This window comes from Streptomyces sp. NPDC104307 (assembly GCF_055584045.1).
In genome coordinates this window covers 57,213-114,883 of the sequence record NZ_JBVJMU010000022.1, presented here as the reverse complement: position 1 = coordinate 114,883, position 57,671 = coordinate 57,213, and the positions used below count along the sequence as shown (strand labels likewise).

Annotated in this window: 35 protein-coding genes (2 of these 35 cut by a window edge); 10 read left to right on the top strand and 25 right to left on the bottom strand. The window is 71.5% G+C overall.

Going from position 1 to position 57,671, the window contains the following annotated elements:
* The 10 genes from ACZ601_RS35655 to ACZ601_RS35610 form a co-directional block, all read left to right on the top strand.
* A protein-coding gene (locus ACZ601_RS35655) for a thioesterase II family protein (RefSeq protein WP_469545651.1) crosses the window boundary here: on the top strand, positions 1–360 show its 3' portion. 384 nt of this gene lie to the left of the window's left edge; 360 of the gene's 744 nt are visible here — the last part of the coding sequence; its start codon lies off the left edge, out of view; it ends in the stop codon at positions 358–360.
* Between the two features lie 41 nt (positions 361–401).
* Positions 402–1,871 (top strand): cation:proton antiporter, encoded by a 1,470-nt coding sequence (locus ACZ601_RS35650; RefSeq protein ID WP_469545648.1) that lies wholly within the window; start codon positions 402–404, stop codon positions 1,869–1,871.
* Positions 1,872–1,895: 24 nt separating this feature from the next.
* Positions 1,896–2,558: a 4'-phosphopantetheinyl transferase family protein gene (locus tag ACZ601_RS35645; protein WP_469545647.1), complete on the top strand. Its 663-nt coding sequence runs from the start codon at positions 1,896–1,898 to the stop codon at positions 2,556–2,558.
* 63 nt (positions 2,559–2,621) lie between these two features.
* Positions 2,622–2,981, top strand: coding sequence for an ArsR/SmtB family transcription factor (locus ACZ601_RS35640; protein WP_469545644.1), 360 nt, complete (start codon positions 2,622–2,624; stop codon positions 2,979–2,981).
* Between the two features lie 33 nt (positions 2,982–3,014).
* Entirely contained in the window at positions 3,015–3,248 is a 234-nt protein-coding gene (locus ACZ601_RS35635) for a hypothetical protein (RefSeq protein WP_440572995.1), read from the top strand.
* Positions 3,245–4,030, top strand: coding sequence for a sensor domain-containing protein (locus ACZ601_RS35630; protein WP_469545642.1), 786 nt, complete (start codon positions 3,245–3,247; stop codon positions 4,028–4,030). The genes ACZ601_RS35635 and ACZ601_RS35630 overlap by 4 nt, the downstream gene beginning before the upstream one ends.
* On the top strand, positions 4,002–4,796 hold the full coding sequence (locus ACZ601_RS35625; protein ID WP_440572997.1) for an ABC transporter ATP-binding protein: 795 nt from the start codon (positions 4,002–4,004) through the stop codon (positions 4,794–4,796). Before ACZ601_RS35630 ends, ACZ601_RS35625 begins: the two co-directional genes overlap by 29 nt.
* Complete coding sequence (locus ACZ601_RS35620) at positions 4,793–7,336, top strand: FtsX-like permease family protein (RefSeq protein ID WP_469545639.1); 2,544 nt, start codon at positions 4,793–4,795, stop codon at positions 7,334–7,336. The genes ACZ601_RS35625 and ACZ601_RS35620 overlap by 4 nt, the downstream gene beginning before the upstream one ends.
* Positions 7,337–7,485: 149 nt before the next feature.
* On the top strand, positions 7,486–9,039 hold the full coding sequence (locus tag ACZ601_RS35615; RefSeq protein WP_440572999.1) for a tryptophan halogenase family protein: 1,554 nt from the start codon (positions 7,486–7,488) through the stop codon (positions 9,037–9,039).
* A gap of 70 nt (positions 9,040–9,109) precedes the next feature.
* Positions 9,110–9,667 carry a flavin reductase family protein gene (locus ACZ601_RS35610; RefSeq protein ID WP_469545636.1) on the top strand — a complete coding sequence of 186 codons (558 nt, stop codon included), beginning with the start codon at positions 9,110–9,112 and terminating at the stop codon, positions 9,665–9,667.
* A gap of 11 nt (positions 9,668–9,678) precedes the next feature.
* On the opposite strand, the gene ACZ601_RS35605 is transcribed toward ACZ601_RS35610, so the two are convergent.
* From ACZ601_RS35605 to ACZ601_RS35485, 25 genes are all read right to left on the bottom strand, one after another.
* Entirely contained in the window at positions 9,679–10,512 is an 834-nt protein-coding gene (locus ACZ601_RS35605) for an ArsR/SmtB family transcription factor (protein ID WP_440573001.1), read from the bottom strand.
* A gap of 37 nt (positions 10,513–10,549) precedes the next feature.
* Positions 10,550–11,491: an ATP-binding cassette domain-containing protein gene (locus tag ACZ601_RS35600; protein WP_469545632.1), complete on the bottom strand. Its 942-nt coding sequence runs from the start codon at positions 11,489–11,491 to the stop codon at positions 10,550–10,552.
* A gap of 30 nt (positions 11,492–11,521) precedes the next feature.
* Positions 11,522–11,740: an MbtH family protein gene (locus ACZ601_RS35595; protein ID WP_440573003.1), complete on the bottom strand. Its 219-nt coding sequence runs from the start codon at positions 11,738–11,740 to the stop codon at positions 11,522–11,524.
* 106 nt (positions 11,741–11,846) lie between these two features.
* Positions 11,847–12,095 carry an acyl carrier protein gene (locus ACZ601_RS35590; protein WP_440573004.1) on the bottom strand — a complete coding sequence of 83 codons (249 nt, stop codon included), beginning with the start codon at positions 12,093–12,095 and terminating at the stop codon, positions 11,847–11,849.
* On the bottom strand, positions 12,095–12,991 hold the full coding sequence (locus ACZ601_RS35585; RefSeq protein ID WP_440573005.1) for a 3-hydroxyacyl-CoA dehydrogenase family protein: 897 nt from the start codon (positions 12,989–12,991) through the stop codon (positions 12,095–12,097). The genes ACZ601_RS35590 and ACZ601_RS35585 overlap by 1 nt, the downstream gene beginning before the upstream one ends.
* Positions 12,991–14,211, bottom strand: coding sequence for a class-II aminoacyl-tRNA synthetase family protein (locus ACZ601_RS35580; RefSeq protein WP_469545628.1), 1,221 nt, complete (start codon positions 14,209–14,211; stop codon positions 12,991–12,993). Before ACZ601_RS35580 ends, ACZ601_RS35585 begins: the two co-directional genes overlap by 1 nt.
* A 17-nt stretch (positions 14,212–14,228) precedes the next feature.
* The gene (locus ACZ601_RS35575) at positions 14,229–15,386 is read right to left on the bottom strand and encodes an acyl-CoA dehydrogenase family protein (RefSeq protein WP_440573007.1); all 1,158 of its coding nucleotides are present in this window, start codon (positions 15,384–15,386) and stop codon (positions 14,229–14,231) included.
* 46 nt (positions 15,387–15,432) lie between these two features.
* Positions 15,433–16,395, bottom strand: coding sequence for a 3-oxoacyl-[acyl-carrier-protein] synthase III C-terminal domain-containing protein (locus ACZ601_RS35570; protein ID WP_469545626.1), 963 nt, complete (start codon positions 16,393–16,395; stop codon positions 15,433–15,435).
* The gene (locus ACZ601_RS35565; protein ID WP_469545623.1) at positions 16,392–17,642 is read right to left on the bottom strand and encodes a cytochrome P450; all 1,251 of its coding nucleotides are present in this window, start codon (positions 17,640–17,642) and stop codon (positions 16,392–16,394) included. The genes ACZ601_RS35570 and ACZ601_RS35565 overlap by 4 nt, the downstream gene beginning before the upstream one ends.
* Before the next feature lie 26 nt (positions 17,643–17,668).
* The gene (locus ACZ601_RS35560) at positions 17,669–18,484 is read right to left on the bottom strand and encodes an ABC transporter permease (protein WP_440573010.1); all 816 of its coding nucleotides are present in this window, start codon (positions 18,482–18,484) and stop codon (positions 17,669–17,671) included.
* Positions 18,481–30,297 (bottom strand): amino acid adenylation domain-containing protein, encoded by an 11,817-nt coding sequence (locus ACZ601_RS35555; RefSeq protein ID WP_469545619.1) that lies wholly within the window; start codon positions 30,295–30,297, stop codon positions 18,481–18,483. Before ACZ601_RS35555 ends, ACZ601_RS35560 begins: the two co-directional genes overlap by 4 nt.
* Before the next feature lie 210 nt (positions 30,298–30,507).
* Positions 30,508–31,215 carry a DsbA family protein gene (locus ACZ601_RS35550; RefSeq protein ID WP_469545617.1) on the bottom strand — a complete coding sequence of 236 codons (708 nt, stop codon included), beginning with the start codon at positions 31,213–31,215 and terminating at the stop codon, positions 30,508–30,510.
* A gap of 53 nt (positions 31,216–31,268) precedes the next feature.
* Positions 31,269–32,015, bottom strand: a complete 747-nt coding sequence (fabG, locus tag ACZ601_RS35545; RefSeq protein WP_440573013.1) for a 3-oxoacyl-[acyl-carrier-protein] reductase — start codon at positions 32,013–32,015, stop codon at positions 31,269–31,271.
* Positions 32,016–32,017: 2 nt separating this feature from the next.
* On the bottom strand, positions 32,018–33,133 hold the full coding sequence (locus tag ACZ601_RS35540; protein ID WP_469545613.1) for a beta-ketoacyl synthase N-terminal-like domain-containing protein: 1,116 nt from the start codon (positions 33,131–33,133) through the stop codon (positions 32,018–32,020).
* Positions 33,133–34,365 carry a beta-ketoacyl-[acyl-carrier-protein] synthase family protein gene (locus tag ACZ601_RS35535; protein ID WP_469545610.1) on the bottom strand — a complete coding sequence of 411 codons (1,233 nt, stop codon included), beginning with the start codon at positions 34,363–34,365 and terminating at the stop codon, positions 33,133–33,135. The genes ACZ601_RS35540 and ACZ601_RS35535 overlap by 1 nt, the downstream gene beginning before the upstream one ends.
* 58 nt (positions 34,366–34,423) lie before the next feature.
* Complete coding sequence (locus ACZ601_RS35530; RefSeq protein ID WP_390089349.1) at positions 34,424–34,684, bottom strand: acyl carrier protein; 261 nt, start codon at positions 34,682–34,684, stop codon at positions 34,424–34,426.
* Positions 34,685–34,765: 81 nt separating this feature from the next.
* On the bottom strand, positions 34,766–35,755 hold the full coding sequence (locus ACZ601_RS35525) for a LysR family transcriptional regulator (protein WP_469545607.1): 990 nt from the start codon (positions 35,753–35,755) through the stop codon (positions 34,766–34,768).
* 114 nt (positions 35,756–35,869) lie between these two features.
* A complete protein-coding gene (locus ACZ601_RS35520) occupies positions 35,870–36,658 on the bottom strand; it encodes an AfsR/SARP family transcriptional regulator (RefSeq protein ID WP_440573017.1) in 789 nt (262 codons plus the stop codon).
* A gap of 222 nt (positions 36,659–36,880) precedes the next feature.
* Positions 36,881–39,106: an MMPL family transporter gene (locus ACZ601_RS35515; protein ID WP_469545605.1), complete on the bottom strand. Its 2,226-nt coding sequence runs from the start codon at positions 39,104–39,106 to the stop codon at positions 36,881–36,883.
* 191 nt (positions 39,107–39,297) lie between these two features.
* Positions 39,298–41,550, bottom strand: a complete 2,253-nt coding sequence (locus ACZ601_RS35510; RefSeq protein WP_469545602.1) for a pyridoxal-phosphate dependent enzyme — start codon at positions 41,548–41,550, stop codon at positions 39,298–39,300.
* Between the two features lie 19 nt (positions 41,551–41,569).
* On the bottom strand, positions 41,570–42,502 hold the full coding sequence (locus ACZ601_RS35505) for a GHMP family kinase ATP-binding protein (RefSeq protein WP_469545600.1): 933 nt from the start codon (positions 42,500–42,502) through the stop codon (positions 41,570–41,572).
* Complete coding sequence (locus ACZ601_RS35500; RefSeq protein ID WP_469545598.1) at positions 42,499–44,034, bottom strand: lyase family protein; 1,536 nt, start codon at positions 44,032–44,034, stop codon at positions 42,499–42,501. Before ACZ601_RS35500 ends, ACZ601_RS35505 begins: the two co-directional genes overlap by 4 nt.
* An 8-nt stretch (positions 44,035–44,042) precedes the next feature.
* Complete coding sequence (locus ACZ601_RS35495; RefSeq protein ID WP_469545594.1) at positions 44,043–47,402, bottom strand: non-ribosomal peptide synthetase family protein; 3,360 nt, start codon at positions 47,400–47,402, stop codon at positions 44,043–44,045.
* Between the two features lie 111 nt (positions 47,403–47,513).
* On the bottom strand, positions 47,514–52,223 hold the full coding sequence (locus ACZ601_RS35490; RefSeq protein WP_469545592.1) for an amino acid adenylation domain-containing protein: 4,710 nt from the start codon (positions 52,221–52,223) through the stop codon (positions 47,514–47,516).
* Positions 52,220–57,671 carry the 3' portion of an amino acid adenylation domain-containing protein gene (locus ACZ601_RS35485; protein WP_469545588.1) on the bottom strand. The gene runs 2,177 nt beyond the window's last position, so only the last 5,452 of its 7,629 coding nucleotides appear in the window; the start codon falls outside the window, past its right edge; its stop codon occupies positions 52,220–52,222. Before ACZ601_RS35485 ends, ACZ601_RS35490 begins: the two co-directional genes overlap by 4 nt.

Sequence of the window (57,671 nt, the reverse complement as noted above, 5' to 3'; positions counted from 1 at the left end):
GCGCTGGACGACGAGAGCGCCATCGCGACGCTGGTGGACCTGGGCGGCACCGATGCCGAGCTGCTGGACAACCCGATGTTCCGCGAGCTGATCCTGCCGTACGTCAAGGGCGACTTCCAGATGCTGGGGGCCTATACCCACCGTGCGGGCCCGCTGCTGCGCTGCCCCGTCACCGCGGTGCTGGGGGACAGCGACTCACGCGTCACGCCGGATCAGGCCGCCCGGTGGGCCGAACACACCACCGGCACCTTCCGGCAACGGGTGGTGCCCGGTGACCACTTCTACCTGACCGCGTCCCCGCCGTACGACGTGGTCAGAGAGTCGCTCGGCGCCGACCACGACGAGACCCGACGCGGCTGAGCCGCACCGCCCGCCCATCGAGAACACGGAGAGTGTGCATCGTGCGTGGAGAGAGCCGGTTCGGACAGCGACGCTGGACCACCATGGCGTTGATCGTGACAGCGCCCCTGGCGGTGATCGCCGCGGCCACCTGGATGGCCACCGGAAAGCCGGCCCCGGCCGGGGAAGCGGCCGCCACGGCGCACGGCCTCGACAAGGGCGGCCACTTCCTGATCGCCGTGGCGGTGATCCTCCTCGCCGCCTATCTGGGCGGGCTGCTCGCCGACCGGCTCGGACAGCCGCGGGTGATCGGGGAGATCTGCGCCGGGCTGGCGCTGGGACCGACCCTGCTGGGACGGTTCGTCCCCGGGGCGGCGGACTGGCTCTTCCCGTCCGGCGTCCTGCCGATGCTGGACGGGCTGGCCCAGGTGGGCCTGGTCTTCTTCATGTTCGGTGTCGGCCGCGAGCTGAACGGAATGCGGCTGCGCGGCACCGGAACGCAGGCACTCCTGGTGAGCCAGGCGTCTCTGCTGGTGCCCTTCGCGGCCGGGGCCGCGGTCGCCGTGCCGCTGGTCCACACGTTCATGGGATCGGCCAACAACCCAGTGGTGTTCGTGCTGTTCGTGGGATGTGCGCTGAGTGTCACCGCCTTCCCCGTACTGGCCCGCATCCTGACCGACCTGGGACTCACCCGTACCCGTCAGGGTCAGCTGAGCCTCTTCGCGTCGGCGGCCGGGGACGGTGCGGTGTGGCTGGTACTCACCGGGCTGCTGGCCCAACTCCACGGCGGCGGCCCCGCAGGGGTGCTGCTGAACGGTTTCATCGCCGCGGCGATCACCCTGTTCTTCCTCGGGCCGCTGCGGAAGGGGCTGGCCCGTTGGGCGCACTCCCACGGGAACGCCGCCGAGGGCGGCGAGAGCGACGCGGTCATCATGGTCCTGCTCGCCGCCGGCATCGCCGCGACGGCCGCGCTGACGACCCTGATCGGGGTGCACCAGCTGATCGGGGCCCTGCTGATCGGGCTCGCCTGGCCGAGGGGCAGCGCACGGGCCTCCCGGGTGGCCGACAGGCTGTCCGGCACCGCGAAGACCGTGCTGCTGCCGTTCTTCTTCTTCGGATTTGGCCTGACGATCGATCTGGGCGCGCTCCACTTCGACCGGACCGCCGCGCTGACGCTCGGCGGGCTGCTCCTCCTGGCCACCGTCACCAAGATCTTCGGACCGGCGCTCGGCGCGGTCCGCACGGGGATGCGCCGCCGGCCCGCTCTGGCGCTCGGTGTGCTGCTCAACTCCCGTGGTCTGACCGAACTGGTCATCATCCAGATCGGTTTCCAGGCCGGCATCATCGACCAGCGGATGCTGAGCCTGCTCACCATCGTCGCCCTCGCCACCACGATGATGACCCGGCCGCTGCTCCGGCTGCTGGGCCCGGACGCGGTCGAGCCGGTGCTCGAAGCACAGCCGGACGACGCCGGTGAACCCGGTGGCACCACCGGGCGCGGCGCTCCGGAGCTCGTTTCCCTTCCCCGATAGCCCCCCCCTGCGCGAGGCGGCCAAGTGATCGACGAGATTGTGCCCGCGGGAGTCGCCGCCTCCGAGTGCTTCGGGGACGTGCCGGAGGCGACGCTCTACCCGCAGGAGCGGGCCGCCCTGGGCAGGACCGGCGAGCCGAGGCTGCTGGAGTTCGCGACGGTGCGGCACTGCGCACGCGATGCCCTGGGAAGGCTGGGCCTGCCGCCGGCGCCACTGGTGCCGGGCGAGCGCGGCGCCCCACGATGGCCCGCCGGTGTGGTCGGCAGTATGACCCACTGTGCGGGCTATCGTGCTGCGGCCGTCACGTACCGCTCCGGCATCCGCACCCTCGGCATAGACGCGGAACCGCACGAGCCCCTGATGGAGGGCCTGCTGCGGTACATCGCGCTGCCCGAGGAACGGGAGCGGCACACCGAGCTCACGGAGCAGTACCCGGACGTGCACTGGGACCGGCTGCTGTTCTGCGCCAAGGAGGCCGTCTACAAGGCGTGGTTCCCCGTGACACAGCGCTGGCTGAGCTTCCACGACGCGCGGGTCTCCCCCCTGCCGGACGGCACCTTCCGGGCCCGGATCCTGGCCGAGCGCCCACCGGGGCAGCCGTCCCAGCCCGAGGCCTTCGAGGGGCGGTGGCTCGCGCGGGACGGCCTCCTCCTGGCCTGCGCGACCGATCCCCGGCCTCTTCGTTGACAGCCTTTCTCTCCATGTGAAAGATTTGGCTGACACGTACAGCCGGGCGCACTGGGGAGGCAGATGTTGAACAGCGAAGAACTGCTGACCTTCCTGTCCGCGGTGAGCCACACCCAGCGGCTCCGGATCATCGCCGGGCTGGCCGGCGGCCGGAAGTACGTCAGTGAGCTGGCCCGCGAGCTGGGCATGTCCCGCCCCCTGCTCTACATGCATCTTGAGCGCCTGGAGAAGGCGGGCCTGGTCGTCGGCGCGCTCGAACTCTCCGACGACGGCAAGGCGTTGAAGTACTTCGAGCTGACTCCGTTCGAGCTGCGTCTCAACGTGCAGACGATCCTGGACGCACTCCAGTCGGACTCGCTCCAGCCGGACGAGACTCAGGCGGACGAGAATCATGTACGTGAGGCAGACGGCCCCACCAAATGAGAAGGACCAGAACGTTATGAGGGGGACCCGGACATGACCGGCGCCATCGTCGCTATCGCCATCGTCCTGATCATCGTCGGAGGAATCACGGTGTCCGTGGTCTCCCACTTCAGACTCCAGCGCCACCGCGCCGACGCCGTGGCCATGGCTTCCTACCGCAAGCTGGCCGAAGAGGCCGTTGCCCGGCAGGAGTCCCTGGAGGCCGAACTGGTGGAGCTGAAGGCCCGGGTGGGCTCGATCGACGACATGCTCCGGAGGATCGAGTGAGCCGGCTCTCGCCGAGCCTCGTACGTACCCCCGCCTCGCTGGTCCGACTGCCGTTGTCCGCTGCTCCCTGGCGGGCCTGCGGCTATCTCGCCAGCTACCTCGTGGTGGGCAGCATCCTCTTCGCCGTGGCGACCGCGGCTCTCCTGATCTCCGTGGTGGCCAGCCAACTCACGGTGACCGTACCGCTGTTGATCGTCGGGGCCTGGGTGGTCAGAGGCTGCGCCCAGGTCGAGCGGAGCCGCGCGTACCTCCTGGACCAGCCGATCCCGTACGCGTACCAGGACGTCACGGAGCCCGGACTGCCCGCCCATCTCAGGGCCCGCTGCGCCGACCCCGCGATCGTCCGCGACTGTGTCTGCCTCATCCTCCTCTTCCCCCTGCTGCTCCTGCTGGACCTCCTCGCACTGGCCGTCTGGCTGGTGCCGCTCGGCCTCGTGACGCTGCCGCTCTGGTACGGGACCGCGACCGCTTCCGGCGGGACGGCGGGACGGATCGGCGCGGACCTCGCGATCGACACCCTGCCCGGAGCGCTGGTCGTCGCGCTCGTCGCGGTAGCCCTGCTCCCCTTCGCCGCCCGGCTCGTGGTCTCTGCGGCGCAGTTGCATCTGACCGTTGCCCAGGCGGTTCTCCGCCCGCCCGCCGACCCGCTCGCACAGGTCAAGGGTGTGCTCGCCCGCCCCGGCCCGCTCGCCGTCCTGCCGAGCCCTGCCCGTGCCAGTACCTCCACAGCGCCGACACCCGATAGGGAAACCCATGAACCGAACACCGGACGGCTCGGCTGAGGCCGTCGTCCTCCTGGACTCCGTGTACAAGACCTACGGCGGCGGAAAGAACAAGGTGGCCGCGCTCGACGGGGTCAGCATCGGCCTCCGCGCGGGCACCTTCACCGCGGTCATGGGCCCCTCCGGGTCCGGCAAGAGCACCTTCCTGCACTGCGCCGCGGGCCTGGACCGGCCGACGTCGGGCACGGTCCGGCTGGACGGCGTGGAGCTGTCCGGGCTCAAGGAACGTGACCTGACCAAACTCCGCCGCGAGCGCGTCGGGTTCATCTTCCAGGCGTTCAACCTGATGCCCGCGCTGAACGTGCGCGACAACGTGACACTGCCGTTACGACTGGCCGGACGGCGCCCCAAGGCGGCCGACGTCGACGAGGTGATCGAACGCGTCGGCCTCGCCTCGCGTCAGAAGCACCGCCCCGGTGAACTCTCCGGCGGCCAGCAGCAGCGCGTCGCCATCGCCCGTGCGCTGGTCACCCGGCCCGCCGTGGTCTTCGCGGACGAACCGACCGGAGCGCTGGACACCCACACCGCCCGCGACGTGCTCGGACTGCTGCGGGAAGCGGTGCAGTGGTCCGGCCAGACGATCGTGATGGTCACCCACGACCCGGTCGCGGCCTCCCACGCCGACCGCACCCTCTTCCTCGCCGACGGCAGAATCGTCGACTCGCTGGAGCGCCCGACCGCCGACATGGTCGCCGAGCACATGACCCGCCTCGGCGCCTGGGCCGATGACCAGGCACAGGGCGCGCAGCGCGGAGCGACCCGATGATCGGCCTCGCGCTGCGCTCCCTCCGATTCCACAAGGGCGGCTTCATCGCCTCCTTCATCGCGCTGTTCTTCGGTGCCTCGATCGTGATCGCCTGCGGCGGGCTGCTGGAGACCGGGGTGCGCGGGCTGGCCGCGCCGCAGCGGTACGGCGCCGCCCCGATCGTCGTCACCGGGGACCAGCACTACCCCGGCTCGAACAAGGTCTTCCAGGAGCGGGTCGGGCTCGACGCCGCCGACGTGCAGAAGGTCGCGGCGGTTCCCGGGGTCAAGGCCGCCGTGCCGGACGTGTCACTGCCCGTCACCCTCCTCCGGGACGGCGGCAAGGGCGGCGTCCCGGCCACCGGCCACGGCTGGGCATCCGCCTCGCTCGGCCCGTACCGCGTCGCCGAGGGCGCACCGTCGGTCGCCGCAGGCCACGTCGCGCTGGACTCCCGGCTCGCCGCGAAGGCGGGTCTCCACGTCGGTGACCGCGTCAGCCTGGGCATGCGGGGAGCCGCCCGCCCGTACGAGGTGGCTTCGCTGGTGAACGGTCCGGGGGACAGCGCCACGGTCTTCCTCCCCGACGCCGACGCGACGCGGGCCGCCCCGCAGTCGGGCGAAGTCGACGCCATCGGGGTGATGACCGAGCCCGGGGCCGACGACGAGCAGGTGCGGGCCGAGGTCGCACAGGCCCTCAAGGGCGCTCAGGTCTCGGTGCTGAGCGGCGACAAGCGGGGCCGTGCCGAGTTCCCCGAGGTCGTCACCCACGGCAAGAACCTGGTCTCGATGTCCGCCGTGTTCGGTGGAATGGCCGCCATGGTCACCGTCTTCGTGGTCGCCAGCACACTCGGTCTCTCGATCCAGCAGCGGCAGCGGCAGATGGCACTGCTGCGCGCGATCGGCTCGACCCCCGGCCAGGTCCGCCGGATGATCCTCGCCGAGACGTTCATCGTCGCCGTCTTCGCCACCGCACTGGCCTGTGTGCCGGGACCTCGGCTGGGCGAATGGCTGCTGGGCCGGTTCGTGGACGCCCAGGTGGTGCCCGACGTCATGATGTACCGGTCCGGCTTCGTCCCGCTGATCGCGGGCGCCGGCGCGGCGCTGGTGACCGCTGTGGGAGCCGCCTGGATCGCGGCCCGCGGTGCCGCCCGCACCCGGCCGACCGAGGCGCTGGCCGAAGCGGCCGTGCAGCGCCGCTGGCTGAACTGGATCCGGGCGCTCGCCGCCCTGCTCTGCCTGGCCGGCGGCGCCGTACTCGCCCTCGTCACCATGCAGATGGACGGTGCCAAGGCGGGCAGCACGGCGACTCCGGCCGCCATGTTGTGGGCCATCGGCTTCGGACTGCTGGGCCCTGGACTGACCAAGGCGGTGACGGCGGTACTGCAGTGGCCGCTGCGGGCGGTCACCGGCTTCGCCGGGCACCTGGCCCTCCTCAACGCCAAGGCGCGGGCGATCCGGATGGCCGGGGCCGTCATGCCCGTCATGCTCGCCACCGGTATGGCCACTGCCCTGATCTACCTCCAGACCACCCAGAGCGTGGGCGCGGAGGAGGCGTTCAAGGACAATCTGCGGGCCGATGTGGTGCTCACCTCGGCCACCGGCGGGATCTCCCCGTCCGTCATGGAGTGGGTGGACAAGCAGCCGGGTGTGACGGCGACAGCCGCGTACGTCCCCAGCTCCGGCTTCCTGGAGCCGTCGAAGGCCGAGATGGCCGATTACGACGGCAAGGGCAGGGCGCCGAAGGGCACCCCGGTGCAGATCAACGGCATCTCGCCGAAGGGCATCGAGCGCACGACCGCGGTGCGCGTGGTGAGCGGCAGCCTCGCCGGTCTGAAGGCGGACACGGTGGCGCTGCCCGAGTCGTCCGCGAAGGGGCACAAGCTCGGTGAGCGGATCCCCATGCGGCTGGGCGACGGCACGAGGGTCGAACCGGAGCTGGTCGCCACGGTCGGTGAACAGCGCGGCTACGGAGCCGCGTTGATGCCCTCGGAGCTGATCGCCGACCACACCACCAAGGGTGGCGTGCCGCAGATCCTGGTCGCCGCCGCACCCGGCACCGACACCGCGGCGCTGGCCGCCAGGCTCACCGGCCCCGGGGCGCCCGTTCCGGGACTGCGGGCCGCAGAACGGGCCTCGTTGATCAGCTCGCAGGTGAAGCAGAACGACACCCAGACCTGGGTGGCCTACCTGCTGGTCGCCATGGTGATCGGCTACGCGGTCATCGCCCTGGTGAACACCCTGGTGATGGCCACCTCCGAGCGTCGCAGGGAGTTCACCCTCCAGCGCCTCGTGGGCGCCACCCGCGCCCAGGTCATGCGGATGATGACGGTGGAGGCACTGCTGATCGCCCTCGCCGGTACCGCGCTCGGCATGCTGATCGCGGTCGCGACGCTGGTCCCCCTTAGCTCCGCCGTACTCGACCGGGCCATGCCCGCCGGCCCCCCGTCCATCCTGATCACCGTCATCGCCTCGGCGCTCGTCCTGACCCTGGGCGCCACCCTGCTGGCGACCCGGATCGCCTTGCGCACACGCCCCTCCGCCGCGATCGGCAGCCGGGATTGAGCCAAATCCAATAAAACTCGACCGCTTCACCTGCTGATTTCGCCCACCACTTAACAACGTGGTGGGCGAAGTCTTGTCAAACCTAAGCTCGCTCTTATGGCGTTGAAGCCCCTCGTCAACCGTCTTGTAGCGGAATTGGAGTTTGGCTAATGCTCAACAAAGTCGTGATCGTTGGTGGCGGCACAGCCGGCTGGATGACTGCCTCGTACCTCAAGGCCGCATTCGGGGACCGGGTCGACATCACTCTCGTCGAATCCGAAAAGGTCGGCACCATAGGTGTCGGCGAGGCAACTTTCAGTGACATTCGCCATTTCTTCGAGTTCCTCGGCCTCAAGGAATCCGACTGGATGCCTGCCTGTAACGCCACGTACAAGCTGGCCGTCCGCTTCGAGAACTGGCGCAAGCCCGGCCACCACTTCTACCACCCGTTCGAGCACATGGGCTCGGTCGACGGCTTCCCGCTGGCCGACTGGTGGCTCCAGAACGGCCGCACAGACCGCTTCGACACCGACTGCTTCGTCATGGCCAACATCTGCGACGCCGAGCGCAGCCCGCGCCACCTCGACGGGGCGATGCTGAACCAGCCCTTCGACGAGGGCGCCGACGAGCCCCGCGGTCTGACGATGTCGGAGCACCAGGGCAAGACCCAGTTCCCCTACGCCTACCACTTCGAGGCCGCGCTGCTGGCCAAGTACCTCACCAAGTACACGGTGGACCGCGGCGCCACCCACATCGTCGACGACGTGGTGGACGTCAAGCTCGACGAGCGCGGCTGGATCAAGAGCGTGACGACCGCCGAGAACGGTGAGCTGGAGGGCGACCTCTTCGTCGACTGCACCGGCTTCCGGGGGATGCTGCTCAACAAGGCCCTGGAGGAGCCCTTCATCTCCTTCCAGGACGTGCTGCCCAACGACAGCGCGGTCGCGCTCCAGGTCCCGCAGGACATGGAGGCGCGGGGCATCCGGCCCTGCACCACCGCCACCGCGCAGGACGCCGGCTGGATCTGGACCATCCCGCTCTACGGCAGGATCGGCACCGGTTACGTCTACGCCAGCGACTACATCTCGCCCGAGGAGGCCGAGCGCACGCTGCGCGAGTTCGTCGGCCCCGCAGCGGCCGACGCCAAGGCGAACCACATCAAGATGCGCATCGGGCGCAGCAACCGCTCCTGGGTCAACAACTGCGTGGGCATCGGCCTGACCAGCGGTTTCGTCGAGCCGCTGGAATCGACCGGCATCTTCTTCGTCCACCACGCCGCGGAACAGCTGGTCAAGAACTTCCCCGGTGCGGACTGGAGCCCCGTGCACCGCGACAGTTACAACAGCTCCATCGCCAACGTGATCGACGGCGTCCGCGACTTCCTGACCTTGCATTACGCGGCAGCCGCGCGCAACGACACCCAGTACTGGAAGGACGCGAAGACCCGGAAGCTGCCGGAGGGGCTGGCCGAGCGGATCGAGCACTGGAAGCACCAGCTGCCGGACAGCGAGTCGGTGTTCCCGCACTACCACGGGCTGCCCCCGTACTCCTACATGTGTGTCCTGCTCGGGATGGGCGGCATCGAGCTCAAGCCCTCCCCCGCACTCGCCCTCGCCAACGGGGACGCGGCACAGAAGGAGTTCCAGTCCGTACACGACCGGGCCGCTGCGCTCATCGAGAAGCTCCCGACGCAGTACGAGTACTTCACCCACATGCGCCGATGAGTCCGCGGGCGCCGTGGCGGCCGGCCGGCCGCCACGGCGCCCGAGTCGTCCGTCCTCAGGAGCCTCACTCATGACCGAACTGTCACAACTCACCGGACCGAAGCCCCCGGCCGATCCGCGCCGGACGGCCGTCGCCGACGGCCAGCGGGCGATGATGAGCCACTTCCCCACCGGGGTCGCCATCCTGACCGCCGTGGACCACGCGGGCATGCCGCGCGGGATGACCATCTCCTCGCTGTGCAGCGTCTCGCTGGAACCACCGACGCTGCTGGTGTGCCTCAGGTCGGGCAGCCCCACCCTGGAAGCGGTGCTGGACAGCGGCCGGTTCGCGGTGAACCTGCTGCACGGCGCGGCACGGCCGGCCGCGGCCCTGTTCGCCTCGGGTGCGCCGGACCGCTTCGACCGGGTGCACTGGGAGCACGACTCCGCCGATCCGGATGCCGGTGGTCCGCACCTGTTCGAGGACGCCCATGCCATCGCGGACTGCCAGGTCGGGCAGCGGCACCGCAGTGGGGACCATCTCGTGGTCATCGCCCGGGTGCTGCGCGTCACCCAGTTCCCCGGGCGGCCGGAACTGGTCTACGGCCGGCGCGAGTACCGCACCTGGCCGGTCGGAGAGAACGTCTGAACGCGGCTCCGTCACGCCGAGAGCAGCCCAGGAGCGTCGAAGCGCTCCGGGGACGGCGCCGGTACGGCGACCTTCCCGTCCAGCAGGGCTATCCCGAGCGGGGTGACGGAGTGCAGCACCGTATTGCGCACCCGTCGGGTGGTGATGAGGCCGGTCTGCCGCAGCACGGCGGTGTGCTGGCTCACGCAGGGGGCGGAGACCCCCAGCCGGACGGCGAGCTGACCGGTGGTGGACGACACCCTCAGCTCCTGCAGAGCCGCCGCCCTGGTCTGTCCCACGAGGGTGCCGAGCGAGTCCTGGGACAGGGAGGTCTCGTCCCACAGCGCGCCGGACTGCTCGCCGTCCGGCGGCGCGGAGAAGACCAGGGCGGCCTGGGGCCGCAGCGGATCGTGGAAGAGCCGGGCCGGACGGTGCGCGAGGAAGACCGAGGGGCTGAGGACCAGGCCGTGGCCGCCGAGCCGGACGTTCTCGTCGGGGCCGTCGTGCAGGGTCAGCACCAGGCCCTTCCAGGTGACCCGCCAGCCCAGGGTCGTGAACAGCTCCTCCATCCCCCCTCTCATGACCAGCCGGCCCCGGGCCTCTGACTCGGCCTCGCAGTGGGCCAGCACCCGGCTCCAGTAAGGGGCCACGGCCGCCTGCCAGAAGTCCCCCGCCGTCGGTGCGGACGCCGGCGGGCCCGGTCTGGCCCGCAGCCGTTTGTAGACCTGGCGCCGCCATCGCGCGTACACCGGGCCGACGCCGCGGGCGAAGAGCTCCTGGGCGAGGCGTGTCTCTATTTCCGGGCCGGCCGTCGTCCGCAGCCGCGTTCTGGCGAGATCGTCCGCCGTGAAGTGAATTCTCTGCATGACCTTTCCCCCGTTGCCCTGTTGATCCGCAGCCTGATTAGCCGGCTTTCTGCCCGGTGAGTTCGGCGAAGGCGTCATCGAGGGTCGGCCGTTGTACGGAGAAATCCGCGACGCTCACCCCAGCCTTCTCCAATGCCGTGGCAGCGGCTGCGATACCGCCCATTCCGTCTCCGAGCCGCAGCGAGATGACGCCCCTTTCCCGGTCCAGGACCGGTTCTTCGGCCGCATCTGCGGAAAGGGCCACGAACGCGTCGGTGACCGCGTCCTGGCCCATCACTCGAATTTCCAGCCGGTCCGGGCCGACGGCCCTTTTGAGTTCGTCCGGTGTGCCCTGCGCGATGACCCGGCCGGTATCGATGACCGCGATGCGGTCGGCCAGGAAGTCGGCCTCCTCCAGGTACTGGGTGGTGAGCAGGACGGTCACGCCGTCCGCGACCAGTTCGCGAACGGCGTTCCACAGCGACATCCGGCTCACCGGGTCGAGCCCGGTGGACGGTTCGTCGAGGAAGAGCACCGCGGGCGCGGCCACCAGGCAGGCGGCCAGGTCGAGCCGGCGCCGCATGCCGCCGGAGTAGGTCCGTACGGGTCTGTCCGCGGCGCCGGTCAACTCGAACTGTTCCAGCAGCTGCTCGGCACGCCGGCGCGCGTCGCGCCTGCCCAGGTGGAGCAGTACGCCGATGAGGGTGAGGTTCTCCCTGCCGGTGAGCAGCCCGTCGACGGCGGCGTACTGACCGGCCAGGCCGATCCGCCGGCGGACCTCGGAAGGCTGCCGGACGACATCGAAGCCGGCCACCTCCGCGTGTCCGCCGTCCGGTACGAGCAGGGTGCTGAGCACTCGTACGGCGGTGGTCTTGCCGGCTCCGTTGGGGCCGAGCAGACCGAGTACCGTGCCCGTCTTCACGGCGAAGTCGACACCGTTCAGGGCCTGGTGGTTCTTGAAGCGCTTGTGCAGGCCTTCGGCCCGTATCGCGGTTTCCATGTGCCCTCTCGCAGAACGGCGGAGTACGTGTCAGGAAGCGTCACCGGCGGTGGCCTGGCGGAGGCTGCTGGGCCGCATATCGGTCCAGTTCTCCTCCACGAAGGCCAGGGCGGTCTCGCGGGGGCTCTCGCCGAGGGACACCGCCCACCCGTCGGGCACCTCTTTGAAGGACGGCCACAGGCTGTGCTGGCCCTCGTGGTTGACGAGCACGAGGAAGGTGCCGTCCTGGTCGTCGAAGGGGTTCGTCACGTCGAGTTCTCCATATCTCCGGGTGAAGAGACCGCAGCGGGCCTCGGCACGAACATCGTGTCGAGGCCCGCTGACACAGCCCTGACTGAAGACTGAAACGGGGTGCTTACGCGGCTGCCGTCTGGCGCCCTCCGATGAAACTCACCACGTCGTTCACCGTGCGGAAGTTGTCGATGTCGAGGTCGGTGGGCTGCACCGTGATGCCGAAGGTCCGTTCCACCCACATGACCAGCTGCACCGCGAACAGTGAGCTGACGCTGCCCGTCGCGAAGATGTCGTGGTCGTCGGTGAGTTCGGTGTCCCGGACGTGTTCGGCGATGAAGGCGCGAACGGTCTTGATGAGGTCGTCTGACATCAGGCACCTGCCTTGTTTCCGGCGCTCGCCGGTTCGTAGGGGTAGAAACCATGGCCGCTCTTACGGCCGAGCCGGCCGGCGGCGACCAGCTTGCGCAGCAGTGGCGCCGGGGCGAATTTGGAGTCGTTGAAGTTGTCCAGGAGGACCTCCAGCGAGTACATGACGGTGTCCAGGCCGATCAGGTCGGCCGTCTCCAGCGGCCCCATCTGGTGGCCCAGGCACTGCCGGAAGAGCCGGTCGATGTCTCCGGCCTGCGCGACGTTGTCCTGGAGCAGGAGGATCGCCTCGTTCACACTGAGCATCGCGACCCGGTTGGTCACGAAGCCGGAGGAGTCCTGGACGACCACGACGTCCTGGCCGATGGCCTTGAACAGTCCGCGGGTCAGCTCGATCGTCTCCGGGGAGGTGTGGAAGCCCTGGATCACCTCCACCAGCTTCTTCAGCGGCACCGGGTTCATCAGGTGGGTGCCGATCACCCGGTCCTGGCGGCCGGTGACCGAGGCCATCTTGGTGATGGGGATGGCGGAGGTGTTCACGCCGAAGACGCAGTGCTCCGGCGCCACCGCGTCCATCTCCCGGTAGAGCTTCTCCTTGATGTCCCAGTTCTCGGTCACGTTCTCGACGACGAAGTCGGCGTCGGCGAGTCCGTCGAGACCTGTGCGGAACTCGATACGGGAGAGGATCTCGTCCGGAGTGCTGGTGCTCAGCCTGCGGTCGAGCATCCCGTACAGCCTGGCGTTCTCCGCGATCAGTTCGCGGGCGCGGTCCAGAGCCGCGTCGGTGGTGTCCACGAGCACCACAGAGAGTCCGGCCGCCGCGAAGGCGTGGGCCCCGCCGATGCCCATCGTGCCGGCGCCGAGTACCCCTACGCGCCGGACCTGGCTGGTCTCGGTCATCACATTCCCCTGCCCGCTCGTGTGGTGTTCCGGCACCGCTCCTTCAGCGGTACCGGCCAGTCGTCGACGTCCCAGCCGTACTGGCACAGCAGGGCGTAGGTGAGCCGCTCCAGGCCGAATCCGACGCAGGCGGAGTAGACCGTCCCGCCGTCGGGGCCCTTGATGCCGAAGGCGTCACCGAAGTGCTTCTCGTGCAGGTTGAAGGAGCCGACCGAGATGCTCTCGCCGGGCCCCACGTCCAGGTGGAGTTCGTGCTTGAGCTCCAGCAGGCGCTGCGAGGAGACCTGCATCGCGGTCGCCGCCCCGGCGAAGAACGGGTCGCTGGCGACTTCGCAGCGGCCCGCCAGGTCGAGCTGTTCGACCAGTTCGGTGGCGCGCCGGCGGAAGCGGTCGCGCGCCTCCCGGACGAACTCCGCGGTCCCGAGGAAGACCGTCTCGCGGATGGTGAAGTCCGCGAGGCGCTCCATGGTCTGGTGGTACCGGGACTCGTGGCGGAACGAGCCGCCCTTGGCGGTCACCACCGTGTCCTCGGCCGGCAGGGTGGCACCGGCGAACTGGTCGAAGGTGTGGTAGCACATCGTGGGCGGCAGGCAGCGGTCCACGGGCGCGCAGCGGTGCAGCACCCGGTCGCCGATGTCCTCCCGCGCGGCCGCCTCCCCGGCGAACTCCCGGTAGGTGTCCACGTCCCCGTCGAGCCGGGCGGCGAACATCAGGTGCTGCGGGAAGGAGAACAGGTAGCCGCTGCGGTGCAGCGCGGTCACCGGAAGCAGCGTCGGGTAGCGGTACTCCACCGCCCCGAACTCCTCGTCGATGATCTCCCGCAACAGCCCGTCGAGAGCGTCCAGGGCGGCCAGCGCCGGTGTGCCGAGCGCCACCTGCCCCGGTCCCGCCTCGTGCACCACACCGTCGGCCAGCAGCCCGGCGAACGTCCCGGTGCGCGGAGTGCGGACCGACGGCGAGTTCCACAACACCTTGGGCGGCGTCCGCAGTTGGGGCAGCACCTCGGTTTCGACGACGTGCCGGAGCTTCTCGGCCAGGGCTTCGGCGTCGACCGGCTGCTCGGTCGTCACCACGACGGCGTCGACCGCGTCACCGTCGGACGCACCGGTGACCAGCTCGAAGCCGGTGATCGATTCGGAGAGGTAGTAGACCCGTCGGTGCAGCTCGTCGCGGTGCGCGCCGGAGACCGGTACGTCGAGGTCGAGTCGGTAGGAGGGCATATTCGGCTCACACGTCCTTAAGCTGCCGTGGGCAGGCCCAGCAGGCCCGCGATGATGGCCCGCTGGATGTCCGAGGTGCCGCCGTAGATCGTGCCGGCGAGTACGTCCCGCACCTCGCGCTCGATACCGAGCTCCTCGGTGTATCCGCGGGCGCCGTGGATCTGCATGGCGTCCAGCGCGGTGGTCTTCAGGCCCTCGCTGACGTAGAGCTTCAGCATGGACGCCTCGTGCATCGCGAGGCGGCCCTCGGAGCGCAGCCAGCCGACCTTGTAGAGCATCAGCCGGGCCAGCTCCAGCCGGACCCGCATGTCGGCGACCTTGTTCGAGACGGACTGGAACGAGCCGATGGCGCGGCCGAACTGCTTCCGGGTGGCGCTGTAGTCCACGCAGCGGTTCAGCAGCCGGCTCATCACGCCGACCTGGCTGGCGAACATGAAGCCGCGTTCCCACTCCATCGTGGCGGTGAAAAGCTGGTAGCCGGCCCCTTCCGCGCCGAGCCGCTGCTCCTCACCGACCACGCAGCCGTCGAAGGTGACCTCGCCCATCAGGGTTCCGCGCAGACCCGCCTTGGGGATGTCGCGGACGCCGATCCCCTCGGTGTCCGCCGGCACGATGAAGGCGGAGACGCCTCGCTGGCGGGCGCCGGTGTCGCTGGTGCGGGCGAAGACGATGAACAGTCCGGCGCTCGGACCGTTGCTGATGAACTTCTTGGTCCCGTTCAGCACATAGGTGTCACCGTCGCGCACGGCGGTGGTGGTGAGGGAGAGCATGTCGGAACCGGTGTCCGGCTCCGACAGGGCGTGGGCCCCCACGAGCGAGCCGTCGCAGAGCGCGGGCAGCCAGCGCCGTCGCTGCTCCTCTGTGCCGTGGTCCGCGATGTAGACGGCGCAGGCGAAGAGGTGGTTGTTGATCGCGAAGACCAGGCCGTTGTCGACGCAGCCCTCACCGAGCGCCTCGTAGGCCATGATCGCCGTGAGCGGGTCCAGCCCGCCGCCGCCGTACTCCTTGGCGATCGGCCACCCCAGGACACCGAAGTCGGCGCAGGCCTTCCAGCCCTGCTCGTCGAAGGTGGCGTTGCGGTCGTGTTCTGCGGCCTGGGCTCCGAGGTTCTCCCGGGCGAACCGGAGCACCTTGTCGCGCAACGCCTGCTGTTCGGGCGAGGGAGCGAAATCCATCAGTCTTCTCCGTGGTCGTAGATAGCGGTCCGGGCCGTGGCGGGGCTCATATCTCCCACAGGGTCACCGCCCAGGCGGCGACCGGACTGTTGTTGAGCACGATCACCAGGTCGCCCTCCTCCAGCTCCTTGCCGGTCAGCAGGGCGTTCAGGTTGAGGACCACGTCCATGGCGCCCAAGTGCCCGTACTCGGCCAGGTGTTCACCGCAGACCGGGTGGATGGGCAGGCCCAGCAGGGTGGTGTAGAAGTCGTACGCGCTCGCGGTGACGTTCTGCATGAGGGTGGCCTTGACCCGGTCCCGGCCCACTCCGGCGTCCGCCAGCACCTGTTCCACCATGGCGCCGAGCCTGCGCTGGCTGGTGGTGGCGAGCCCGAAGCGGTAGCGCGCCGGGTCCTCGCACACCTCGCGCCACTCGTACCAGGGCGATTCCTTGTAGTCGACGCGGAAGAGGTCGTGGAACCTGCCGTCGGTCTCCTGACGGTGGGCCCGCAGGACCGGCCGGCCGCCGCGCACCATGGTCATGGCGTACGCGGCGTCACCGACGACGGTGACCGGGAAGCGGACGCGGTCCACTCCGGTGGGGCGGCTGGCGTGGGTGATCACCACTTGTTCCCTCGCGGGATCGGCGACCAGGAGGTCCCGGGCCAGGGCCCAGGCCACGCTGGAGCCGGTGCAGCCCAGGCCGTCGACGCTGAAGGCGAACGCCGAGCTCAGTCCGGCCTCCGCCTGCACCCGGCCGACGTCGGAGCCGAGCAGTACGTCCGGGGCGCGCGGCCCCACCATCAGCAGGGTGTCCGGATCCCCGGGGTGCGCGGCGAACAGCTCCTGGCAGGCCCTGGCGGCGAGGGGCGCCTGCTCGGTCTCCTTGAAGACGCCGACGGACCGCACGCCGCTGCCCCGGGCGAAGTCGGCGGCCTCCGCCGACAGCATGGAGAACTCGGGGAGTTCCTCCAGCGCCACCTTCTCGGTGGGCAACAGGCAGTGGATCGCTCCGATCCCGATGCTCATGCGGCGCTCCGCTCTGTGGAGGGTTCCGGGGTGAGGACGACCGGCAGCCCGCTGTAGCCGTCGACGAAGTTCGAGAACAGCCTGGTGGGCGGGCCCGCCAGCTTGATGTCCGCGACCTGCGAGCGCAGGGCGGCGAGCAGGGCGTTCACATGGACGCGGCCGAGGAAGGCGCCGAGGCAGAAGTGCGGCCCGTACCCGAAGGCGACGTGCTTATTGGGCGTGCGGGCCAGGTCGAAGACGTGCGGGGTCTCGAAGACGCTCTCGTCGAAGTTGGCCGAGCTGTTCCACAGGGTGACCACATCACCCGCCTCGATGGTCCGGTCCCGCAGGGTTACGTCCACCAGGGCCCGGCGCCCGAAGTGCATGGCGGGGGTGGTCCAGCGCAGCACCTCTTCGGTGGCACTGTCCAGGCCGGCCTCGCCGGACTTCAGCGCATGCCACTGCCCGGGGTTCTCGGCCAGGGCGATCAGTCCGCCGACCGAGGACATCCGGCTGGACTCGTCGCCGCCCAGGATCAGGCTGTAGCAGTTGAAGACGACCTCGTCCTCGGTCAGCAGCTCACCGTCGACGGTGGCGGTGGCCAGCGCGCTGATCACGTCGTCCCCGGGGTGGCGCCGGCGCTTGGCCGCCAGCTCGGAGAAGTACATGAGGATCTCGTTGCGCGCCATCCACTCGTCCATCTCGCTGTCCTCTGCGCTGTGCCGGGAGAGCGTCTGGGTGTTCCAGGCGACGAGCTGTTCGCGGTCCTCCCTCGGGACGTCCATGAGGTCGCCGATGGTGTTGATCGGGATCTGGTCCGCCACGTCGCTGACGAAGTCGAGTTCGCCGTGCGCGAGGGCCTCCGCGACCAGTTGCCGGGTCCGCTCGTGCACACCGGCCACCACGGGCTCCAGCACGTGCGGCGAGAAGGACTTGAGCATCAGGTTGCGGATCTCGCGGTGCCGGGGGCCGTCGGTGACGGCCAGCATCTTGCGGGAGGCGGAGTCCTCGCCCTGGAGCAGGGTCGCCAGGACGTTGCCCTGCTCGGAGGTGAACCGCTTGTTGTCGCGGTAGAGGGCGACCACGTCCGCGTAGGAGGAGATCACCCAGAACGCGGGCCCTCGTTCGGTGGCCCGGTGCCGGAACACGGGCTGCTCCGTACGGAACCTGCGCCACATGTCCGCCAGGTCGACGTCGAGGAATGTCTGCGGATCGGTGAGGTCCACCGTTTCGAGATCGCCTGCGGGCGACCGTAGTTGGTGATTCATGTGCTGTCTTCCTCCAGGGCTGCGGATCAGGCGCCCGCGGTGCGGTAGCGGCGGAAACTCACCAGTGAACAGAGAGCGAAGAGCAGGCCCAGGGACACTGCGGCCACCACCCAGGGGTGGTCGGTGGGGAAGGTGCCGCCGGCCGTCGCGGGGTTGCCCCACAGCCGGCGGCAGCAGGCGATCACGGCGCTGACCGGGTTCCACTCGGCGACCGGCCGGATCAGCGACGGCATGTTCTGCGGGGCCAGGAAGGCATTCGACAGGAAGGGCAGCACGATCACCACGAACGGCGTGATCACGCTGATCGTCTCCACGTTGCGCAGCGTGAGCGCGAACAGCACGCCCAGCCAGAGCATGACGTAGATGAATACGGCGATCAGCCCGAAGCCCCCCAGCACCCGCAGCGGATCGGTGTGCGGGCGCCAGCCGAGCAGCAGCCCGAAGCCCGTGACGATGACCAGCCCCAGCAGCCCCACCAGCAGATCGGCCAGGGTGTGCCCGAGGAGTACCGCGGGCCGGCTGATCGGCAGGGAGCGGAACCGGTCCGTCATGCCGCCCTGGAGGTCCAGCGCCACGGAGACGGCGGTGGGCCCCACGCAGGCGAGAGCGACCTGGACGGCGCCGCCCGCGAACACGTACTCCCCGTACGAGCCACCGGCCGGCAGGTTGATGGAGTCCCGGAACAGATAGCCGAGCATGATCATGCTCACCAGCGGGCTCAGGGCCACCCCCAGTACCCGGGCCGGGGCCCGCCGCAGGTGCCGCAGCCGCCGGCCGGTCACCGCGGTGATCTCCGTGAGCAGGGCCGAAGCGGGGCGCGGGGTGAGTGCGAGGGTCGTCATGAACGGCCGCCTTCGTGCTCGGCGTGCCAGCGGTCCAGCTCGGCGGCGATGGCCGGCCCGATCTCGGACAACGGCACGCGGCTCATCATCTCGTCATGGGTGCAGGCGATGTGGTGGACGTCCATGGGGCCGTCGAAGACCGGCTCCCACAGCCGGACCTTGTCGGTCCGTTCCCCGTCGGAGAGCGGGGACTCGGAGACGAAGAGCTGCATCCTGCCGTCGTAGCGGCCGGGTGCGTAGAGGGACTTCAGCGTCTGGTGGTGGGCCATCAGGTCGACCATCCGGGCCATCCGCCGCTCGCCCATCTCCGCCAGCGGACTGCTGTCCCGGCGGAGCGTCTCGAAGATGTCACCGATCGTCAGGTCCCGTTCCCCGAACTCGGAACGGTGGTGGCCTATGCCCTCCAGCAGCCAGGCGAACAGCGACTGTTCCTCCCGGTCGTCCGGTACGCCGGTCCGTGGGTAGGCGTCCAGTACGGACAGCACTCCCACCTCCTCGCCGGCCCGGCTCAGCTGGAGTGCCATCTCGTAGACGATGGTGCCGCCGAACGACCAGCCGAGCAGGTGGTAGGGGCCCTCCGGCCGGACCTTCTTGATCATCCGCACGTAGTCCGCGGCGATCTCCTCGATGGAGCCCGGCAGCGGGGCGAAGTCCACCACGCACGGGGCCTGGATGCCGTAGATCGGCTGCTCGGGGTCCAGGTGCTGCGCGAGCGGCAGGTACGGCAGGCTGAACCCGACCCCGCCGTGCACGCAGAAGACCGGTGGCCGGCCGCCGTTCGGATTGATGCCGATCATCGCGCCGAACGGGTCGGTCAGGTTCAGCCCCGCCGCGGAGGCGAGCGCTCCGGCCATCACCTCCGCCCCGCTGCGTGGCGCGGCGTCCACATCGGCTTCGGCTTCGGCTTCGGCCGGTTCCGGCCGGCAGCTTGCCGCGAGCGCGGCCACGCTCTGGTGCACGAAGACATCGGCGATGGTGATCTCGAACCCGGCGGCGCGGGCCCCGCTGACCAGCCGCAGTGACTTCATGCTGTCCATGCCGACGTCGAAGAGGTTCTGCTCCACCCCGAACCGGGACAGCCCCAGCACCTCGGCGACCACGTCGTGCAGCGCGGTCTCGGTCGCGTCGCGCGGCGGCGTGCCCGCCGTCGCCCTGGTCTCCTCCGGCGCGGGCAGCGCCGCCCGGTCCACCCGCCCGTCGACGGTCAGCACGACGGCATCGAGCGGTACGTACAGGGACGGCACCATGTAGGTGGCGAGGGCCGACCTCGCGGCCTTGTCCAGCACGGCCGGGTCCGCCACCGCCCCTTCGGCGGAGACGACGTAGGCGACCAGCCGGACATCGCCCGGACGGTCCTCCCGCGCCACGACCACGGCCCGCTCGACCGAGGGTTCGCGCTCCAGCACGGCCTCGACCTCGCCGGGGGCGATGCGGAATCCGTTGACGCGGACCTGGCCGTCCGACCGACCGACGTGCCGCAGGCTGCCGTCCGCGTCCCACTTCACCACGTCACCGGTGCGGAACATCCGTGATCCCGCAGGGCCGTGGGGCGCTGCCACGAAACGCTCCGAGGTCGCGCCCGGACCGCCGGCGTATCCCCGGGCCAGTCCGTCTCCGGCGAGGTACAGCTCCCCGGGCACGCCAGGACCGACCGGCCCCAGCCAGGGATCGAGCACATAGGCCCGGACGTTGCCGATCGGCCGGCCGAGCGGCAGCGTGCCGGCCGGGGTCTCCTCGCCGGGCTCGACGGCCGAGGCGATCGCTCCGACCGTGACCTCCGTCGGGCCGAACTCGGTCAGCACGCGCGCCCTCGGGTGGGCCTTGCGCCACTCGTCCAGCCGCTCACCGGTCACCGGCTCGTCGGCCAGCACCAGTTCGCCCGTGGGTGAGCAGCCGTCGGGCAGTACGTCGAACAGCTCCAGGTGGCTCGGGGTCCCCTTGAAGAACCCGGCGCCCCCGCCCGCCACGGCGTCGCCCTCGACCAGTTCGCCGAGGAGCACCGTCCCGCCGGTGGTCAGCGGCAGGAACAGCCCGGTCACCGAGATGTCGAAGGACAGCGGGGTGGCCAGCAGCACTTCGGCACGCGGAGCGCGATAGGCGTCCTGGGCCCAGTCCAGGTAGTTCACCACCGAGCGGTGCTCGACGACCGTGCCCCGGGGGCGGCCGCTCGCTCCGGAGGTGTAGATCACATAGGCCGGGTGGCCCGGCAGCAGCGGTCCGGACCGCTCCGCCCCGGTCAGCGGCCCGCTCGACGCGGAGGTCACCGCGGGCCCGTCCAGCGCGATCGGGGGCGTCCCCGCGGCGAGCATCCGCCGCGCCAGGGCGGTGGTGGTGGCCGCCCGGACCGGTGCGGCCTCGGCGAACATCCGCTTGAGCCGTTCGACGGGTTCGTCCGCCTCGACCGGAAGGTAGGCCGCACCGGACTTGAGTACGCCGAGGATCGCGACGAGCGCTTCCGGGGAGCGGGGCACGGCGATCGCCACGACCTTCTCCGGACCGGCCCCCGCCTTGATCAGCTCACGGGCCAGCTGGTTCGACCGGGCGTCGAGCTCCGCGTAGGTCAGCGAGCCGTCCTTGTCCCGGACCGCGGTGGCGTCGGGGGTACGGGCCGCCTGCGCCGCGAACAGCTCGGGCAGGGTGGTGGCCGGCACCTCCTTCGCGGTGTCGTTCCACCGGTCGAGCACCTGGTCCCGCTCGTCCGCACCGAACACGTCCAGCCGGCTCAGCCGGACCTCCGGGTCCGCGGCCACGGCGCGCAGCAGTCGCAGGAAGGACTCCACGACGCGCTCGGCGCCCGCGCGGGTGAACAGGTCGGTGCGGTAGCCGAGCAGGCCCCGCATCGAGCCGTCCTCGGGCCACTTCAGCAGTTGCAGGGCCAGGTCGACCTTGATCCGGCCGGACTCCACGAACTCGGGCCGCACCGTGAGGCCGGGCAGGTCCATCGGCGCGTCCTCGTTGTTCTGCAGCGTCAGCATGACCTGGAACAGCGGATGCCTGGCCAGCGAACGCGCCGGGTTGAGCGCTTCCACGAGCTGCTCGAACGGCACGTCCTGGTGGGAGTAGGCGGCCAGGTCGGACTCCCGGACCCGGGCCAGCAGCTCGCTGAACGCCGGGTCGCCCTTGGTGTCGGTGCGCAGCACGAGGGAGTTGACGAAGAACCCGACCATGTCGGTCAGCGCGTCGTCGGTGCGCCCGGCCACCGAGGTGCCCAGCGGGATGTCGGTCCCGCCGCCGAGCCGGGTCAGCAGGGCCGCGAACGCGGCCTGCAGCATCATGAACTCGCTGGCTCCGGCGCCGCGGGCGATCGTCACCAGCGTGCTGTAGAGCTCGGCGTCGAGCTCGAAGAGGATCTCGCCGCCGGAGTCGCCGCCGGCCGCCGGCCGGGGGAAGTCCGTCGGCAGGGTGAGCTCCTCCGGCAGCCCGGCCAGCGCCTGCTTCCAGTACTCCAGCTGGCGGGAGCCGGGGCTGTCGGGGTCCTGCGGGGAGCCGAGCAGCTTGTGCTCCCACACCGCGTAGTCCGTGTACGTCACCGGGAGCGGCGCCCACTCGGGGGACCGTCCGGCGCAGCGCGCCCGGTACGCGGTCGACAGGTCGCCCAGCAGCGGCGCCATCGACCATCCGTCGAAGGCGATGTGGTGCAGGACCAGCAGCAGGACGTGGGTGTCCTTGGCGACGGTGAACAGCCTTACCCGGATGGGGGGTTCGGCGGTCAGGTCGAATCCGAGGTCGTACTCCTTCGCGAGCGCGGCGGCGAGCCCCGCCTCCGGCAGCGAGCGGACCTTCAGCACCGGACCGCCGGTGGCCGCGTCCAGGACCCGCAGGCCGGGCCGTCCGTCGGTCTCCGGGATGACCGTGCGCAGCACCTCGTGCCGCTCCACGATGTCGCGGAGCGCCGCCTGGAGGGCGTCGGGGTTGAGCCGTCCGGAGAGCCGGAAGGTCATCGGCGAGTTGTAGGTGCCGGTGGACCTGCCCTCGCGCCGGTTGAGGAACCACAGCCGCTGCTGGGCGAAGGAGAGCACCGGATCGGCGTCCGAGGGCGCCGGGGCCAGCGCAGGGCGGGCCGCGTCGGCGGTGACCAGCTGCTCGGCCAGGGCCGCCACCGTCCGCGCCTCGAACAGGGCCCGGATGGGCAGTTCGACGCCCAGTGCGGCGCGGGCCCGGCTGACCAGCCGGGTCGCCAGCAGGGAGTGCCCGCCGATATCGAAGAAGTCGTCGTCGATGGTGACCCGGTCCAGGCCGAGGACGTCCGCGAACAGCCCGCGGAGTATCTCCTCGGCCGGATTGCGCGGTTCGCGGCCGTGCAGGGTGGCGCGCAGCTCCGGCGCGGGCAGCGCCTTGCGGTCCAGCTTGCCCTGGGGAGTCAGCGGCATCTCCGGGAGCACCACGACCGCCGAGGGGACCATGTAGTCGGGCAGCGATACGGCCAGCTGCTCGCGCAGTCCGTCGGCGACGGCGTCCTTGTCGGTGAGGACGACGTACGCCACCAGCCGCCGGTCCCCGTCGGCGTCCTCGTACAGGGTGACGGTGGCCTGGGCCACCGTGTCCTGGGCCAGCAGGGCGGAGGAGATCTCACCGAGCTCGATCCGGAAGCCCCGCAGCTGGACCTGGTCGTCGGCGCGGCCCAGGTAGTCGAGTTCGCCGTTCTCCAGCCACCGCACCAGGTCACCGGTGCGGTACATCCGCGAGCCGGGGGCCCCGTACGGGTCGGCCACGAACCGCTGCGCGGTCAGGTCGGGGCGGCCCAGGTATCCGCGGGCCAGTCCGCCGGCCACGTACAGCTCTCCTACGGCGCCGACGGCGCTGGGCGCCAGGTCGTGTTCCAGCACGTAGACCCGGTGTGCGGAGGTCGGGCGGCCGATGGGCGGCCGGCCGGGCGTGGTCAGCGGGCCGCTGACCGTGGAGCTCACCACGGCCTCCGTGGGGCCGTAGCCGTTGTACAGCCGGACCTGGGAGGCCCAGCGCTCGACGGTCTCCGCGGGCACCGCCTCGCCGGCCACCGCCAGCCGCAGGTCGGCGGGGAGCGTGCTGCCCTCCGGCAGTCCGTTCACCACCACCGGCGGCAGTCCCGCCAGGTTGACCCGTGCCTTGTTGATGAGGTCGACCAGCGGCCGGCCCGGCGTCCGGCTCTCCTCGTCGGCGATCACCAGGGAGCCGCCGGTGAGCAGCGCCAGCATGATTTCCCAGACCGAGGCGTCGAAGCTGAAGGAGGCGAACTGGAGCACCCGGGTGTCGCTGTCCAGGCCGAAGCGTTCCACCAGGCTCGCGATCATCCCCAGCATTCCGGAGTGTTCGACGACGACGCCCTTGGGCCGGCCGGTGGAGCCTGAGGTGTAGATGACGTAGGCCGGGTGACTCGCGCTGAGCGGGGTGCGGCGTTCGGCGTCGGTGACGTCATGGGCCGGGTGCCGCTCCAGCGTGGTGACGGTGTCGGCCGCGTCGACGGCGATGACGTCCAGGTCTCCCTCGGGCAGCCGCTCCAGCACCTCCTGGACCGTGAGCACGGCCACCGGGCGGGCGTCGTCCAGCATGTACGTGATCCGGTCTGCGGGGTACCCGGCGTCGACCGGGAGGTAGGCCGCGCCGGCCTTGAGCACCGCGAGGGCGGCCACGACCATCGTGGCCGAGCGGGGCAGCGCCACGGCGACGACGTCCTCGGGGCCGACCCCCCGTTCGATCAGCAGCCGGGCCAGCCGGTTGGCGCGGGCGTTGAGGTCTCCGTAGGCGAACTCCTCCAGGCTCTCGCCGTGCACGACCGCGGTCCGGTCGGGTGTCCGCTCCGCGTGCGCCTCGAAGGTCTCGGTGGCCGGCCGAGGCGCGGCGGGTCCCGGGGTGCCGGCCCATTCCTGGAGCAGCCGGCGGCGTTCGGCGTCGCCCAGGGCGTCCACCGTCGCCAGCCGTGCGCCGGGGGCGGCGACCAGTGCTTCCAGTACGTGGACGAAGCGTGTCACCACGGCCTCGACCTGTGCGGCGTCGAAGACGTCGGAGCGGTACTGGGCCTCCAGCCGCAGCCGGTCGCCGGGGAACACCCCCAGGGCCAGCGGGTATTCAGCGATCACCCGGGCCTTCCAGTCCAGCATGGACAGACCGGGGATGTGCTCACCGATCCGGTCCAGCACGCCCGTGGGGTAGTTGTGGAAGCTCACCACGGTGTCGAAGAGCTCACCGATGCCGATGCTCTGCTGTACCTCGGCCAGGCCCAGGTGCAGGTGCGGTTCGAGGGCGAGCCGGCGCGACTGGAGGTCGGTCAGCAGCTGTTCGAGGGTGGTTTCCGGGGAGAGGGTCACCCGCACCGGCAGCGTGTGCATGAACGATCCGACGATCTGCTCCACGCCCGGCAGGTCTGCGGGGCGGCCGGAGTCGACGGCCCCGAAGGTGACGTCCCCCCGGCCGGTCAGCCGGCCGAGGGCGACCGCCCAGGCGCCCTGCGCGACGGTGTTCATGGTCAGCCCGCGGTCATGGGCCCAGGTGGTCAGCGCACCGGTCATCTCCTGCGGCAGCTCGGTCGTCCAGGTCTCCGGCAGCGTCTCGACCCGGGGACGGTCTGCGGGGCCGAGCCGGGTGGGCTCGTCCACCCCGGCCAGCTCCTGCCGCCACGCCTCCCGTGCGGCCTCCTTGTCCTGCGCGTCGGACCACTCCAGGAAGCCCCGGACGGAAGCGACCGGCGGCAGCACAGAGGCGTCCGCGCCGTTGGACCACAGCGTGACGAGCTCCTGTGCCAGCACGGCGGAGAGCGACCAGCCGTCCACCAGGATGTGGTGGGCGGTCCACACCACCCGGTAGCGCTCGGGGCCCAGTTCGTAGACGGTGAAGCGGGTCAGCGGCGGCTGTGCCACGTCGAAGCGGCGCAGCCACTCCTCGTCCGTCAGCCGGGCCGCCTCGGATTCCCGGAGGTCCTCCGCCACACCGGTCAGGTCGACCTCGTACCAGGGCAGTTCGACGGTGTCGGGGATCAGCTGTACGGGGTCGCCCGCGTCCCGGTCCCGGAATCCGGCGCGCAGCGCGTCGTTGCGTTCCAGCAGCGCGGCGACCGCGGCGCGCAGTGCGGCCCTGTCCAGCGGTCCGGCGATGTCCATGAGGACCTGGAGGGTGTACGCGTCCATGCCGTGGCGGTCGAACTCGGCCTGGAAGAGCAGTCCGCGCTGGAGCGGGGAGAGCGGCAGGATGTCCGTCAGCCCGCCCGTGTACCCCTCTTCGCGCTCGTACGCCTCGATCTCCTTCTGGTCGACGGTGACCAGGGGGAACTCCGACGGGGTACGGCCGCCCGCGCCGGGGAGGCGGGCGTGGTCGGCCAGTTCGCCCAGGGCCCGGAACCAGCCCTCCGCGATCTCCTGGACGTCGTCGTGCGACAGCAGCCCGCCGGCGTACGTCCAGGTCGCCGAGAGTACGGGGCCCTCCGGGCGGTCCTCGGTCATCGCGACGATCTCGACCGGGTAGCGCAGCGGGGTCTCCGGGTGTGCGCTCTGGCCGGAGGCGTCGGCCTCCATCTCCCAGGCGGCCCCCGTACCGGTGGTGAACCGGCCCAGGTAGTTGAAGCCGATCTGCGGGACGGCGTGCCGGGCCAGGACCCGGGCGGACTGCGGGTTCAGGTGGCGCAGCAGTCCGTATCCGATGCCGTGGCCGGGCACCGCGCGCAGCTGCTCCTTGATCCGCTTGAGCGCGGTGCCGCAGGCGGATCCGCCGTCCTTCAGCCGGCTCCGGTCGAGTTCGCCGAGGTCGAGGGAGACGGGGAAGACGCTGGTGAACCAGCCGACGGTGCGCGAGAGGTCCAGCTCTCCCGCGACGGGCTCGCGGCCGTGGCCCTCCAGCTCGATCAGCGTCCGGCTCGACTGGACCCCTCGGGCGCGGCGCCAGTCCGTGACCGCCAGGGCGAGGCCGGTCAGGAGCACCTCGTTCACCTCGGCGTGGAAGGCGGCCGGGACCGTGCCGAGCAGTTCGGCGGTCCGCTCGGACGACAGGGTGACGCGCACCTGACGCGCGTCGGCCTGGGTGTCCACGGCCGGGTCCAGCGGGCGTCCAGCGAGCAGCGGGTCGTCGTCGGCCCGCCTGTTGTTCCAGCTGGGCAGTTCGCCCACCAGGCGTGCGGTGCGGGACTGCTCCGTGAGCGTCCTGGCCCAGCCCCGGAAGGACGTGGCGACGGGGTCGAGCCGCACCGGGCGGCCGGCGGCCACCGCGTTCCACGCGGCTTCGAGGTCGGGCAGCAGGATGCGCCAGGACACCCCGTCCACGGCCAGGTGGTGGATGACGAGCAGCAGCCGCGCCGGGCGGTCGGCGCCCTCGTCGAGCACCACCGCCTGCACCATCAGTCCGTCCTCGGGACGGAGCCGGGAGCGGGCGGCCGCCAGCTGGCCGGGCAGCGGGTCGCCGTCGGTCCCGGAGACGTCCACCCGGCTGATCATGTCGGCCGCGCTGACGGCGCCCGGGGGCAGCGTTTCCAGCGACCACAGTCCCGGTGCCGGCGCCACCAGCCGCATCCGCAGCGTGTCGTGGGTGTCCACCAGGGCCTGCAGGGCCGTGCCGAGCAGCTCGTGGTCGGCGCCCTCGGGCAGGGTGACGGTCATGTACTGGCTGAACTCGCGGCTCGCCGAGGGCAGATGGGCGAGTTCCTCGCGCAGCTGGTCCGCCACGGGGGTCAGTTCGACCTCGCCGACACCGTCCCGCGCCGCCTGGGTGACCGTGTCCTCGGCCGGCCGGGACGCCGCCGCGATGGCCGAGGCCGTGCGGTGCAGGAAGACATCGCGGGAGGTGATGACCAGCCCCGCCCGGCGGGCCCGGCTGACCACCTGGATGGAGCTGATGCTGTCGCCGCCCAGGGCGAAGAAGCTGTCGTCCGGGCCGACCGAGGTCAGCCCCAGCACCTCGGCCAGCACCTGGCTGACGATCTCCTCCGCGCGGCTGCGGGGCGCCGCCGCGGGCAGGGCGGCCGGTGGAGCGAAGTCGGGCACGGGCAGCGCCTTGCGGTCCACCTTCCCGTGCGCGGTCAGCGGCATCCGGTCCAGGGCCGTCAGGGCCGCCGGGACCATGTATCCGGGGAGCACCCCGGCCAGTCCGGCCCGGACCTCCTCGGGGTCCAGCGGTCCCTGGTCCGCGACGAAGTAGCCGATCAGCCGTTTGTGCCCGGACGGGTCCGCGTTCGCGGTCACCACCGCGTCACCGACGCCGGGCAGTCCGCGCAGGGCCGTCTCGATCTCCCCGAGCTCGATCCGGTGTCCCCGGATCTTGACCTGGTGGTCGCGGCGCTCGATGAAGTCCAGCTGGCCGTCCGCGCGCAGTACCACCCGGTCACCGGTGCGGTACATCCGCGCACCGCCGCCGGCGAACGGGTCCGGGACGAAGGTGGTGGCCGTGCGGCGCGGGTCCGCGAGGTAGCCCCGGCCGACTCCGGCGCCGCCGATGAAGAGTTCGCCCGGTACCCCCTGCGGCACCGGACGCAGTTCGTCGCCCAGTACGTACAGCAGGGTGTTGCGCAGTGGCCGGCCGATGGGGACGAACACACCGTCCAGGACGTCGCCGTGGCGGACGTAGGCGTGCGTGACGTCGTCCGAGCACTCGGTCGGTCCGTACATGTTGACCAGCGGGATCGCCGGGTAGCGGCGGAACCAGCGGTCGCACAGTTCGGGTGCGAGCGCCTCGCCGTTGGAGATCATCCAGCGCAGGGCCGGCAGCACCGGAGCGCTGCCGGTGGTGTCCCACGCGTCGAGGGTGGCGCGCAGCAGGGACGGAACCACTTCCAGCACGGTCAGGCCCTCGGCCCCGATGGTCCCGAACAGGGCGTCGGGGTCGGCCGCCGTCTCCCGGCTCACCACCCGGACCCGGCCGCCGGTCAGCAGGGTCGTCAGGGTCTGCCAGACCGTGATGTCGAAGGTGACGGGGGCGTTGTGGACCAGGCTGTCGGTCCTGGTCAGCGCCAGTTCCTCGACCTTGGCCAGCAGGTGGTTGATCATGCCGCCGCGCTGCACCATCGCGCCCTTGGGCAGGCCCGTGGACCCGGAGGTGAAGATGACGTAGGCGAGGTCCTGCGGCCCGCCGATGACCGGCGCGAGGGTGGTCCCCGGGTCCTCCGCCTCGTCCAGCACCACCAGTGGGAGGTCCCGCCCGGCCTCCGCCGCCAGCCGTCCGGCCAGCTCCTGGCAGGCGGCGTCGGTCACCAGGGTGGTGGCGCCGGAGGCGGACAGCAGCGCGGTCAGCCGGGCGAGCGGGGAGCGGGAGTCGATGGGCAGGAAGGCGCGGCCGGAGCCGAGCACGGCCAGCTCCGTGACGACGAACTCCCGTCCGGGCTCGACCAGTACGGCCACCAGTCCGGTGGTCCCCGCCAGCCGCCGCGAGAGGGCGCTCGCGCGGCCGGTCAGCTGAGCGTAGGTCAGGCTGCCGGAGTCGTCGGTCACCGCGACGGCGTCGGGCCGCTCGGCCGCCCTGGCCCGTACGCGTTCCACCACACCGAGGTAGGGTCCGGGCCGCTCCGGGCCGGTGAGTGTCCCGGTGAGCCGCTCCGCCTCCTGCGGCAGCAGCAGTTCCAGCGTGCCGAGCCGGTCGTCGGCGCCGGCCGTCAGGAAGCGGTCGAGGTAGCCGATGAACCTCTGGAGGTGGCCGCGGGCCTCCGCGCGGTCGTACCGGCTCTCGTTGGCGCTGAGGTCGATGGCGACTCCGTTCGCGCCCTTGTCCGCGACGGTGAACTCCAGATCGTCCACGAGCCCGGTGGACGGGCTGTGCAGGACGGCCTCGCACGGGCCGATCGTCAGCTTCTCGATCTGCGGCATCATGTTGAGGAACGGGCCGAAGGGGCGCCGGTCGTCGCTGCCCAGGCCCATGGAGCGCCGGATCCTGCTGACCCGGTGGCGCTGGTGCTTGAGCGCTCCGGAGATCTCCTTGTACGCGGCGGACAGCAGCTCACCGCGGGTCGTCTCCGGGCGGATCCGCAGCCGCAGCGGCAGGTAGTTGACGACCATGCCGGGGATGTTCTGCATCGTGCCGCCGACCCGTGCGGTGACCGGCAGCGACAGCAGGGTGTCGTCCGTGCCGGTCATCCGCCGGGTGTACGCGCCGAGCGCCGCCACCAGCACGGTCTGCCAGGTCACCCGGGCGTCCCAGGCCACCGCGCGCAGCCGCTCGGCGAGCTCGTCGGCCAGGACGGTCTCCTCGCGCAGGAAGGACTGGGCCGGCTCGGCGTCCCGGCGGGCCAGGGTCACCAGCTCGGGGGCGTCCGCGAAGTGCTCCTGCCAGTAGGCCTGGTCCCGCTCGTGGCGCGGTGAGCCGACGTAGGCCGCCTCTGCCTCGATCAGCGTGTTCAGCGAGGCGAACCGGTTCTCCTCCAGTGAGGTGCCGGCACTCATCGCCTCGTAGATGGCGGCCAGCCGCTGCCAGTAGATGACGTAGCTGAAGCCGTCCGAGACCAGGTGGTGGTTGAGGAGGCAGAACACGGTGCGGTCCTCGGCGAGGGTGAACACGCTCAGCCGGAACAGGGGCTCGTGCCCGCCCACGGTGAAGGGGACCCGCAGGTCCGCCCCGATGGCCTCGCGGACCAGCGCCGCGGGGTCTTCCGCACCGCGCGCGTCGGTCACCGTCAGCGGCAGCCCGGCGAGTTCCTCGACGATCTGCCGGGGCTCGCCGTCCACCTCGAAGAAGCGGACCCGAAGGCACTCCGACTCCTGCGCGAGGCGGGCCAGCGCCGCCGCGAAACGCTCCTGGTCCAGTGGGCCCTTGATGTCCCAGTAGATGGCGGTGTTGTACGTGGCACCGCCGCCAGTGAGCTTCTCGTCGAACCAGATGTCCTTCTGGCCGGCGGTGAGCGGCAGACCAGCCGTCGGAACACGAGTCATTGCAATCCCCTCGGAAAAAGGCTCATCAGGTCCATGCCGCCGGGCGGCCGTCAGCGTGTGAGCACCCGCTCGACGTCCACAGGCGTGGGGCCGCGCACACGTCCCGCTGCCCCCCTTGCCGGCCGTTCGAGGCGGCAGGGGCAGCGTCATGTCTCATGGTGTCCGGGCGCGCTGACAGCGCACTGACGGCCCGCCCGGACGGCGGCCGGATCAGCCGCAGCCGCCCGCGTGCCCGTCGTCGGCGGAGCGGCCGATGCCCACGGCTCCGGCCACCGCGGCGGGCGGTGACGCCTCGGCCGGCGTTGTGCTCCGCAGGTGTTCCACGAAGGCGTCGAGGCGGTCCAGGCCCCAGTAGCGGTTGAAGCCCCGGACGAAGAAGGGCACCCCGAAGACCCCGTCCTTGCAGACGTCCAGCAGGATGTCCGCGCCCTGCTCGCGCAGGAGCGGATCGGCCTGCGCCGTGGAGACCTGCTCCGGATCGAGGCCCAGTGCGGCGCCGATGTCCGCGATGACCGCCGGATCACAGATGTTCCGGCCCTCGCCGAACCTGGCCCGGTAGACCGCGGCGATGTAGTCCTGGCCGAGGCCCTCCCGCGCGGCCACCAGGTATCCCAGGTGCGGGACTTCCCAGACCGGGTCCTTGTCCACCGGCCAGTTGACGGTGATGCCGCGCGCCTTGGTGATCCGGCCGATGTCCTGGAGCACGTACATGTTCTTCGCCCGCGACATCTCGGAGTACGGGAACTGGCCGCCGCGCTCCTGGAGCAGGCGGCCGCTCTCCTCGTCCGGCTCGAAGAACGGCACCCACTCCAGCCGCTCGACCAGTTCCGGGTAGCGGCTGGTCAGTTCCCGGTGGGCGAGCCACGAGTAGGGGCTGCGCAGTGAGAAGTAGAACCGAGGCGTCTTGTTTCTGGGCATGCTGCCCTTCCCCTTCGAATCGCTGGGTACCGTGGGACGTGAGCCGTCCCCGCTCAGACGACGAGTCCGCCGTCGACACCGAGCACCTGGCCGGTGATGTAGGCGGCCCGGTCGGAGACCAGGAAGGACACCAGGTCGGCCACCTCCTCGGGGCGGCCGAAGCGCCCCAGCGGGATGCGCTCGGTCATCTTGCCGACGTGGTCCTCCGCGAGCCCGGAGAGCATGTCGGTCTCGATGAACCCCGGCGCCACGGCGTTGGCACGCACTCCGTAGCGGCCGGCCTCCTTGGCGAGCGCCTTGGTGAAACCGATGATCCCGGCCTTGGAGGCCGAGTAGTTGGTCTGGGTCGCGTTGCCGTAGACCCCCGCGACGGACGACATGGTCACCACGCTGCCCGCCCGGCGCTTCATCATCGAGAAGACGGCGGCCTTGCACAGGTGGTACGTACCGTCCAGGTTGGTGCGCAGGACCGCGTCCCAGTCCTTGTCGGCCAGCATCACCAGCGGGTTGTCCCGGACGATTCCGGCGCAGGAGACCACCGCGTGCAGCGGGCCGATCTCCTTCTCGGTGGCCCGGACGAAGTCCCGTACCGCTTTCGGGTCCGCGACATCGGTGCGGGCGGTGAACACCGCCGCCCCTTCCTTGCGCGCCTCCTGCGCGGTCTGCTGAGCCGCGTCCTCCTCCGACCGGTAGCAGAACGCCACGTCGAAGCCGTCCCTGGCGAGCCGGGTGACCACGTGCCGCCCGATGCCCCGGGAGCCCCCGGTCACCAGGGCGACCCTGCGGGCGGTTGTCTCCACGATCAGTTCTCCTCGTCCGTGGGGGCGGCCAGCAGCGCACACCCGACTGTTCCGTCCCGGTCGACCGCCGTGACCAGCGAGAGCGCTCCGGGAGTGGTCTCTTCGTCCTCGATCGCCGTCAGCAGCGCGGCGAGCTGGAGGCTCGACGCCGCCGCCGAGGTGTCTCCCAGCAGGGCCCGGCTGCCCAGCCACCGCGGCCGGACCTGGCCCAGCACGTCCTCGACCGCCAGCTCCTCGACGCCGGCGAGCACCCCGCCGGTCTCCACCGGGGCCACCAGCTCGATGTCCTCGGCCCGTCCGCCCACCTGCTTCAGGGCGTCGCGCACGCACTCGGCCAGTGCCTCCCGGGCCTCGCCCGGAGCACCGAAGGCGCGGAAGCGGGTGGTGAGCAGCCGGGCCCGGACGCGTCGTCCGGCGCTCCGCGCGTCCTCGGCGGTCTCCAGCAGGAAGACCGCGCCGCCCTCACCGAGCGGGGTCTCCCGGTCGTCCCCGTCCCGGCCGTGCCATTCGAGCCAGGACCGCTGCACGGAGTACTCCTCCGCGGCCCCGCACAGGATCCGCGCGCAGTGTCCGCCCCGGTGCAGCCGGTTGGCGTAGCTCAGAGCGGTCAGGCCGGTCAGGCGACCGCCCGCGATCGTGGTGTTCGGGCCCTTGATGCGGTGCCAGATCGCGCTCTGCCCGGCGGCCCGGTTCATCACCGTGTTGGGGAAGCGGGCCGGGTCGACGTGGTACGGCCGCTCGGCGGTGAGCGAGTCCCGGGTGAAGTCCATGATGCTCTGGACACTGCCCGAGCCGGTGCCCAGCACCAGCCCGGTCTCCTCGGGCCGGTCCGTCAGCCCTCCCCCTTCCGCCAGCAGGCCCGCGTCCGCGAGCAGCTGTCCGACCGCGGTCACCGCGATGGCGGTGACCCGGTCCATGCTGCGGGTGCCCTTCTTGCCCAGGTGCGCGGCCGCGGTGAAGTCCGGTATCAGCGCCCCCTTTTCGAACGGTCCGGGGCAGGCGTCCGGGTCGAGAGCGGCGACGGCGCTGCGGCCGGCCCGTATCCCCGCACGGAACGGGTCGGCGCCTACCCCGAACGGGGACACGGCGGACCAGGTGGAGAAGACCAGCGCGGACATCAGGAAGCCTCCCGGTGCCGTCCCAGAACGAGCACGGCGTTGTTGCCCGCGAAAGCGAGCGCGTTGTTCTGCACGACGGACAGATCTGCCTTGCGCGCTTCGTTGGGGACGCAGTCGAGCCCGCAGTCCGGGTCGGTCTCCCGGTGGTTGATCGTGGGCGGGATGAACCCCTCGGCGATGGCCAGCGCGCAGGCGGCGGACCCCAGGGCGCTCGCCGCGCCCATGCTGTGGCCGACCATCGACTTGATGGAGACGGTGGGGGGCGGCACGTCGAACACCTGCCGGATGGCGCCGGTCTCCGTCACGTCGTTCGCCTTGGTGCCGGTGCCGTGCGCCGAGATGAAGTCGACGTCCTGGGCGGTGATTCCGGCATTGCGGTGGGCCAGCGTCATGCACCGGGCGAGACTGTCCCGGTCCGGTGCGACGGGGTGGTGGGCATCGCAGTTCAGCCCGTACCCCAGGACCTCGGCGTAGATGCGGGCCCCGCGTGCCCGCGCGGACTCCAGGCTCTCCATCATCAGGATTCCGGCGCCCTCTCCCGTGAGGATGCCCTTGCGATCCCGGTCGAAGGGCTGGCACACCTCCGGCGCGATGGTGCCGAGCCGGTAGAAGCCCGCGAAGGTCTTACGGCAGACCGCGTCGGCTCCGCCGCAGAGCGCCACCTCGACGTCACCCGAGCGGATGGCGTCGTACCCGCTGCCGATCGCGTAGTTGCCGGCCGCACAGGCGGTGGGGATGGTCAGCGTTTCGACGTCGACCAGCCCGAGTTCCCGGGCGATGCCGGAGGACAGCCTGCTGGCGTGCGCCCTGCGCACGATTGTCCGGGTGAGCTGCTCCGGGCCCCGGTCGAGCTGCTCGCCGGCCAGCACGTCGAGGTCGCGCGACTCCGCGTCGGTCGTCCCGACCGACACCAGCGCCCGCCGGGACCGGAGCTCCTGCGCGCTGATGCCGGCGTCGGCGACCGCCATGCCGGCCGCCGCCACGGCGAACTGGGTGGCCCGGCCGAGTTCGTCGGGGTCCACGGTGCGGATCCAGTCCTCGGGCCGGAAGTCGGTGACCTCGCACCCCTGGGAGTGCGCGAACCCTGTGGTGTCGAAGGCCGTGATGGGCTTGGCCCCGCTACGGCCCGCGCGCAGGCCGTCCAGGAACTCCTCGACTCCGAGCCCGATACTGGTGACCAGGCCCAGCCCGGTGATCACCACCTGGCGTGGCCGCTGATCGTTGTCGTACACCTTGTACTCCAATCCTCCACGCCCGGCCGGGGATGCGACCGGGCCGGGCAGCGGGCGGCTACTTGGCGGCGACGGCCTCGTCGACGACGGCGACCACGGCGTCGAGGTTGGTCATGCGGGCGAGTTCGCTCTGATCGATGTCGACGCCGAAGGCGCGCTCAAGGGAGGAGAGGATTTCGATGGCCCCCATGGAGTCGGCTTCGTGGTCCTCCTTGAACCGACTGGTGTCGGTCATCTCCGCGGGCTCGATCTCCAGGATGTCGCAGATGATGTCTTTGATCTGGGCGCGGCGTTCGGCGCTCGTGGCTGCAGTAGTCATGCGCACGATGCTGGGGTATTCGCCTGACAACCGGCTGACTGCCGGCTGACGGGGCGCACCCGTGCCCTGGCGGGCGGGGCCCTACCGCGAGACGGACCGCTGCCGGTACCTGAGCGGCAGGTGATGCTCCACTTCGCGGAACTGTTCGGGGTGATCGGCCATCCATGACCAGTAGCCCGGAATAGTGCTCGCGTACACGCAGTAGTAACGGCGCACGCTCTCCAGCAGTCTGTGCAGGACCGTCCGGCTGATCGCCTCGCTGCGCCACGCCAGCAGCAGTTCACAGGTGCGGGCGTCGGCGACCGGCACCAGTTTCACGTCCTTGGTGGCGCCGGTGGGAATGGTCAGCGCGGCCATTCCGGCGTCCCGGACCCAGCTCATCGCCTCATGGTGTCCGCCCACCCGGTGCGCGGAGGCGGAGGTGTCGCCGGCCAGAGCGGCGAACGCCTCCTCCTCGATGGCCTGGAACCAGTGGCCCCGCGCGTAGCGGACCCAGTTCAGGGACCTGGCCTGCGTGGCGTCGACCGGCTCCGGTCCGGATATCCGGTGGCCGAGCGGCAGCGCGAGCCATACCGGCTCGTTCACCACGACTGCCGTACTGAGCGACACCTGTCCGGCCTCGTTCAAGGGTCCGGTCAGCACCCTGGGCACCAGGGCCAGGTTGAGCCGGCCCTCCCTGAGCGCGTCCATGGCATCGGCCGGGTCCACCGTCTCGGTCCGTACGTCGACGGCGGGCAGCGAAGCCGTGATCGCCTCGCGCAGGGCGGGCGGGGTCCACTCGACGTTCCCGATGAGCAGGGTGTCCGTGGTCGCCGCGGTCGCCTCCGCGAGCAGGGCGTCACCGGACCGGGCGAGGTCGATGAACATCGGGATCAGCCGTTCGCCGAGCGGCGTGGGCACCACGCCGAGGTGCGAACGGGCGAAGATCTCCCCGCCCAGTTGCCGCTCTATGCGCCGGAGTTGGTTGGACAGGGCAGGTTGCGGAAGGTCGAGTCGGGCAGCTGCCTTGGAGATGCTCCGGGCGGTCGCGATGGCGATCACCAGTCGGGCATGCCGCAACTCGACGTCCATCGCAGACTTGGCTCCTCGGCTCGCAACCCAGATCCAGAGCGAGGTGCACGCCGGTTCTCCCGGTGGGCCCCCGCCTTTTCGATCCTAGGCTCGATTCGCGGGCGGGCCAGTTCGTCAGACAGTCTGTGTCAGGAAGCGCCGCGGGCGCCCGAGGATATCGTCCTGTTTCAGGATCGCCTGGTAGATCTCGTGCAAGGAGCGGCCCGGCTCCAGGCCGAGATCATCGGCGAGACGACGGCGCGTGCCGTGGAAGACCTCCAGCGCCTCGGTCTGCCGGCCTTCGCGGTAGAGGGCCAGCATCAGCAGCTCGCTGAGTCTCTCCCGGCCCGGATGTTCGGCTGCCAAGTGCCGCAGCTCCGGGACCGACACCCGCTCCACGCCGACCGCCAGCTTCGCGGTGATGAGGTCCTCGTAGGCGGTGAGCCGGCGCTCGTCCAGCTGTGCGGCCTCCATCCGGCATCTGAACCCCTCGGCGAGATCCTGCAGGGCCATGCCACGCCACATGCCGAGGCCCTCCTCCAGCACCGCGACCGCTCGCGGCGCGTCGGTCGCGACGAGCGCCGCGCCTCGGTCGGCCAGCACCCGGAACCGGTGGGCGTCCACCGCCTCCGGGGGGATGTCGAGGGCATAGCCGCCGCTGAGGGTACGGATCACATCGCTGCCCTGCCTTCCCGTGATGGAGGCCAGCAGCTTCCGCAGCCGAGTGACGTTCGCCTGCAGGGCGTTCTTGGAATTGGTGATCCGTTCGTCGCCCCACAACTCGTCCACGAGCTGGTCGAACGGTACGGGCTGCCCTGGAGAGAGGGCGAGAAGCGCGAGTACGACACTCATCCGCTTCGAAGCGACTCCCCAGCGCTGGAACCCCTGAGTCAGAGTGAGTGAACCGAGTATGTGTATCTCCATCGTTTCTTACCCCCGTCTTTCGTGCCTGGCTCCAAATCCTGGCCTGTCGGGGCAACGCTGGGAAATACCATCTGGCCGCTCCTCCCATACCGGCACCCGTATGGCCGGGCGGTGGCCGGCGTCCGGAATGCCTGCTGGGCCACTCGTAGCGAGCGGCCCAGCAGGCTGCCCTCCCGGGGGTGGAGGGCCGATCGGAGAGCTGCCGAAGCCGGCAACTGTGGTTCAGAACCGCCCGGTTTCCTGGGTCTGGCGGAGTTCGGGCACGACCGGCTCGGCAGGGCCGGCGGGCTGCGACAGGGCCCGGTGCATGCTGCGGGAGGGCCACCAACTCGCCTTCCCCAGCAGGGTCAGGGCCGAGGGCAGGATCATGATGCGGACGATGAAGGCGTCCAGCAGGACCGCGACGGCGAGGCTGAAGCCCATCTGCTTCATCTCGACGAGGTTGAGGAAGATGAAGCTGGAGAAGACGGTGACCATGACGACCGCGGCGCTGGTCACCACCCCGGCGGAACTGCCGATGCCCTCCAGCACCGCCGTACGGGTGTCCACTCCGCGCAGCGCCGCCTCCCGGATCCGGCTGACCACGAAGACCTGGTAGTCCATGGACAGTCCGAAGAGGATGACGAACAGGAACAGCGGCACCCGGGACCCGACGGCGCCGGTGGCGTTGAAGTCCAGCGCGTCCTGCGCCCAGCTGCCCTGGAAGACCACGACCAGCAGACCGAAGGCCGCGGCCGCGGACAGCAGGTTCAGCACGACGCCGAGCAGTCCGATCACCACCGAGCGGAAGGCCGCGACCGTCACCAGGAACGTGACCAGCAGCAGGAAGCCGACGATGAGCGGGAGCTTGGAGTTCTGGTGGTCGAGGTAGTCGACATCGCGGGCGATGTCACCGGTGACATAGGCCTCGGTGCCGGCGACCTTGCCGACCGTCGCGGGCAGGTAGTCGTCGCGGATGTGGTCGAGCGAGTCCAGCGCCTGGGAGGAGCTGGGCTTGAACGGCACGGACAGCGTCAGACTGCTGATGAGGCCGTCGTCGGAGGTAAGCACCGGGGCGTCCGCGTCCTTGGCGAACAGCGGGTCGGCCTGGGCGCGCTTGCGGAGGTCCGCCAGTGCCTGCGCCACCTGCGGTTCACGGGCCGTGTCCGCACGCACCACGACCTGGTGCTGGACCAGCTTCTCCGGGAAGGCGGACATCAGCCTGTCGTAGGTCTGCACCGCCGGGATGTCGCGGGAGAAGGTGTCCTTGCCCAGCACGCTCAGGTTGAGGCCGAGCGCGGGCGCGGCCAGGCCCAGCATGACCAGCGTGGAGACCACCAGGGTGATCACCGGGTGCTGGGTCGCGGGCCGCAGGACCGTCTGCCACACCTTGCTGGTCCCGCCGTGGTCGCGGTTCGGTTTGCCCTTCTCCGCGCGGCGGGCGGCCCGGTGTTCCGAGCGCGCCCCGAGCTTGGCCAGCAGAGCGGGCAGCACGGTCAGGGAGCTGGCCATGGCCACGAGGACCACGAGGATGGTGCCGGTCGCCAGCGACGAGAAGATGACGTCGGCCGCCAGGTAGAGGGTCGCGGTGGAGACGATCACCGCGAGGCCGGAGACCACGATGGCCCGGCCGGCGGTCTCGGCCGCGAGTTGGACGATGGCCTGTGAACCGAGTTTGCCGCCCGCACGGGCCCGTTCCTCGCGGTCCCGCTTCAGGTAGAAGAGCGAGTAGTCGACGCCGACGGCCATACCGATCAGCAGAATGATGTTGTTGCCGACACCGGCGTCCGGGAGGACGTGCGACGCCAGGGCGGACAGGCCCATCGCGGCGGCGATCGAGGACATCGCCAGCAGGACGGGGACACCGGCCGCGATCACCGAGGCGAAGGCGATCATCAGGGTGATGATCGTGACCGGCAGGGTCAGCATCTCGGAGAAGAGGAGGTCGTCACCGCGCTGCTTGTCGAGGCCCTTGCTCATGGAGGGCCCGCCGGTCTCCTCCACCCGCACCTCCGGGTGGCTCTTCTGGACCTCTGCGGTCTGCGCGACCAGCGGGTCGACGCTCTTGCGGGCGGCGAGCTCCTCGCCCTTCATGACCACCTGGACCAGGAGCACCTTGCCGTTCTTCGAGACGACCGGCTTCTCCACCCGGTCGACCTCCGGCAGCTTCCCCATCCGGGTCGTCACCTCGGCGGCGGCCGACCGGGCCACCGCCAGGTCCAGCGGGCCCGACGGGGAGTCGATGACGATCTGCTCGACCGGCCGGCGCTCCAGTCCGCCCTCGGTGGCCAGCGCCTCGGCCTGCCCGGCCTTGCCGACCCGGTAGTCCTCCGTGGTGGCGCTGTTGGTGCCGACGGCGGCAGAGGCGCCCAGGCACAGCGCAACGAAGAGGAACCATCCCACGATGGCCCGCCAGGGGTGAGCCGCACTCCAGCTTGCGATCTTGACAGTGGCCGACTGCTTCTTCACTGGTTGCAACCCCTTACTTGCGTAACGCTGGGCTTATACCTGTCAGCGATATATTACATGCGAAAGCCGGGACGTCAATCAGGATGTTCAGGGAAACGCCTTGCCCGGCTGGGGAGTTGGGTGATATCCGGCCACTCGGCACAAGGGCCCCCGCCCTCATCGATCCGGGGCGGGGGCCTCTGCCAGTGCCCTCAGCGGCCGCGCAGCTCGAATCTGATCAGTGCGGCGGCCCGGTCCAGGGCCTCGACGACCGCTGCCCGGCTCTCCCCGACCGCGACGATGTGTCCGGCGCGCCCGTAGGCGTCCGTCGGCGGGGCGACCCGGCTGCCGACGGCGGCGACCGTCACCCGTTCGACCCCCGCGACGGCGCGGGCCTCCTCCAGTCCGTCGACGCGTTCCAGCACCCCGGCCTCTCCGGGCAGCAGGAACTGGATGCCCGCGTACCGTTCGAAGCCCTCGGGGAGCGCCGGGACGCCCCCGCTGGCGTAGCGCACCTGGGCCGTGAGCAGGTCCACCCCGGTGGCGAGGCGGTAGAGCTCGGGGATCAGGCCACCCGCGAGCCTCGGGTTGATCTCGACCACCGCACCGCCGGACGCGGTGACCTTGACCTCGGTGTGGCTCGGGCCGCGGCCCAGCCCGGTGGCGGTCAGCGCGTCCAGCACGGTCCGCTCCACCTGCCGCGCGACATCGGCCGGCAGATCGGCCGGAACGATGTGCCGGGACTCCACGAAGTGCGGTGCGCCGGTCACGGTCTTCTCCGTGATGCCGACCAGCCGCTGGCTGCCGTCGAGCCCGAACATCTCCACGCTGTACTCCGGGGCGTCGAGATACTCCTCGACCAGTGCCCGGCCCGCCGTGGCCTGCCCGCGCCCGTTGGTCCGCACCGCCACGATCTCCTCGGCCAGGGCAGCAGCCTCCTCCGCGGAGTCACAGCGCCGCACCCGTGTCGAGCCGGAGTCGTCGACCGGCTTGACCACACAGGGCGTACCGATCCGGTCCGCCGCCTCGGCGGCGGCCCGCCCGTCCCGCACCACCTCGAACGCCGGCTGACCGACGCCGGCCCGTGCGAGGGTGCGGCGCAGCTCCCCCTTGTCCCGGCAGCCGGCTATCGCCGCCTCGCTCTCCGCGGGCAGGCCCACCGCGGTGGCCAGCGCGGCGGCGCTCACGGAATAGAACTCGCTGGTGGTGGAGACCCCGGCGATGCACCCGGGCTCGAACGCCTTGGTCACCGCCCGGATCAGCGCCTCGGTGTCGTTGGTGGCGCAGTCCACGACCGTGGCGCCGGTCTCCTCAAGACCGGCGTAACGGGTGGGGTCTCCGGTCGCGAGCACCGCCTCGTACCCGGCCTCCGCCGCGATCCGCAGCGCCAGCATGCCGGTTCCGGTGGTGTTGGACTCCACGAAGACGAACGCCGGGCGCGGAGCGTCGGCGCGGTTGCGGCGGAACGACCAGCTGTGCACCTCGGTGCCGTCGAGGACCTGGCGCGGCACCGTGGCGAGCGGCAGCCGCTCCAGTTCCTTCTCGGCCCAGTGCTCGTCGCTGTGCACCGTGTCCGTGTAACGGTCCCCCCGGTCCGGGAAGATGCCCACGATGCTCGTCCCCGGGGCGGACCGGTCCGCCATGGCGCCCAGTACCCGGTAGACCGAACCGGAGGTGTTCCCGGCGAACAGCTTCTCCTCCCGGGCCAGGTCCCGGGTCGCGCCGAACGCCTCGTGGTCGTTGAGCCAGTGCACCTCGTCCAGCAGGTCCTGGTCGAGGTTCTTCGGGTGCAAGCTGTTGCCCAGGCCGCTCTGCAGTCGTTTGGGCCGGTCGGGCTGGCCGAACAGCACGCTGCCGACGCAGTCCACCCCGACCACGTACAGCTCCGGCAGGGTCTCGCGCAGCACCCGCGAGGTACCGCACAGCGACCCGCCGCTGCCCACCGCTCCGACCACCACGTCCACGGTGTCCAGGTCAGCGAGGAGTTCGTCGGCCAGGTGCCGGTAGGCGGCGGGGTTCTGCGGATTCTCGTACTGCTGGGGCCAGAACGTCCCGGGGAGCCGCTCCATGATCTCCCGCAGCCTGGTCAGCCGGGCGCCCTGCCAGCCCTGGGAGTCCATGGCCGTGACCACGTGCACCTCGCAGCCCAGCGCCTTCAGCTTCGCCAGCGTCGTCCGGTCGATCCGCGGGTCGGTGACGATGTGCACGGGGTGGCCGAGCGCGGTGCCCACCAGGGCGACCCCGAGGGCCATCGTGCCGGAGGAGCTCTCCACGATCGGGGCGCCGGGCGCCAGCACGCCGCTCCTGCGCGCCTCGGTGATGATCTGCTTGGCCACCCTGTCCTTCATCGCGAACAGGTTGTTCATCTCCAGCTTCGCGTAGACGGCGACATCCCGTTCGGCTCCCAGCCGCAGGCGTACCAGCGGTGTGTCGCCGATGGCGTCGATCACGTTCCGACTCAGCATGTGCGCTCTCTTCCCATCGTCATCGGTCGAAGCTCAAGGTCCGGTAGACCGCCACGTTCCCGGCGAGTTCGGAGCACGCGCCGGCGGCGTCCACCAGCCGCTGGGGGTAGGCGGGATCGGCCTTGTCCAGCAGCACGCCCAGGCTCGTCCCGCTGTGGCCGACCACCACTCCGAGGCCGCCGACCTGCCCGCAGATGTCGATCAGGGACGACAACATCCTTTTGGGACGCAGCACTTGGTTCATCAGGGCGCTGCGCGTGGTCACCGCGCCCACTTCGGCGAGATCCGCCCCCGCCACCGCCGTCGTCATCCGCGCCAGCAGCCGGGCGTACTCCTCCCGGTCCGCGGCGGAGAACGGCTTGGGGATCCGGTTGAAGGCGACCGTGTCGATCTCGCCGCCCTCGTCGACGCCCACCACGCTCATCGGCGGCAGCGGGCCCAGCTTGGAGTGCAACGCCACCCGCCGGTGGTAGAAGGCCACGATGCCGGGGTAGAGGACGCCGTCGGTGGGCTCGATGCGCGCGAGCAGTGTCTCTATCCGCCGCGGCGGCATCGGTTCCCCCAGCGCGTTGGCGACCGCACGCGCCGTGGCCACCAGGTCGGCGGACGAACTGGCCAGGCCCTTCCCCTCCGGCAGGGTGCTCTCGACGGTCAGCACACCGCCCATCGGCGTGGCGGAGGACCGGACGATCATCTCGGCGAGGCGGAGCGCCTTGCGCTTGTGCGGGGGCTGCACCCGCAGCTCGTCCTGGCCGGGCATGCCGTGGAAGGTGGCGCGGGCCCAGCGGGCGATCGGCAGGGTGACCAGGAAGTCGCTGTCCGCTTCGGGCAGTACGCCCTGCAGCAGCTCTCCGAACGTGCCGAACGCGGTGCTCACCCCGGTCACCGCCGCGTGCGCGGCCTCGTGGCGCTCCGTGCCGGGCTGCCGCAGTGTTCCTTCTGGAACCCTCAACTCCGCCTCCCTTCGGGGCCGGCCAGCAGCCGGTCGAGCCCTGCGGCCGCCTCCTCGATGCCCTTGCGCCGGTTCTGCCAGCGCTCGGCCACCTCGTCGAACGCGGACGACTGCTCGGCGAGCAGGGCCCGTACGGCATCCGGATGGGTCGAGCCGTCGGAGGACTTGGCGGTGAGCCCGCCGGACACGCTCATCGCCTCGGTGAGGAGTGCGACGGCGTGGTCGGTCCGGTGTCCTTCCTCGGCCAGCAGGGCTTCCAGCAGCGCGCCGTCCGGCTCTGCGGGCGGCAGTCCGCGTTCGACGGCGCGCACGATGTAGCGGCCGGCCACGACCTGGGCGGTGCGCCAGGGCACGGCGGCCCGCAGCGTCAGCAGATTGGCGAGGGTGAAGCCGCCCAGGTACTCGGCGGCGCAGGCGTCGCGCATCCGGGTCTCCCGGAACTCCAGGTTCTCCAGCACCGCGCCGAACAGCCGCAGCACGGAGCCGAGTGCGTCGAAGGCCGCCGGTACCCCCGCGTTCGCCTCCTTGGAGACCTCCACCGAGTTGCTGTACGGGGTGTTGCGCTGGCCGGTGGAGATGTCCGTGTACGCGGCGCTCAGATGCGCCGTGCGGGCCCGGATCCGTTCCAGCACGGGGAAGTTCTTCTTCTGCGGCATGGCGGAGGAGATGCCCGACCACTGGTCCGGCAGGTCGATGAAGCCGTATCCGGCGCCGCCCCAGGTCATCAGGTCGGTGACGAACCGGCTGAGCGCGACCCCCAGCAGGGAGAATTCCGCGCACGCCTCCAGCGCCCAGTCGCGTTGCGCCACCGCCCGCAGCGCGTGGGTCCGGACGTGGCTGAATCCCAGCAGGCCGGCCATGCGTGACCGGTCCCAGGCCAGCTCCTGTCCGGCCATGGCACCCGCGCCCATCGGCGAGGCGTCGGCGGTCCGGTACACCGCTTCCATCCGCTCCAGGGTGTGCAGCACCTGGTCGCACAGCCCGGCGAAGTAGAACCCTGGGCTGATCACCTGGGCCGGCTGCATATGGGTGTAGCCGGGCATCGCCAGACCGGCCCCTCGGGCGGCCAGCCGATGGGCGGTACGGCCGAAGGCGACCAGCGCCTCCGCACTGTCCAGCAGCCGGGCGCGCCCGTACATCAACTGGGCGGTGGCCTGAAGGTCGTTGCGGCTGCGGTCCACGTGCCAGGCGGGCGGCACCTCGGCCAGCCGCCGGGACACATAGCGCTCCAGGGTGAAGGCGATGTCGCTCATGCTCTCCCCGGCCTCCTCGGCGACAGCGCCCGGGGTGACCTGGTCGAGCAGTGCGGCGACGGCACCGACCTGGGCGCCGTCGAGCAGACCGAGCCGCCGGTACTCCAGCAGCAGCACCTTCTCCAGCTGGATGTATCCGGGCAGCAGGGCCTCGATCTCGAAGCGGAGCTGTGGTTCGAGCACCTCGGCGCGCAGCAGCGCGTCCGGGCCGGACGCGATCCGCCCGGTCAGCCCGCCTGAGTCGCCGGAGCGGGGCACCGGCACATCGTCGTTTGGCATGCTTTTCCTCACGGGAACGAAGGAGCGGGACGCGACAGCGCAGCGGTCACGGCCGCGGCGGCATCGGCCGCCCTGGTACGAAGGAAGTGCGCTCCGGGGGCGGGCAGTTCACACAGCTCCACCGCGTCGGAGAGGAACCGCCAGTCCGCCAGCCGGTCGCGCCGCGGAGCGCCCGGCGTGCCGGGGTCCGGCGCGGGGACGACGACATCGATGCCCGTCGCGATCCGGTGGTCCGCCGGCCGTTGCCGGGCAGCGAGCAGGAAGTCCCCGGCGGAGCGGATGTCGTGCCGGTAGGCAGGGCCCAGGAGCCGGGCCCGCTCGGGCTTGAGGCCGTCGAACTCCACATAGGCGCCCTCGCGGAGAAGTGTCTCTGTGACCTCCTTGTCGCTCATCGCGCGGGCTCGGTCCATCCGCTCCCGCAGCCCTGCCGGGCCGTCCGGCAGTCCGCCTCCGAGAAGGACCCGGCGCGGCGCGAACGGGCCGCCCTCCAGCAGCCGGGCCAGGGCGAGGGCGGGTGCCGCCCCCTCCCCCTGCCCCCACAGCAGCAGCGGTGCGGCGCGCAGCCGTCCCAGCTCCTGCGCCACCCGCCGTGCCACTTCGGCCACGTCCACCAGGGTCGGCGGGCCGGGCACGAAGTCGTGGCCGGGCAGCTCGACACCGTGCACGTCGATGCCGCTCGGAGCCAGTTCCCGGGCGAGCGCGAGGAAGTTGACCGCGTTGCCGCCGGCTCCCGGGAAGCAGACCAGCACTCCTGCGGGCGCCGCGCGCCCGGCCGGCGCCGTCGCCAGCGGCCGGAGCAGGGTGCGGACGGGGTGCGGTCCGGCGTCGATGGCGGCGGCCAGTTCGGACAGCACGGGGTGGGCGATGATCTGGGACAGCGAGACGAGCCGGTCCAGCTTGACCACGAGCCAGGCCGCCGAGAGCGAGGTGCCGCCGAGGGCGAAGAAGTCGTCCGCCCGTCCGATGCCCTGGAGCGGGGCGTTCAGGGCTTCGGCCCAGGCCACCGCCAGTCGCTGTTCGGTGAAGGTCGTGGGGGCCACCGTCGGCCCGTCGGCGTGTCCGAGGGTGTCGGCCAGCCCGACGAGCGCCTTGCGGTCCACCTTGCCGCTCTCGGTGAGGGGCAGCGCTTCCAGCCAGTGGTAGTACGCCGGGATCATGTAGTCCGGCAGGTGGCCGGCCAGGGCCTCGCACACGCGGTGGTCGGCCACCCGTGCGGTGCCGACGAGGAAGGCCGCCAGGATCTTGTGCCGGCCGTTGCCCGTGGTGGCGACGACCGCGGCGTCCTTCACCCCGTCCACCGCGAGCAGCCGGTTGTCGATCTCCCCCGTCTCGATGCGGAAGCCGCGGATCTTGACCTGCTGGTCGCGGCGGCCGAGGAACTGGAGCCGGCCCCCGGGCAGCCAGCGCCCGAAGTCACCTGTCCGGTACATCCGTTGTCCCGGCCGGAACGGGTCGGGCACGAAGGCCTCCCGGGTCCGTTCGGGGTCGTTGGCGTAGCCGCGTCCGACCGCCACACCGGAGAAGACGATCTCTCCGGTGGCGCCGAGCGGTGCCAGCCGGCCCCGCTCGTCCAGCACGTATCCGCGCACATTGCGCCGCATGCGTCCGAGGGTGACGAACCCGCGGTCAGGGGCGCGGTCCAGGATCTCGTGCATGGTGTCGTCGCTGAGCTCCGTCGCGCCGTAGGCGTTGACCAGCCTGATGTGCGGCTGGCACGCGAACCACCTGCGCACCGGTTCGAGCTTCAGTTCCTCGCCCGTCACCGAGACCACGCGCAGCGCGCCCAGGTCACGGGGGTGCCGCTCCAGCGCGCTGATCAGCGCGTCGAAGTAGGAGGGGACGAGTTGTACGACGCCGACCCGGGAGTCGGCCAGTTCCGCCACGAAGCGGTCCACGTCGAGAAGCGTCTCGGTGTCCACGATGCGGGTGCTGCCGCCGGTCAGCAGCGGTGCGATCAGCTGCCACAACGAGATGTCGAGGGACTGGACCGCTGTCTGCGCCACCGTCTCCCCGGCGCCGATGCCCAGGTCCTCCACCTTCATCAGGAGGTGGTTCAGCAACCCCGCGTGCTCGCACATCACACCCTTGGGCGTGCCGGTGGAGCCCGAGGTGAAGTAGATGTACGCGAGCCGGCCGGGCGCCAGGGCCAGGCCCGGGTTGCCGGCGGTGTCCGCCCCGGCGGCACCGGACGCGCCCGCGCCGCACAGGGACGCGGCGTCCAGCGTGCGGCGCGCGCTCCCGGCGGAGACCCCGGCGTCCGGCTGCTCACCGTCCCCCAGCACGAAGCGGCAGTCGGCCCTGTCGAGCTGGGCGGCGATCCGGGCCGCCGGGAAGTCCGGCTGCACGGGCAGGTAGCACCCGCCCGCCTTGAGCACGCCGAGGGTGGCCGCCGCCCACTCCAGACCACGCTCCATGACGACGGCCACCACGTCCTCGGCGTCGAGCCCGTCAGAGAGCAGCGCGTGGGCGATCCGGTTGGCGCGGGCGTTGAGCGTGCCGTAGGTCCACGACCGGCCCCGGTGCGAGGCGGCGACCGCGTCCGGGTGCTGTCGCACGCGTTCCTCGAACCGCTCGACGAACAGCCGTCCGTCCCAGGGCTCCTCCGCACCCGCCACCGCTTCCAGCTGGAAGAGCCGCTCGTCCTCGGAGAGCAGCTCCCCTTCGCCCGCCGGGGCGTCCGGATCCTCGGCCAGCAGTTCCAGGGCCCGGACGTGGTAGCCGGTGATCCTGGTCAGGTGCTCGCCGGTCATCACGTCGGAACGGGACCTGGCCCGGATCGTGACGCGGCCCGCACGGACCCCGATGCCCACCCACAGCGCCGAGGTGTCCCGGTGCTGTGCCGGGTCCGCCGACTCCGCCGACTCCGACGAGTCCGCAGAGCACGACGAGTCCGCAGAGTCCACCGGGTCCGCCGAGTCCACCGAGGACAGGTCCAGCACGCACTCGTACGGAGGCCCGGACGCGCCGCCCGGCCCTTCGGTCCATTGGTTCGGCCGCTCGATCCGGGCCATCAGTTCGCGCCAGCTGCCCTCCAGCACCCCGTTCGCGCTCACGGTGTGCGGGGCGGCCGTGGCGCCGTCGGAGGGCACGAACGCGGTGCGCAGCCCCTGCTGGGACGTGAGCGCGCAGACCACTCTCAGGTGGGCCGCCAGGAACACGCTGTCCAGCGAGGCGGCCTCGCCCCCGGCGACCGTGCGAAGGCCGTCGGTGAGCCCCGGCGGCAGGACGGTCTCCGCCGTCACCGGCGTCACCGCCGTGCCGGGCTCCGCCCACCTCGGAATGGGTACGGTCGCACCCGCCCCGTCCTCGCCCCAGCTCTCCTCGCCTGCCAGTTCGGCCACGACCGTGCGGCCCGGAATCTTCGACACGTGATCGCCAACCTACGGAGGGAAAGTACTGTCCGGCATCCTGCGTGACCATGCTGTCGCGAGGCGCTGACAGGCCGCTGACGTACCGTGACCGGTCCGCCGGCGGGCCGGTCAGCGCCCGTTCGGCCCCGGCGGACCGATCGCGTGGACCGGGATGTCCGGAGTGGTGGCGACGGTGCGCAGCAGCAGGGTGAAGCGGTCGCGGAGGGCCTCGACGGTGGACCGGTCGAACAGGTCCGTCCGGTATTCGATCCGCCCGTCGAGTCCGTGGCAGGTGCCGTCGGCGTCCCGCCGCTCGAACAGGCCGAAGGTCAGCTCGAACCCGGCGGCTCCGCCGCCGACCAGGTCCACCGAGGCGGATGTGCCCGGCAGTTCCAGCCTCTCGGGGAGGGACGGGGTGAGGACCAGCATCACCTGGAACGGGGACCGGCCGAACACGGCCTGCCCGCTCGCCGCCCGCCGTGGCCCCTGCGCCTCCATGACCAGGTCGAAGGGCACGTCCTGATGGGCGAAGGCCGCCAGATCGGCCTGCCTGACCCGGCCGAGCAGCTCCCGGAAGGTCGGCTCCCCCGAGGTGTCGGTGCGCAGGAGGAGCGTGTTCACGAAGAAGCCGACGAGTCCGTCGAGCTCCGCGTCCGCGCGGTCGGAGACCGCGGTGCCGATCGGGATGTCCGTGCCCGCGCCGAGGCGGGTGAGCAGCGCGGCCAGTGCGGCGTGCGCCACGAGGAAGAGGCTGGACTGCTCGGCCGAGGCCAGCTCCAGGAGCCGCCGGTGCAGCTCTGCGGGGACGGTGAAGGCGACGGTGTCGCCGGTGGTGCGCGCCGGACGCCCGGACGGTGACGGCTCCGAACGGTCGGTGGGCAGCGGGATGCGTTCCGGCAGACCCGCCAGGGTCTTGTTCCAGTAGGCGAGTTGACCGGAGCGCAGGGCGCTGGGCTCGCTGTCGGTGCCGAGCAGTCCGCGCTGCCACACGGTGTAGTCGGCGTACTGGGTGGGCAACGGTGACCAGTCCGGGGCGCCACCGGCCTCACGGGCCCGGTACGCGGTGGCGAGGTCGTCCAGCAGCCTCGGCAGCGAGCCCCGGTCGCAGGCGATGTGGTGGAGCAGCAGGAGCAGTGTCTGACCGCGTGCCGCCTCATCGGTGAAGAGGACCGCGCGCAGGGGGAGTTCGCTCTCCAGCCGGAAGGGCCGGCCGGCCGCGGCGCGGAGCGCGTCCGCCAACCGGCCGGGGGAGACGGGTTCGACCGTGAGCGCCGGGCTCGCGGCCTCGGCCGACAGGATGTGCTGGACCGCCTGACCGTCCCGCTGCCGGACGAGGGTGCGCAGGGTTTCGTGCCGGGCCGTGAGGTCGGCCAGGGCGGCGCGGAGCGCCCGCGGGTCCAGCTCGCCGTCGCAGCGCAGCACCAGGGGAACGTTGTAGGTGCTGTCCGGGCCCGCGAGCTTGTGCAGGAACCAGAAGCGCCGCTGGCCGAAGGAGAGCGGGACCGGCTCCGGGCCCCGGTCCCGGGCTCGCGGCAGCCGGGGGACGGGACGCGGCCCCGTTGCCCCGGAGGCGCTGCCCGGATGATCCGTACGGCTCAGGTGGGCGGCGAGCTCGGCGACGGTCGGGTGGACGAAGACGTCCCTGACATCCAGCTCCGCCCGTGCGCCGAGGCCGGCCCGGCGGACCATGCTGATCAGCCGCGTCGCCAGCAGGCTGTCGCCCCCGAGGTGGAAGAAGTCGTCCTCGGCGCCCACCTGTTCCACGGCGAGCAGTTCGGCGTACAGCCGGGCCAGTTCGGCTTCCAGCGGCATGTCCGGGGCGCGTGACGGCGTGGGCGCGTGGGCGTGCGGGGAAGGCAGCGCCGCCCGGTCCAGCTTCCCGTTGGGGGTGAGCGGCAGCCTGGCGAGCGGGACGAACAGGGACGGGACCAGATGCGCCGGCAGCCGCTCGCGCAGCCACTCCCGCAGCCGGGCGAGAGCGGGCCCGGGATCGTCGCCCGCCGCCTCGCGGCTGAGGACGGCATAGGCCACCAGCCGTGCGGCCCCCTCAGCTCCCGGAGCACTGTCCTCCCCGTGCGGCGGGCCGGAGCTCGCCAGCACGGCGCCGCCCGTGACACCCGGTGCGGCGAGCAACGCCGCCTCGACCTCGGCCGGTTCGATGCGGAAGCCGCGGATCTTGACCTGGTCGTCGGCCCTGCCCAGATACTCCAGCGATCCGTCCCTTCGGGCCCGCACGAGATCGCCCGAGCGGTACAGCCTGGCCCCGGCGGGTCCGAAGGGGTCGGCCACGAAGCGTTGTGCCGTCAGCGCGGACCGGTGCAGATAGCCCGTGGCCACCCCGGAACCCGCGATGTACAGCTCACCGACCACCCCGGGCGGCACCGGGCGCAGCACCTTGTCCAGTGCGTACAGCCGGGTGCCGGCAACGGCCTCGCCGATCGGGACGACCCGCGCCGCGTCGTGATCCCGGTCCTGGTCCTGGTCCTGGTCCCGGTCGTGGTCCAGGACGAGCCGGGTCGACTGGACCGAGGTCTCGGTGATGCCGTACATGTTGACCAGGGCGGGCGTGGGGCCCCGGTGCCGCCCGTACCAGGAGCGCACGACGCCGAAGGACAGCGCCTCACCGCCGAAGATGATCCAGCGCAGGGCCAGATCCCGCCACCGCTCCGGTTCTTCCGCGTCGGCCCGGTCCAGGGAACGGAAGGCCGACGGCGTCTGGTTGAGCACCGTCACACGCTCCCGCACCAGCAGGTCGAGGAACGCCTCGGGGGACCGGCTCACCTCGCGCGGGACGATCACCAGCCGGCCACCGTGTGCGAGGGCGCCCCACATCTCCCACACGGAGAAGTCGAAGGCACAGGAGTGGAACATCGTCCAGGTGTCCTCCGGGCCGAAGCCGAACTCGGCGGCTCCGTCCCGCAGCAGTGCCACCGGACCCCGGTGCGGGACCACCACGCCCTTGGGGCGGCCGGTGGTTCCGGAGGTGTAGATGACGTATGCCGCCCGCTCCGGCACCATCGGCCCGCCGCGCTCCGCGTCAGTCAGGTCGGCGTCGCTGTCCGCCGGGTCGGCGTCGCCCGACGCGGTCGCGACGGCCCCCGTCGGGTCCGTCGCGGAGAGCACGCAGACCGGCCGGGCATCCGCGAGGATCCGCTCCGTGTGCTCCGACGGCCATTCCGGGTCGAGCGGGAGGTAGGCCGCGCCGGTCTTGGACACCGCCAGGATCGCGGTGATCAGCTCCGCGGAGCGGGGCAGCAGAACCGCGACCCTGGCTCCGGGGCCCGCGCCGCGCCGGATCAGGTTCCTGGCCAACCGGTTGGCGCGCGCGTTGAGCTCTGCGTAGGTGAGCCGCCGGTCACCGTGATGGACCGCCGGGGCGCCGGGTGTCAGCGCGGCCCAGTGTTCGAACAGCTCGGGGAACGTACGGGAGGGAGCGGGCGTGCCGATCCCCGGCACGAGCAGCCGGCGCTCCCCCGGTGTCAGCGGATCCAGCTCTCCGACACGGCGCCGGGGTTCGTCGATCAGCTGGTCGAGCAGGCGTACGCAGCGCTGGGCCTCGGCCTCGACCTCCTCGGGTCCGTACCTCCCGGCCTCCGCGTGCACCTCCACCATCAGTCCGGACCGGCCGTGAGCCGGCCTGATCATGACGGAGAGGTCCTCCACCACGCCGGTGTTGAGCTGGCGGAGGGTCATCGGCCGGCCGGCGAAACCTCGGCCGAAGCTGAAGGGGACGATGTTCGCGGTCAGTTGGTACGGCGCGTGCGCGGACCCGGTGAAGCCGAGATCGCGGCGGAGGTCCTCGTACCGGTAGCGCTGGTGACCGAGGGCGAGGGTGGTCTCCTCGCTGACGGTCCGGATGATCTCTGCGGCCGACCGGCGCGGGTCGACCGGTACCCGCAGCGGGACCACGTTCGACGCCGCACCGGCCACGGCGCCCATCGTCCTGGAGGTGCGGCCGCCGACCGGGAACCCCACGACGACCTCGTCGCCCCCGCCGGTACGGACATGATCCAGCAGGACGGCGGAGGCGGTCGCCACCGCCGTCCAGGGGACGTCGAGTGCGGACGCACGGGCGCGCAGAGCGGCCACCCGGTCCTCGGGCAGCCGGGCCGCGACGCGCACCGGTGCCCCGCCCGTCCGGCCGGTGCCGGTCCGGCCCGGTACGGCGGGCCGGGACGTACCCGGCCCGCCGGCCGCCTGCCAGCCGGCCATCTTCGCCGTCCAGAACTCACGGTCGGCCTCGAAGCCGGGTGAACGACGGTAGGCCCGTTCGTCGTTGAGCAGGGTGTCCAACGGCACCTGGTGGCCGGGGACCGGGACCTCGCCACGCTCCAGCGCCCCGTAGATCTCCCCGAGCCGCCGGGCGAACAGCGCCAGGCCGAAGCCATCCACCACCAGGTGGTGGACGAGCAGGTACCAGCAGACCCGGTCCTCGGCGATTCGCAGGAACGCGGTCCTGAACGGCGGGCCGTTCTCCAGGTCGAGCGGGCGCGGGATGTCTTCCCGCATCCAGTCCAGGGCGGCGGCCATCGGCGCGGGATCCCGCCGGAGGTCGACGACCGGAATGTGCCAGTCGGGGAGGGGCCCGGCCCACTGCCTCGGCTCCCCGGAGTCCGTGACGGCGAACCGGGACCCGAACGGCTCGGTCTCCGTCACGGCGAACCGGAAAGCCGCCTCGTACAGCTCCGGATCGAGATCTCCGGCGACATCGAACGCGCTCGCCAGCTGGTACCGGACCGGGGGCGCCAGCTGCTGCGCCATCCAGATGCCGTGCTGTGTCGTGGTGAGCGGCATCGACGAGTAATCCGCCGCGTGCCCGTGCTCCGGCTCGTTCCTCACGGAGTGTTCACCGAACCCTTCTGTGATGCCTTGGAGGCCCACCGTTCGACGAGTACGCGGCCGATGTCGCCGAGCACCGCGGGGCTTCCCATTTCGCTGTGCGCGCAGTCGACCGGCAGGGCTTCGAGCGACCCCTTGACCAGCGGGCGCCACAGGCCGAGCGCGGTCTGCGGCGAGTGTTCCCGCGCGGTGAACATCACCGCGTCGCCGCCGAACGGGCGGGGCTCGTGCAGTCCGGCGATCCGCGTGCTGTTGGTGAAGGTCCGGGCCAGCGCGGCGACCCGCTGCTCGTCGAAGGAGGACAGCGGCCCCTCCTGGGCACGGGCGATCTCCACGAACCTCGGATACGTCAGCGACTCGCCCGCCCAGCCACTGGGGTCATGGCCGAAGAGCTCCAGGAGCATCCCGAGGATGTCCCGGCCGGCGACCGAACCCGGCGCGGCCTCCGCCGAGGCCGCGGCGTCGACGGCGTTCCCGTCCAAGGGGTAGGCGTCCAGGATCGCCAGCGTCTGCACCGACTCGCCGCTCTCCTCCAGCTGCACCGCCATCTCGTGGGCGATCACCCCGCCGAAGGACCAGCCGAGCAGGTGGTAGGGGCCCGTGGGCTGTACGGACCTGATCTGGTCGAGGTAGTCCGCCGCCATCGCCCGCAGGGACGCCGGCAGCGTGTCGGCGCCGTCCAGTCCACGGGCCTGCAGGCCGTACACCGGCCGGTCGGCGCCGAGCGGCGAGGTGAGTCCCGCGTAGCACCAGGGGAAGCCGGCCGCCGGGTGCACGCAGAACAGCGGGGCCAGGCCGCCTGACTCCCGCAGCGGCAACAGGACCGTGCCGTCGGCTTCCTCGGGCCTGTCCCGGATGCCCTGCGGCCCGTTGCCTGCGGAACCGGCGCCTGCGGCCGGTGTCCTCGTACCGCTCGTGCCGCGCGCCGTCCGGGCCAGCGCCGCGACCGACTGGTGCTCGAAGATGTCCTGCGGTGTCAGGACAAGACCCGCCCGCCGCAGCCTGTGCAGCAGCTGGACCGACATGATGCTGTCGCCGCCGAGGTCGAAGAAGCTGACGTCCGTGGCGACTTCGGCGATCCCGAGCACCTCACGGAACGCCCGCGCGACGCGCTCCTCCCCCGGCCCGTCGGCGGCCGGCGGGCCGCCCTCCCGCGGCCTCGCCTCTGTCGGCGTCCTCCCCCGGTCCAGCTTGCCGCCGCCCGTGCGCGGCAGCGCGGCGACCGCCTTCAGCTCGGCCGGTACCAGATGGGCCGGCAGTCGCTCGGCCGCCCAGTCCCGGAGCGCGTGGCCACCGGGGAGGCGGGCTCCCTCGGCGGGCACCAGGTAGGCCACGAGCCGCGCGCCGCCACTCGTGCCCTCCCCGGTCACGAGACGGACCATGGCTTCGGTAACGTCGGGGTGCCGGACGAGGACCGCCTCCACCTCGCCGGGTTCCACCCGGAAGCCGTTGACCTTGACCTGGGCGTCGGCCCGGCCGAGGAAATCGAGGTCCCCGTCGGGGCGTCGGGACGCCAGATCACCGGTCCGGTACATCCGCTCGCCGGGCGGGCCGAAGGGGTCGGCGACGAAGCGCTCCGCGCTCAGCCCGGGGCGGCGCAGATATCCCCGGGCAAGGCCGCCGCCCGCCAGGTACAACTCGCCCTGCCGGCCGGCCTCCACCTGCTGGAGCGAGCCGTCGAGCACGTAGGCGCGCATGTGCCCCAACGGCCGTCCGATGGGCGGTGCCCCCGCCGGCGCCGGGCCGTCGCCCGCCGTGGCGGGCACCTGGACGGTGGCCGAGGTGGCATAGACGGTCGCCTCGGTGGGGCCGTACATGTTGAGCAGCCGGGTACCGGGCATGACCTCCCGGATCCGGGCGGCGAGGGAGGCGGGAAGTACCTCGCCGCACATCGCGACCGTCGTGGCCGACACCTGGAGACCGCCGCTCTCCATCAGCTTGGAGAGCACGGAGGGAACAGCGCACAGCAGCCCGCCCGACCAGCGCGGCGGGTCCCCGTCGAGCAGCGACAGGAGACCGCCGACCACCTCGACGCTGCCGCCGGCCGCCAGCGCCGGGAAGATCTCGGCCACCGACATGTCGAAGCTGAAGGAGGTCGCCGCCAGCGAGTGTGCCAGCGCATCGGCCCCGAACCGGGCGGTCGTCGAGCCCACCAGCTCCACCGCGCCCCGATGCGGCACCACGACCCCCTTGGGCGTTCCCGTGGAGCCCGAGGTGTAGATGACGTACGCGGGATGCTCGGGCCGCAGCGGCTCGGGACGGTCGGCGTCGGACGGTGCCGTGGACGCGAAGCCTTCCAGCTCCCTGACGACCGAGGGGTCGTCGAGCCGGATGAACGTGCCCGGCGCGGCGTACGGGCCGATGGCGGTCATGGCGGTCTCGGTCAGCACGCACTGGGGTTCCGCGTCCTCGATCATGAAGCGGAGCCGCTCGGCCGGGTAGCCGGGGTCGAGCGGCAGGTACGCGGCGCCGGCCTTGAGCACGGCGAGCATCGCCACGAGTGTCCCGGCGGACCTGGGGAGCAGCAGCCCCACGACCGATTCCGGTCCGGCCCCCCGGTCGAGCAGCAGCCGGGCCAGCCGGTTGGCCCGCTGGTGGAGTTCCCGGTACGTGAGCTTGTCGTCGGCGCCGATGACGGCGACCGCGTCCGGGTGGCTCCGGGCGGCGCTCTCCAACAGCTCGGTGAGCGTGCCCGCGGGCGCCGGGCGGGCCGGGGCGGCCGGGGCGCCTCCGTGCCGTGGCCCGTACTCGTAGAAGCCACTGCCCGACTTGCGTCCCACCTTGCCCTCTGCGACGAGACGGGCCAGCAGGGGGCAGGGCCGGAAGCGGTCCTCTCCGGTGTGCCGGCGCAGCACTTCCAGCGAGTCGGCGATGGTGTCGAGACCGATCAGGTCGGCCGTGCGCAGCGGGCCCATGGGGTGGCCGAAGCAGTCCTGGAAGATGCGGTCCACGGTCTCGGCGTCGGCGGTTCCCTCGCCCAGCACCGCGGCCGCCTCGTTGAGCGTCAGCATCAGCACCCGGTTCGTCACGAAGCCGGGGGCGTCGCGCACCACGAGGGCGTGCTTCCCGGTGTGGGCGAGGAAGCGTTCCGTGCGCTCCAGGGTGAGATCGCTGGTCGCCGGGGCGCGAACGACCTCCACCGCGGCCTTGAGCGGCGCCGGGTTCATGAAGTGGGTGCCGATGACCCGGTCGGGGCGGCCGGTGAAGGACCCGAGGCGGCTGACCGGAACGCACGAGGTGTTGGACGCGAAGATCGCCTCGGGTCCGCAGATCCGGTCCAGCTCGCGGAGGATCCCCTCCTTGACGTCCTCGTCCTCCCGGGCGCACTCCACCACCAGGAGAGCGGTGGCCAGCTCCGCGAGGTCGTCGGACCAGCGCACGAGGGACTCGGTACCGGGTGCGGGCGCGCTCGCCTGTTCCGGCGCCCCGGCCCGCCGGCCCAGCAGCCTGGCGGTTCTGATCCCGGCGCGGAGCCGGGCCGGTGCGGAGGCCAGCGCCCCGGGGTCGTTGTCGACGACCACCACGGGGTGGCCGGCCGCCGCGAAGCACTGCGCCACACCGACCCCCATCGTGCCCGCGCCGACGACGCCCACCAGTGCCCCGGCGGGAACGGTCCGCTCGGCCTGCTCCACGGCGGGGACAGGGTCCGGCCCGGCCTGTTCCTCGACGGGGGCAGGGTCCGGACCGGCCTTCGGGGGTGGTCCGCAGGGAAGCTCGCCGCAGCGCGCCTCCTGGTTGTCCGCCACGGCGTGCAGCAGCTCCACGAACGCTTCGGACATGGCGGAGACCGTGTCCGCGTCGAAGAGCTGCGTCGCGTACTCCATCATGACCACGAGTTCGTCCTGGTCCGCCTGCTCGCCGACGACCATCGAGAGGTCGTACTTGGCGGTGCCGGGGGGCAGTCCGGGGAAGTGCCGGCCGCTCTCCGGGTCGTAGGCGGGTGTCACGGCGATCTCGCCGAAGTCGGCGGCCGGTGGCAGCGTCTGATGCACGTACATCACGTCGAAGAGGGGGCTGCGGCCCGGATCGCGTTCCGCCGCGACCTCGCGGACGACCTTGGCGAACGGGACCTCCTGGTGGTCGAGCGCGCCGAGTACCGTCCCGCGCACCTGGCGCAGCAGCTCCCGGAAGCTCGGTTCACCCGACAGATCGGAGCGCAGTGCGACGGTGTTGTTGAAGTAGCCGAGCAGGTCCCACAGTTCGGGGCGGCTGCGACCGAGGGTCGGGGTGCCGACGACGATGTCCCGCTGGCCCGACCAACGTGCGAGCAGCACGTTGAGCGCGGCGAGGAGCACCATGAACAGGGTGGCCGTCTCCCGGCCGCCCACCTCGCGCAGCCGCTGCACCAGTGGGCCCGGGACGGCGAACCAGTGGGTCGCGCCCGCGAAGTCCCTCCGCTCCGCGCGCGGCCGGTCCGTGGGCAGCTCCAGCGCGGGCGGGCCGCTCAGCCGCTGGCGCCAGTAGCTCAGTTCACCGTCGAGGCGGGAGTCCGCCATCAGCTCGCGCTGCCAGCGCGCGTAGTCCGCGTACTGCACCGGCAGCGGCTCGACGCCGGGGGCACGGTTCTCCAGACGGGCCGTGTAGAACTCCAGCAGCTCCCGCGTCTGAATCTGCGGCGCCCAGCCGTCGTTCACCGCGTGGTGCGTGCACGTGCAGACGATGTGGTCGTCCTCGCCGATCCGCACCACCGTCACCCGTACGAGAGGTTCGTTGGCGATGTCGAAGACCCAGCGCTTGGCGGCGGTGATGACCGGCCCCGCCGCGGCCTCCGGAGCCTCCTCGTCCGAGACGTCCAGATAGGTGAAGAAGTCACCCAGTCCGGGCCTGATCACCAGCCCCGGCCTGCCGTCGTCCTCGACGAGATTGGACCGCAGCACCTCGTGGCGGAGCGCCAGATCCTCCCAGGCGAGCCGGAACGTGTCGACGTCCAGGGGGCCGCGGTACCGGGCGGCGCCGGGGAGGTTGTAGAGCGTGGTCCCCGGGTCGAGCTGGTGGTGGAACCACATGCCCTCCTGCCCGTACGACGGCACCGGCTCGCGGCCCGGGACGACCGGCGGCAGCTCGGTGTCGGGTGCCTCGGGGGCGGCCGGGGCCTGCGGCGTCCCGGCCGCGGCCCTCGGCCCCGGTGTGGGCGCGTGCGGGGCCCGGTCCTCGATGGCCCGCGCGAGCGAGCCGACGACGGGGTGGTCGTAGATGTCGGCCATCTTGAGCCGGACCCCGTACCCCGCTCTCACCCGCTCCAGGAGCTGGAGAGCGATGACGGAGTTGCCGCCGATGGAGAAGTAGTCCGCGTCGGCCGGGACCTCATCCGCGTGCAGCAGCTCGACGAGGGTGTCCCGCAGCCAGTCCAGTACGGTCCGGGGTTCGTCTGTCCGTCGCCCGCCGGGTGCGGGGGCCGGTTCCCCGACAACAGGCACCGGAGCGGGAGCCTCGGGCCGGTGGACTGTC

What these genes read in the sequence shown, in the direction of transcription:
- ACZ601_RS35640 (WP_469545644.1), top strand. Translation starts at nt 2,622, where the DNA reads ATGTTGAACAGCGAAGAACTGCTGACCTTCCTGTCCGCGGTGAGCCAC.
- ACZ601_RS35635 (WP_440572995.1), top strand. Translation starts at nt 3,015, where the DNA reads ATGACCGGCGCCATCGTCGCTATCGCCATCGTCCTGATCATCGTCGGA.
- ACZ601_RS35625 (WP_440572997.1), top strand. Translation starts at nt 4,002, where the DNA reads ATGAACCGAACACCGGACGGCTCGGCTGAGGCCGTCGTCCTCCTGGAC.
- ACZ601_RS35620 (WP_469545639.1), top strand. Translation starts at nt 4,793, where the DNA reads ATGATCGGCCTCGCGCTGCGCTCCCTCCGATTCCACAAGGGCGGCTTC.
- ACZ601_RS35615 (WP_440572999.1), top strand. Translation starts at nt 7,486, where the DNA reads ATGCTCAACAAAGTCGTGATCGTTGGTGGCGGCACAGCCGGCTGGATG.
- ACZ601_RS35610 (WP_469545636.1), top strand. Translation starts at nt 9,110, where the DNA reads ATGACCGAACTGTCACAACTCACCGGACCGAAGCCCCCGGCCGATCCG.
- ACZ601_RS35605 (WP_440573001.1), bottom strand. Translation starts at nt 10,512, where the DNA reads ATGCAGAGAATTCACTTCACGGCGGACGATCTCGCCAGAACGCGGCTG.
- ACZ601_RS35600 (WP_469545632.1), bottom strand. Translation starts at nt 11,491, where the DNA reads ATGGAAACCGCGATACGGGCCGAAGGCCTGCACAAGCGCTTCAAGAAC.
- ACZ601_RS35590 (WP_440573004.1), bottom strand. Translation starts at nt 12,095, where the DNA reads ATGTCAGACGACCTCATCAAGACCGTTCGCGCCTTCATCGCCGAACAC.
- ACZ601_RS35585 (WP_440573005.1), bottom strand. Translation starts at nt 12,991, where the DNA reads ATGACCGAGACCAGCCAGGTCCGGCGCGTAGGGGTACTCGGCGCCGGC.
- ACZ601_RS35580 (WP_469545628.1), bottom strand. Translation starts at nt 14,211, where the DNA reads ATGCCCTCCTACCGACTCGACCTCGACGTACCGGTCTCCGGCGCGCAC.
- ACZ601_RS35575 (WP_440573007.1), bottom strand. Translation starts at nt 15,386, where the DNA reads ATGGATTTCGCTCCCTCGCCCGAACAGCAGGCGTTGCGCGACAAGGTG.
- ACZ601_RS35570 (WP_469545626.1), bottom strand. Translation starts at nt 16,395, where the DNA reads ATGAGCATCGGGATCGGAGCGATCCACTGCCTGTTGCCCACCGAGAAG.
- ACZ601_RS35565 (WP_469545623.1), bottom strand. Translation starts at nt 17,642, where the DNA reads ATGAATCACCAACTACGGTCGCCCGCAGGCGATCTCGAAACGGTGGAC.
- ACZ601_RS35560 (WP_440573010.1), bottom strand. Translation starts at nt 18,484, where the DNA reads ATGACGACCCTCGCACTCACCCCGCGCCCCGCTTCGGCCCTGCTCACG.
- ACZ601_RS35555 (WP_469545619.1), bottom strand. Translation starts at nt 30,297, where the DNA reads ATGACTCGTGTTCCGACGGCTGGTCTGCCGCTCACCGCCGGCCAGAAG.
- ACZ601_RS35550 (WP_469545617.1), bottom strand. Translation starts at nt 31,215, where the DNA reads ATGCCCAGAAACAAGACGCCTCGGTTCTACTTCTCACTGCGCAGCCCC.
- ACZ601_RS35540 (WP_469545613.1), bottom strand. Translation starts at nt 33,133, where the DNA reads ATGTCCGCGCTGGTCTTCTCCACCTGGTCCGCCGTGTCCCCGTTCGGG.
- ACZ601_RS35530 (WP_390089349.1), bottom strand. Translation starts at nt 34,684, where the DNA reads ATGACTACTGCAGCCACGAGCGCCGAACGCCGCGCCCAGATCAAAGAC.
- ACZ601_RS35525 (WP_469545607.1), bottom strand. Translation starts at nt 35,755, where the DNA reads ATGGACGTCGAGTTGCGGCATGCCCGACTGGTGATCGCCATCGCGACC.
- ACZ601_RS35520 (WP_440573017.1), bottom strand. Translation starts at nt 36,658, where the DNA reads ATGGAGATACACATACTCGGTTCACTCACTCTGACTCAGGGGTTCCAG.
- ACZ601_RS35510 (WP_469545602.1), bottom strand. Translation starts at nt 41,550, where the DNA reads ATGCTGAGTCGGAACGTGATCGACGCCATCGGCGACACACCGCTGGTA.
- ACZ601_RS35500 (WP_469545598.1), bottom strand. Translation starts at nt 44,034, where the DNA reads ATGCCAAACGACGATGTGCCGGTGCCCCGCTCCGGCGACTCAGGCGGG.